The following is a 56,006-nucleotide window of genomic DNA, read 5'->3' on the forward strand; positions in this document are numbered from 1 at the left end:
GACGGGGACGCGAAGAGGTTGCCCATCGCCGCGCCGTGCGCCAAGCCCTGGCCCACCAGCCCGGCGAACGCCGGATAGTGCCCCGAGCCGCCGCCGATCACCAAGGCCACTGTGTCCGGGGTGCTTTTCGTGCTGCGGGCCACCCCGCCATTCACGCGACGGACCCAGCGGCCGTGGGAGGCGACAAAGCCCTCGATCATCTCATCAGCGAACGCTGCGGGTTCATTGAACAAGCGGGTCATTGCGGTTTCTCCTGGGCCTATCAGTGGAAGTCTTGGGAAGCTGCGGTTGAAGCCGCCTCGGGGTTGTGGTGACCCAACTGACTGGCAGTTGTTGTCGTTATGGCCGTCCAAAACGACAACAACTGCAAGTTAGTTGGGTGGGCCGCGCTTAGGGCTCGGAGTGGTGTCCGGCGCCCGTGGGGTCCAGCGCCTCGGCGGCGATGCCCTCACTGACCTTGCCGGAGCGGCTCAGCGCCACCATCAGGACGCAGGACAGGAGCATGAACCCGCCGACGACGAACATCGGGACGGTGTAGTTTCCGGTCAGGTCCTTGAGCCAGCCGGTGATGTAGCCGGCGCTGAAGCCAGCCAGGTTGCCGACCGTGTTGATCAGGGCGATGCCTGCCGCGGCGGCTGCGCCGGTGAGGAACTGCGTGGGAACGGTCCAGAAGTTGGGCAGCGCGGCGAAGATGGCCATGGCCGTGATGGTGATGACGGCGATGGTGGCTGCCGGGGAACCGGCGAACAGGGCCAGCGGGATGCTGAGTCCGCCGACCAGGGCAGGAACGGCGATGTGCCAGGTCTTGACGCCCCGCTTGGTGGCGTCCTTGGACCAGAAGTACAGGGCGATTGCTGCCGGCAGGTACGGGATCGCGGTGATCAGGCCCTTCTGGAGAACATCAAACTTGGCGCCGTAGATGCCTTCGAAGCCGGCGATGATGGTGGGGAGGAAGAAGCCCAGTGCGTAGAGGCCGTAGATGAAGCCGAAGTAAATTGCGGCGAGCATCCAGACGCGGCCGTTGCCGAAGACGGTGCGGACGCTGACGTGCTTGTTGCTGGCAGCGGTTTCCTTCTTTTCCTTCTCCAGCGCACCGGTCAGCCAGGTCTTTTCTTCAGCCGTGAGCCACTTGGCCTTCGCCGGGGAATCCGCCAGGTAGAACCAGGCAATGACGCCGATGATGATCGCGGGGACGGCAACGCCGAAGAACATGACCCGCCAGCCTGCGAGACCGAAGAGGCCGTGCTGCTGGATGAGGAGGCCGGCGAGCGGGGCACCGATGACGGTGGTCAGCGGCTGGGCCAGGTAGAAGAGAGCAAGGATCTTGCTGCGGTGCCGGGCCGGAACCCAGAGGCTCAGGAAGAGGATGGCGCCCGGGAAGAAGCCGGCCTCGGCCACACCGAGGATGAAGCGCAGGATGTAGAGCTGCTCAACGTTTCCGACCCAGGTAAACAGGAGCGAAACGATGCCCCAGCTCACCATGATGCGGGCCAGCCAGCGCCGGGCGCCGAACTTGTGCAGGGCCAGGTTGCTGGGGACCTCGAGCAGGATGTAGCCGATGAAGAAGACGCCGGAAGCGAAGCCAAACTGAGCCGCGGAGAGTGCGAGGTCGGTGTTCATGCCGTTGGGGCCGGCGAAGGAGATGGCCGTGCGGTCCAGGTAGTTGATGAAGAACATCAAAGCGACGAACGGCACCAGCCGGATAGCCACTTTCCTGATTGCAGATCTCTCGACCACCGATTGTGTGGTGTCCACATTGACTCCTAGATATTGGTTACCCCGGCCGCGTCCTGCTCTGGATGCCTGGGGGCTGTCTCAATGCCGTCCGCCGGAGGAGACCGGCATTGGCTACGCGTTGTGACATCAACCATACGACCGTCGAGGTGAATTGGTCAACCGGTTGACGGATTCTCCTGCGCTTCACCGCCGGCCCCGGAAATTGGTCAGCCGGTTGCTACCCTTTGAAGATGTCCGATAACTCCGCAGCCGCCACGGCCAAGATCAGCGCCGCCCTTGGCCCCATGGAACAGGGGTCGGTGGTATCCGAGGTCGCGGAACGCCTGCTGGCCTACTTCACCAGCGGAGACATAGCGGCTGGCACCAGGCTTCCTGCCGAACGGACGCTTGCCGCATCCCTCGGCGTCGGCCGGTCCGCAGTCCGCGAAGCGTTGGCAGCCCTGGAGATCCTGGGCATCGTGATCGTGCGGCCAGGCTCCGGCACGTATCTGCGGGACGGCGTCTCCGAACTGCTGCCCCGGACCCTGAGCTGGGGGCTCATGCTGGGCGCCCCCCGCACCCGCGAGCTGGTGGAGCTGAGGAGCGGGCTCGAGGTGCAGGCGGCGCAGCTGGCGGCTGAACGCATCGACAATGCGGCGCTGGACCGCATGCGCGCCAACCTGCAGACCATGGAAGACAACCTCGAGGACCTGGCCGCGTTCGTCGAGGCGGACGCCGCGTTCCACCGGGAGATCGCCACCAGTTCGGGTAACCAGGTGCTCCGCGAGCTGCTGCAAAGCATCCGCTCGCTGCTCCGCATCTGGGTGGACCGGGCGCTTACGGACGAAGGCCACGCGGCCGCGGCGCTGAAGGAACACCGCGACATCTTCACCGCCCTCGAAGCCCATGATCCCGGTGCCGTCACGGCTACCATGCGTTCACACATGCAGACTGCCACCCGGCGGCTGCTCGCGGGGTTTGACGCCGCCCAGTAGGGCGCGCGATGCTGCCCAACTGTGGGGGTGCGTCCCTAGGAATTCTCGAAGGCCGCGACGCGAGTCTGATCTCATGCTCAATGACCACGGAATCCGGGAAGCCCTGACGAAGCTTGAGAGCGAGCAGCGGGACGTCCTGGTGGCACTTCACTACTGCCGGCTCACGGTGGCCGAAGCGGCCGTGCAGCTGGGTATTCCCGCCGACTCGGTGAACCACCGGGCGCTTGCCGCGCTGCGGGCCCTGCGCCGGCTCCTTGACCAACGCAGCGCTGCCCAGAGCCTTCCATAGCGCCGCGCGGCCATCGGTCGCGGCGTTTAAGGGCCGGGCGCAGGAGGTGCGGCCAGCTGCGCACTGACCTCGCCGGCCCAGGCGTCGATGGCGTCCCAGTCACGGAGGTCGCCGAACCTCCCGCCGGTAAGACGGAACAAGCCCCGGAGCATGGCAGGCATCTGGGCAGCCTGGTAGACGCCGGAGAACAGTTTGTGGTCTCGAAGCGGGACCTGTGGCCGCAGATACTGTGCCAGGCGTTCCTGCTGCAGCGCTGCCCCGCGCGCGCGAAGAAACTGGGGCAGCCCATCGGACATCCCCACGCTGAAACACCACACCGGCATCCCCTCCAGCTCAGCGGAGAATCGGCTGACAAAGGACACGGCCGCGGGCAGCCATTCCTGGTTATGAATGGCGCTGCCCAGGATGACGGCGTCGTACCCGGAAGCGGCCTCGACGTCGTCCACCGGCCGGCACTCAACATCGTTCACGGCATCCCGCACACGCGAGGCAATGCGCTCCGCGATCTCGGCCGTGGACCCGAACGCGCTTGCATAGGCAACCAGGACGGACATGGGGAAACTCCCTTCCGATCTCAAGCGTGGCAGAAATTCCGGCGAGCGGAAGAGGCGTATGTACCCGGTCCTTGACATGCCGTCCGGGCAGGCCTACAACGTGGCTTAACAAGCAGCAGCAACTGCAATTCAAGCCTTCACCCCGGAACAGAAATACCCACAACAGGAGGTCCAGATGCCAGGTTTAGTCCGGAAGAATTTTGACTCCCCCGAGGAGACCCGGCCGTTTGAGGACGGCAAGGGTCAACTCCAACTGGTCAACATGGAGGGCGGCGGCGTCGGCCGTGCCACGTTCGAGCCGGGATGGCGGTGGTCCGAGCACGTCAAACCGATCGCAGGGACCGACAGCTGCCAAGCTGCCCACATGGGCTACTTCATCTCCGGCCGGATGAAGGTGGTCATGGATGACGGCGAGGAAATGGAATTCGGGCCGGGCGATTTCGGCATCATCCAGCCCGGACATGATGCCTGGACCGTTGGCGATGAAGCCTGCGTGGTAATCGACTGGCAGGGGTTCTCGGACTACGCGAAGAGGTGAGCAGCACGCCGGTGCCGCGCCAACCCCCGTTTGGGTGAGGCGGCGCCGGGCGTGACATCATACGGAGCATGGCCCAGAAAATTGCGTTCCAGGGTGAGCCCGGCGCCAACTCAGACATAGCCTGCAAGCAGATGTACCCCGGCCTGGAGAGCGTTCCCTGCGCCAGCTTCGAGGACGCGTTCGAGCTGGTGTCCAGCGGCGAGACGGATCTGGCCATGATCCCGATCGAGAACTCCATCGCTGGCCGGGTGGCCGACATCCACCTGTTGCTGCCACACTCGGGCCTGCAGATCGTGGGGGAGTTCTTCCTGCCCATCCACTTCGACCTGCTCGGCATCCCGGGCAGCACCATCGAGGGGGCCACCGAGGTCCACAGCCACATTCACGCCCTGGGCCAGTGCCGGAAGCTGATCCGCGAGGCCGGGCTCAAACCCGTGATCGCCGGCGATACCGCCGGGTCAGCCCGCGAGGTGCGCGAGTGGAACGATCCCACCAAGCTGTCCCTCGCGCCGCCGCTCGCCGCCGAACTCTACGGGCTGGAGGTCCTGGCCTCAGCGGTCGAGGACGACCCCTCCAACACCACCCGCTTTGTAGTCCTTGCCCGGGAGACGGAACTGCCGGCCCGGGAAGCCTTGCCCGGACCGGCAGTCACCAGCTTCGTGTTCCGTGTCCGGAACGTCCCCTCCGCGCTCTACAAGGCCCTGGGCGGCTTCGCCACGAACGGCGTGAACATGACCCGGCTTGAAAGCTACATGGTGGGCAACGAGTTTGCCGCGACCATGTTCATGGCGGATGTCGAAGGCCACCCCGAGGACCTGCCGCTCAGCCTGGCCTTGGAGGAACTGGGCTTCTTCACCACCGAGCTGTGGATCCTCGGGGTCTACCCGGCCGCAGACCACAGAACAGAGCGGGCGGCCAGCAACTAACCCGCAGTCTTGCCCTGCGGCCGGTTCCGGACCTTGAGGACCTCTCGAACCAGGAGCCCCGCCAGCAGTGCCCAGAACGCCGCCCCGATTCCCAGGAAGCTCAGCCCTGAGGCGGCGACGAGGAAGGTCACCACGGCGCCTGTCCGCTCGCCCGGCTCAGCCAGCGCTGACGCGATTGAGCCGGCGAGTGTGCCCAGCAGGGCCAGTCCGGCGACGGCTTCCAGCACCCCCGGAGGAGCCGACGCCACCAGGGCGGCGAGCCCCGCGGAGAAGGTTCCCAGGACCAGGTAGGCCAGACCCGACACGAAACCTGCCACCCAGCGCCGGCCGCGGTCGGCGCCTGCTTCCTCCCCGGCGGCCAGGGCGGTGCTGAGCGCGGCAAGGTTGATGGCGTGGCCGCCGAACGGCGCGGCCAGCAGCGTGCCGGTACCGGTGACCAGCATGGAGACCCGCCACGGCGCCTGGTAACCGAAGGACCCCAGCACCGCCACCCCGGGCACATTCTGGGACGCCATGGTGACGATGTACAGCGGCAGTGCGATGCCCGCCACCGCACCGAGCGACCAGGAAGGCAATGTCCACACCATCGCCGGCAGCAGGCCCGCCGTCGACACGTCCCGACCTTCAACAACCAGCTGAATCAGAATGCCGGCGAGCGCGACGGCCAGCGCGCCCGGGACCGACCAGCGGGGCGCGAACTTTGACAGCAGCAACCAGCACAGCAGGATCGGAACCACCAGCAGCGGAGCGCTCTGCAGGCCCTCCACCGGGGCGAGGCACAACGGCAGGAGAACCCCGGCCAGCATGGCTTGCGCCAAGGGTGTCGGGATGCTGCTGACCAGCCGCCCTAGAGGGCGGACGAGTCCGGTCACAGCGATCAGAACCCCGGTCACCAGAAAGGCGCCGACGGCGGCCGGCCACCCGCCGTCGGGGACTCCCGCGACGGCCAGCAGGGCGGCCCCCGGCGTTGACCAGGCGAGGGTCACCGGGATCCGGCTCCGCCAAGCGAGGAGCACCACCCCGGCGCCGACCATCAGGCAGAGGGCCAGGAGGCCGCTCGACGCCTGCTGCGGGTTTGCCCCCACGGCACGGAGGCCGGAGAGGACCACGGCGAAGGTCGAGGTAAAGCCCACAAGCGCCGTCACTATGCCCGCCATGACCGGCCTTACCAGCCCCTCGGAATCAGGGGTTACGGGGTCGCGGGATAGTTGGGGCGATGACAGCGGCATGTGAAAGTACGTTACCGGAGACTGTCGGCCGGCATCTTGTCATCGTGCCCCCGGCGATGCAGACTGGGGCACCACCTGTCCTGACTGCCAGGCCGAAGGAGTCCACCATGAACCCGCTGCACGCGCTAGTTGATGCCATCGAACACTTCGACCGGCTGGACGGGGTGGCGTCCGCCATCTCCAAGGCCGTTGGAAAAGCCGTCCAGCCGCGGCCTGTCCGTAATACGCTCAGCGGCACGTCGCTGGGCCATCCGCTGCATCCCGTCCTGACCGATTTCCCCATCGGGGCCTGGACCATGGCCACCGTCCTGGACACCGTGGGCGGGCCCGCTTCCGAGCCGGCCGCCGACATCCTGGTCGCCGTCGGAATTGCAACGGCCGTTCCAACCGCAGCCGCCGGCCTCAACGACTGGTCCGACACGCAGGGAAAGTCACGGCGGGTGGGGCTGGTCCATGCCGTAGCCAACGGATCGGCGCTTTGCCTGTTCTCGTCCTCGGCGGTGGCCCGGGCCTCCGGCAGCCGGACCATGGGAAAAGCCCTCGGCCTGGCCGGCTTCGGGGTACTGATGTTTGGCGGCTTCCTCGGCGGCCACCTCGTTTTCGGCAACGCAGTCAACGTCAACAAGACGGCAGCCAGGACCGGCCCCAGGGACTGGAAGCCCGTTCTGGCGGAGTCCGAACTTGCAGACGGCGAGCACCGGAAGGTGGACGCGGGCAAGGTCTCGGTTCTGCTGTACCGCTCCGGGTCCCGGATCCTGGCCCTGGACAGCGTGTGCAGCCACATGGGAGGTCCGCTCGAGGAGGGAACAGTCGCAGACGGCTGCGTCACCTGCCCCTGGCACGGCAGCATGTTCCGGCTTGAGGACGGCCATATAGTCCGCGGACCGGCAACCACGCCCCAGCCGAGCTATGACGCCAGGGTGAACGACGGCCAGATTGAGGTCCGCAGGCGCGGCTAGCCGAGACCGTCCGGGAACGCGCAGTTCCCCCTAGCTTCCGCACCCCGCTGCTGATAGATTGCCCACCTCAGACCGGCAGGAGTCCTGGGGAGGGCACCATGGGAATAACGGATCCGCACGCCATGCAGATGGCCTGGGCGGCCCGCTTCAACGCCAGGGACGTCGACGGGATGCTGGAAATGTTCGAGCCGGATTCGGTCTTTGTCCCCCAACCGGGCATGCCCACCACGGGCGAAGACAGCGTTAACGCCATGATGGGATTCCTCCAGGTAGGGCTGCCTATCAGTCTGACCACGCGCCATGTCTACGTCATCGGTGACCTTGCCTTGGCCATCGCCGACTGGGCCATCAAAGGCACAGCGGCCGACGGCAGCGAGGTCGACCTCCACGGCACTACGGCCGACGTCCTGCGCAGAGGACACGAGGGTTGGAAGATCGTTCTCGACAACCCGTTCGGCACCGCCTGAATCGCACCCCGCGTCAAGGCCAGGGTCCGGTCTGCAATCCGGCGAACCGGATCCGCAAAAATTTTTCCGGCCTCCTGTCGATTTCCGCCGGGCCCGTTCGACGGGATAGTAGACGGACGCACACGGCGTCCGCGTCAACGCAAGGAGAGAACCATGAAGTACATGTTCATCATGCGCGCCACGGACGAAGCCATCGAAGCGTCGAAGCAGGTGCCGTTCGAGGAGATCCTCAACCAGATGGGCGCCTACAACGAGCAACTCATCAAGGCCGGCGTCATGCTCGCTGGTGAGGGCCTGACCGACCTGTCCGAAGGCTCGGCCTTCGTGGTCAATTTCGACGAGGAACCGCCGGTGGTGACGGACGGCCCCTACGGCGAAACACATGAACTGTTCAACGGCTTCTGGATTGTCCAGGTGGCATCCAAGGAAGAGGCCAAGGAGTGGGCCAGCCGCTGCCCGCTTGGTCCCGGTTCGAAGCTTGAGGTCCGCCGGATAGCTGAAGCCGACGACTTCGCTGACTTCAAGGACAACGAGTACATCCAGAAGGAAGCCGTATGGCGCCAGGAGCTGAACCAGCCCTGAGCCGGCTGACGGTGGGTGAAGACCCCGTGAACGAACAGGCGGGAGCCGCGGTACGGCGCCGGATTGATGCCCTGTGGCGCATCGAGGGGGCACGCATCGTCGCGGCCCTCGCCCGCGCCACCCGCGACGTCGGTTTCGCCGAGGACCTGGCCCGGGAAGCCCTGGCCGAAGCCCTGGTCAAATGGCCGGAGTCCGGGACACCCGACAACCCTGCCGCATGGCTCACCGCCGTCGCCAAGCGCAAGGCCATCGACGCGTGGCGCCGCTCCGAGCGGCTCGATGAGCGGTACCGGGCCATAGCCCGGGACCTGGAAGACGATGACGGCGTGGCCTGGGTTCCGCTGGAGGACGACGTGCTCAGGCTCGTGTTCACCGCGTGCCACCCGGTCCTCTCCCGGGAGGCCCAGATGGCCCTGACGCTGCGGGTGGTGGGCGGCCTCACCACCGAGGAGATCGCACGGCTGTTCCTCGTTCCCGTCGCGACCGTGCAGCAGCGCATCGTGCGGGCCAAGAAAACGCTCGCGGCGGCCCGGGTGCCGTTCGAAGTTCCCGAGCCCAACGAGTGGGGCGCCAGGCTGGGAGCTGTCCTCGGCGTAATCTATCTGATGTTCACGGAAGGGTACGCCGCCACCACGGGGGATGCCTGGATCAGGCCCGATCTGGCCCGCGAGGCCCTGCGGATCGGGCGCATCCTGGCCGGGCTGGTCCCCCGCGAACCCGAGGCCCACGGGCTGGTGGCCCTGATGGAGTTCCAGGCGTCCCGCTTCCCTGCCCGCACCACTCCCGACGGGTCTCCAGTCTTGCTGGCGGACCAGGACCGGGCCCGGTGGGATCGGGCGCAGATCAGCCGGGGCCGTGCCGCCCTGCGCCGCTGCGACGCCCTGGGCCGGGGCCGCGGCAACTACGCGCTGCAGGCCGCGATCGCCGAATGCCACTCGGTAGCGCCCAGCGTGGACGACACTGACTGGCAGCGCATCGTGCTGCTCTACGAGGCCCTGGGCCGGATCGCGCCGAGCCCGGTGGTGGAACTGAACAGGGCCGTGGCGGTATCCATGGCCACTGGACCGGCGGCCGCGCTGGCCATCGTGGACGGCCTCGCCTCCGGGGGCGCCCTGCGCGGAACGCACCTGCTGCCCAGCGTCCGCGGGGAACTGCTGGTCCGGCTCGGAAGGGCCGCGGAGGCACGCTCCGAGTTCATGACGGCGGCCGGACTGGCCGGGAACCAGCGCACGCGGGAGCTTCTGGAGGAGCGCGCCGCCGGCATCTAACCGGTTCAGCCGCTGAAGGTGACGTCCCTGGTCTCCTCCACGGCCGCGGTCCGCCCCGGCCCTTGGTGGCATTTCCAGTAGAGGTTCGTGAAGGCAATGACCTGCTCCGGCGGCGGGGCGCCCCATTCGGTCAGGTCCTCCGTCGTGTGGGCGTCGCTGACCAGCGTCACGTCGTAGCCGCGGACGAACGCCCCGTGGATGGTGGACCTGATGCATTCGTCCGTCTGCGCTCCGGCGACCATCAGCCGGCCCACCGACGCGGCAGCCAGCACCTGCTCCAGATCGGTGCCGTCGAAGGCGTCGCTGAACGACTTGTGCACCACAGCTTCCGGCTCGCGGCGGTCCAGCTCGGGCACGTACTCCCAGGCCTCGCTGCCCTTCTCCAGCCGGTCGTCGGAATGCTGCACCCAGACCACCGCGACCCCCGCTTCGCGCGCCCTGTCTACCAGCGCGGCGATATTGGCCACCACGGCGTCCCTCCGGTGCGCTTCGGCCACCACCCCCTTCTGCATGTCAAGCACCATCAGCGCGGTGTTGGGCCGGTCCGCCAGCATGGTCATAAGGGTCTCCTCCCGGTGACTGGTGGGTACCAGCCTAGGAGCCGCCACCCCAGTTGGGAACATCCGGGACATTGGGAACATCCCGGACGCTGGAACACCCGGCAGTAAGCGCCCACCCATTGCAGGCGGAGCGGGCTGGCGGAAGAATGGCCCTACCGTGCTTTCTCGGCAGATCGGACCAAAAGCATGACCCGCATCCTGCTCATCGGCCCGCCCGGCTCCGGCAAGGGCACCCAGGCGCACCGGCTCAGCGGACAGCTGCACATCCCGGAGATCTCCACCGGAGACATGTTCCGCAACCACCTCGCCGACGGGTCGCCCCTAGGCCGGGAAATCAAGGAATTCCTCGACGCCGGCAACCTCGTCCCCGACAATCTCACCACCGGGATGCTGCGGGACCGGCTGCAGGAACGCGACGCGAGGAACGGCTTCCTCCTGGACGGCTACCCCCGCACCGTGAGCCAGATGGACGACCTCGACGGCATCCTGGACGCCACCGGGAACAGGCTCGACGCCGTGGTGGAAATTACCGCGGGCGACGACGAAATCGTCCGACGGCTGCTGCTCCGCTCCGAGGCCGAGGGGCGGAGCGATGACACCGAAGACGTCATCCGCCACCGGCTGGAGCTGTACCGGCAGGAAACGGAACCCGTCATCGCCCGCTACGGCCGTCGCAGCCTGCTGGTCAGCGTCGACGGCACGGCGGACATCGACGCGGTCACGGTGAGCGCACTGCAGGGCATCGAAGCCGTCAGGGCGCAGCCCTGAAAGCCACAGCCCTGAACACCCCAGCCATCCTGATCGCCGCGCCGGTCACCCCGCCTTCCACACATACCTCCGCTCGGGGCGTCCGACGCCGTACTTGAGTGTCACGTCCACCAGCCCCTCGTCGTTGAGGTACTCCAGGTAGCGGCGAGCGCTGACGCGCGACGTCCCCACCTGCACAGCCAGTTCGGCGGCCGACACGTCGCCGGCACCGGCGCGCAGTGCCTTCTCGACCACTTGGAGGGTCTCGGCGCTGCAGCCCTTCGGCAACGGCCGGTCCGCACGTTCCAGCCCAAACACGCGGTTGACGTCAGACTGCTCCGCCACGTCCTTCGACGAATCGAGGCTCTGGTACGTGGTGCGGTAGTGCTGCAGCCGCTCCTGCAGGTCGGTTTGGGAAAACGGCTTGATCAGGTAATGCACGATCCCGCCGCGGAGCGCCTTCCGCACCGTCTCCACCTCGCGCGCGGCACTGATCACCAGCACGTCCAGCTCGGGCGCAACTTCACGCAGCTGGTGCATCAGGTCCAGGCCGTTGACGTCGGGCAGGTGGATGTCCAGCAGCACCAGGTCCGGCTGCAGCCGGTCGGTCTCCAGCACCGCTTGCGCTCCCGTATGTGCCACCCCGACGACGGCGAACCCCGGCGTGCGCTGGATAAAGCCCGCGTGGACTTTGGCCACCATGAAGTCATCGTCGACGATAAGTACCTTGATCAAGGCCGCTCCTCCCTAAGCATCGGCAGTTTTGCGCATCAGCAGTGCCGTAAACACCGCACCCTGGTCGTTCCGCACCGCGAGCCGGCCGCCGCGCCGCTGGCAGACCACCCTGGCGAGCGCCAGGCCGTAGCCGCGGCCGCCGTCGGGTGAATTTTTGGTACTGAACCCCTGCCGGAAAATGTCGTCCATGACCTCCACCGGGACCCCCGGTCCCGAGTCCCGCACCTCAACCCGCACGCCGCCGTCGTTCTCATCAATATGTACCTCGACCTTCGCTTCGGAGGTGTTGGTGACGGCGTCGAGCGCGTTGTCCACCAGGTTGCCCACCACGGTGGTCAGGTCACGGGACAACTCCTCGTCCACCTTGCCCAGCCGGGATTCCTCGGCGAGCTGCAGGGAAACCCCGCGCTCCGTGGCGAGGCTGGACTTGGCAATCAGCAGCGCGGCGAGGGCGGGGTCCTCGACCCTGCTGGTCACGTCATCATTCAGCCGCGTCCGGTTCGACGTCGTGCCGTTGACGAACTGGACGACGGCATCATACTCGCCGATCTGGATCAGGCCCGAGATCGTGTGCAGCTGGTTGGCGAACTCGTGCGCCTGGGCCCGGAGGGTGTCGGTGGCCGTCCGCGTGGTGCCCAGCTCGCGTTCCAGCGAAGCCAGCTCCGTCCGGTCCCGGAGGGTGGTGACGGAGCCGATTACGCGCCCGTGCGAGCGCATCGGCATACGGTTCAGCACCACCAGCTTCTCCCCTACGAGGACCAGCCGGTCAGGGCCGGGCTGGTCCTGGGTGAGGACCTCGCGCAGCGCAGCCGGCACCTCCAGGGCGGCCAGGTTCTTCCCGACGCAGTCGTGCGGCAGGCCCAGCAGGCTCCGCGCACTGTCGTTGACCACTGTGATCCGCTGCTGGGGGTCCAGCGCCACCACGCCTTCCTTGAGCCCGTGCAGCATCGCTTCCCGGTTCTCCACGAGGCCGGTGATCTCGTCCGGTTCCATGCCCAGCGTCTGGCGTTTGACGCGGCGCGCCAGCAGGAACGAGCCCGCCACGCCCAGGACACTGGCCACGCCCAGATACGTCAGCAGGTTCGGGACAACGTCGCCCAGCCGCTCGAGCACCGAGGGGTAGCTCCTGCCGACGACGGCGATCCCCACCATCTTGCCGGCGTCGTCCAGCACCGGAACGTGGGCCACTACGGCCTCCTCCGCCCCGGTTCCGACCACCCCGGTCCATGCCCGCCCGGACATCACCGCGCTATCGCCGAGTTCCAGCTGGCGGCCCACCAGCGACGGATCCGACGACGTCACCATCGTCCGGTCGGACCGTGCCAACGCAACCTGGGAGGACCCCGAAATCGTCCGCACCGCCTCGGACACTGAGGGAAGCACCGATCCGCTTTGCGGCTGGGCATCCGGCAGGAGGCTTCGCACCGCGGGGGTGGCAGCCAGCGTCTCCGCAGCCGAGAGCGCACGCCGGCCCTCGACCCGTTCAAAAGCTGCCGCCGACTGGGCCAGCGAAATCGCCACCACGGCCACCAGCACGGCCAGCACAATCAGGAGCTGCAGCCGAAGATACTGTCCGGCCAGGGACATTCCTCGCCGTCGAGTCATGTGCTGCTGTTCTTCCTGTGGGTTTGCGGGTGGGGGTGAGCTATACGGGACACGCTACCGGACTTTGGGCGGTGTGTTCCGCGGAGTCCACCGCGCCTGAACCCCGTACAGGACGCCTCGGCAGGCAACCTCGTTGGGAGCCGGAAACGTGAACGAAATGAACTTAACTTTCTCTGCTTACACAAGCGTGAGCCCCGTCACGTTCGGGCCTAGCATCGGAAGCACCCGATCAAATGGATCAAAACGAGAAGAGGAACAACATGCGCGGAATGAGCGCACTGCGCGTGGCCGCAGTAGCCGCAGGCATCGCCCTGATGGCATCCGGCTGCGGAGCTACCGGCAAGACTGCCGCCGGCCCCTCCACGAGCGGAGCAAGCACCGCACCCCTTGCCGGGCTTCGCATCATGGTGCCGAACACTCCCGGCGGCGGCTACGACACCACGGCGCGCGCCGCGGCGAAGGTTCTCGAGGACGAGAAGCTCGCCACCAACCCCGAGGTCTTCAACCTGGCCGGCGCCGGCGGCACCGTTGGCCTGGCCCGCATCGTCAACGAAAAGGGCAACGGCGACCTCGCCATGCTTATGGGCCTTGGCGTCGTCGGCGCCAGCTACACCAACAAGTCCCAGTCGAAGCTGACCGACACCACCCCGCTGGCCCGGCTCATCGAAGAGCCCGGTGCCATCATGGTGTCCAAGGACTCGCCGTACAAGACCATCGACGATCTGGTGACGGCGTGGAAGAAGGACCCGTCCAAGGTCAGCGTCGGCGGCGGTTCCTCGGCCGGCGGCCCGGACCACCTCCTGCCAATGCAGCTCGCCGGTGCCGTCGGCATCGACGCCAAGAAGGTTAACTTCGTTTCCTACGATGGCGGCGGCGACCTGCTTCCGGCAATCATCGGCAACAAGCTGGGCTTCGCAGCTTCCGGCGCCGGTGAATACATCCAGCAGATCAAGGCCGGCGATATCCGGGTCCTGGCAACCAGCGGCGAGAACCGGCTTGAGGGAGTGGACGCCCCCACGCTCAAGGAATCCAAGATCGACCTGGTCTTCAGCAACTGGCGCGGCATCGTGGCCCCTCCCGGCATCAGCGACGCCGACCGCGACGCCCTGATCGCAACCCTGGAGAAGATGCATGAATCGGCATCCTGGAAGGAGACGCTGAAGACGCGCGGCTGGACCGACGCCTTCATCACGGGCGACGAATTCAAGTCCTTCCTCACCGACCAGGACAAGCGCGTTGCCGACGTCCTGACGAAGCTCGGCCTGGCGTGACCTCCTTGGCCTCCCGCCTCAAAGGCCGCTCCGAGCTGGGCGTCGCAGCCCTGCTCGGGGCGGTCGGCGCCCTGGTCCTCATTGACGCAGCGCGCCTGGTTGTGCCGTACTCCCAGTCGGATCCGGTGGGCCCCAAGGCCCTGCCGATGATCGTGGGAGGACTCCTGCTCATCTGCGCCGTGCTGCTGGCAGTAAACGTTCTCCGGGGCGGACGCGGCGAGGCCGAGGCCGGCGAGGACGTCGACCTGACCCACCCGGCCGACTGGAAGACCGTCCTGCCTCTGGCCGGCGCCTTCATCGCCAACATCCTGCTGATCGACTGGGCCGGCTGGGTCATCTCCGGAACGGTGCTCTTCTGGGGCAGCGTTTGGGCGCTCGGAAGCCGCCACTATGTCCGCGACGGACTGATCTCCCTGGCTCTGGCGCTCCTGACCTTCTACGGCTTCTACCTCGGCCTGGGCATTGCCCTTCCCGCCGGGCTCCTTGAAGGGATTCTCTAGATGGACGTCCTGTCCTCACTCATGGACGGGTTCGCGACCGCGCTGACCCCCATGAACCTCCTGTACGCCCTGATCGGCGTCATCCTGGGCACCGCCGTCGGTGTCCTGCCCGGCATCGGCCCGGCCATGACCGTGGCACTGCTGCTCCCGGTGGCCACCGTCCTTGAACCGACCAGCGCGTTCATCATGTTTGCCGGCATCTACTACGGCGGCATGTTCGGCGGTTCCACCACCTCGATCCTGCTCAACACCCCCGGCGAATCGTCCTCGGTGATCACCGCCATCGAGGGCAACCTGATGGCCAAGGCCGGCAAGGCCGCCCAGGCATTGGCGACGGCGGCCATCGGCTCGTTCGTCGCCGGCGCCATCGGAACCTCGCTCCTTGTGGTCTTCGCGCCGATCGTCGTGCAGTTCGCGGTGAGCCTTGGCGCCCCAAGCTACTTCGCCATCATGGTCCTGTCGCTGCTCGCCGTCACCGCCGTCCTGGGCTCGTCCAAGCTGCGCGGCTTCGCGTCCCTCGGACTCGGTCTGGCAATCGGCCTCGTCGGCCTCGACTTCGTCTCCGGCCAGGCCCGCCTCACCTTCGGCCTGCCGCTGCTCTCCGACGGCCTCGACGTCGTCGTGATCGCCGTGGCGATCTTCGCCGTCGGCGAAGCCCTGTGGGTGGCGGCGCACCTACGCCGCACCCCGCTGCAGATCATCCCGGTCGGCAGGCCGTGGATGGGCAAGCAGGACTGGAAGCGGTCCTGGAAGCCGTGGCTGCGCGGCACTGCCCTCGGTTTCCCCTTCGGCGCGCTGCCGGCCGGCGGCGCCGAGATCCCCACCTTCCTCTCCTACGTGACCGAGAAGCGGCTCTCCAAGCACCCCGAGGAGTTCGGCAAGGGCGCCATCGAAGGCGTCGCCGGGCCCGAGGCGGCCAACAACGCGGCCGCAGCCGGCACCCTGACCCCGATGCTGGCCCTTGGCCTGCCGACCAACGCCACAGCAGCCGTCATGCTGGCCGCGTTCACCCAGTTCGGCATCCAGCCGGGACCGCTGCTGTTCCAAAATGAAGGCCCGCTGGTATGGGCGCTGATCGCCAGCCTGTTCATCGGCAACTTCCTGCTGCTGCTGGTCAACCTCCCCCTGGCCCCGGTTTGGGCGAAGCTGCTTCGGCTGCCGCGCCCCTACCTGTACGCAGGCATCCTCTTCTTCGCCACGCTGGGCGCCTACTCGGTGAACCTGCAGGCGTTCGACCTGATGCTCCTGCTGGTCCTGGGCGCCCTCGGCTTCATGATGCGCCGCTACGGGCTGCCCGTCCTGCCGCTCATCCTCGGCGTAATCCTGGGGCCTCGCCTCGAAAAGCAGCTCCGCCAAGCGCTGCAGCTGAGCGCGGGCGACGTGTCCGGCCTCTGGAACGAACCGATCGCCGTCGTGGTCTACATCATCGTGGCACTGGTACTCCTGTGGCCGCTGGCGGCGAAGCTCTGGCGCGCCCGGCGTCCCCGGACGGGCGGGCTCGTGATGGCCGGCGGACCTGCTGTTGATGGACCCGCCGCCGGACCCGCTGGCGCACCCTCCGTCGAGGCGCCTGCTGTTGAGGGACGCCCTGTTGAGGGATCCGCTGCTGAGGCACCCGCTGATCGGGGGCCTGATGCAGGGCGCCACCGCTCGGACGCCACCCATGCCAACCACGGACAGGAGAAATCGTGAGCATCATTGTCGGCTATATCCCCACGGCCGAGGGCACCGCAGCCCTGGACCGGGCCATCACCGAGGCGCAGAAGAGCCAGAGCCGGCTGGTCATCATCAACTCCTCCCGGGGAGACGCCATCGTTGACAAGCGCTACGCCCAGGCGGAGGACATCTCCGCATTGACGGAGCGGCTGGACCGGGAAGGGATTGAGCATTTGGTCCTGCAGCCGGTGCGCGGCCACGATGCGGCCAACGAGGTGCTGGAGGCTGCGGAGAAGTACCGGGCCGAACTCATTGTGATCGGCCTCCGGCGCCGCACTCCCGTGGGCAAGCTGATCATGGGCAGTGCTGCGCAGCAGATCCTGCTGGAGGCATCCTGCCCGGTGCTGGCCGTCAAGGCCAGCTGATCCCATAACCAGGCACCACTCGACTAGCCTCAAGAGGTAGGGGCCCGCGTTCGGCGGGTTCCTGCCTCTTTTGGTCTTAAGGCAGAAGGACAGCATGCACCAGCTCGCGATTCTCGACGACTACCAGCGCGTGGCCCACAGCTATGGGGACTGGAGCTCCCTCGAACAGCGTGGCGTGGACGTCACCGTGTTCAACCGGCACCTCGCCACTGAAGCTGAGGCTGTGGAGACGCTGCAGGAGGCCAGCATCATCATTGCCATGCGGGAGCGGACGCCCTTTCCGGGCCGGGTCCTCGAAAAGCTGCCCCGGCTGAAACTGCTGGTCACCACCGGCGCCGCCAATGCCTCGATCGATGTGGAGGCAGCCTCACGGCTGGGGATCACCGTCTGCGGAACGGGCGGCTCCCCCACAGCCGCGCCCGAACTGACGTGGGCGCTGCTGCTGGCGTTCGCCCGGAACCTGACCCAGGAGGAGGCCTGCCTGCGCAGCGGGCGTTGGCAGACCGGCGTCGGCTTCGAACTGTCCGGCAAGACCCTCGGAATTGTGGGACTGGGCAAAATCGGGAAGCGCATCGCCGGCTACGGCCGCGCCTTCGGGATGGAGGTGCTGGCCTGGAGCCAGAACCTGACCGAGGAAGCCGCCGCGGCGGCAGGCGCCAGGCAGGTCGGCAAAGATGAGCTTTTCCGGGAGTCCGACGTCGTGTCCCTGCATCTGCGGCTGTCGCCGCGTTCTGAGGGAATAGTCGGTGAACGTGAACTGCGGCTGCTCGGCCCGGAAGGCGTGCTCGTGAATACTGCCCGCGGCCCCCTTGTGGACCAGCAGGCGCTCGTCACGGCACTGCATGAGGGGTGGATTCGCGGCGCGGCGCTTGACGTATTCGACCAGGAACCGCTGCCCGCCGGCCATCCCCTCCTCGGGGCGCCACGGACCCTGCTGGCCCCGCACCTGGGATACGTGACCGACGCTAGCTACCGGGCATTCTTCGGCGGCGCACTCGAGGACGTCGCGGCGTGGCTGGACGGCTCGCCGATCCGGGTGCTCCCCCCAACTAAGTAGCAGCTGATGGCGTTCCCAGCTCTGAGAACGCCCTGTGCTGCTACCCAGTTGGGGTCAGTTGCCGGAACCGTCGAGCGTGACGGTGCCGGCGTCGCCGTCGACCTTTACCTGCTGTCCACTGGTCACGCGCTGGGTGGCCACGCCCGTTCCCAGGACGGCGGGGATGCCGTACTCCCGGGCGACGATCGAGCTGTGGCTCAGCGGGCCGCCAACGTCCGTGACAACGCCGGACGCCATCGCAAACAGCGGCGTCCAGGCTGGGGTGGTCATGCGTGCCACCAGTACCTCGCCCGGCTGCATGCTGGCGAAGTCGTCGGGGCCGTGCAGCAGCCGTGCCGGTGCGCTTACGTGTCCGGAGCTGGCGCCGACACCGGTGATGACGTCGCCCGCCTGTTGCTGGGTCCGCGCGGGCATCATGCTGCCAAACGCGCGTTCCATCCAGCGGCTTTCGGGCAGCAGCTGCGGGGCCGCGGCTTTCCGCTGGCCCCGCCACAGCATCTTGCGCTGCTCAACGGCCTCTGCCCGCACGGGCCCGTCCGTGCCGGTGATCGCCGCGCCGGGCGTAGCCAGGCCGAAGTCGACGGCGTTGCGGAGTTCGTCGAGGCGTAGCCAGAAGATGTCGGACGGTGCGGCGATGAAGCCCGAGGCGGTAAGCCGCTCCCCCAGCTCCAGCAGCATCCGGCGCATCAGCGGCCAGGCCAGTCCGACGTCGGCCAGTGCGTCCTCACGGACGGGCGCCGCCTTCTGCGCCCAGCGCAGTAGCCTGCGGAAGACGGCGCGGCGGCGCGGCCCCAGCCTGGCGCTGATCAACCGGCCGTGCTCCTCCCGCCGGTCGGCAGACCGCTGCTGGCGCTCATGCGGATCCTTCCCCTGCCCCCGCACGAAGTACCTCAGGGTCTCGAGCAGGGCGGAGGGGTCGTCGGCCGGCACAGGGTTCACGAAGTCAAGGTTGTAGACGGCGTGCCCGTAGCGGTCCAAGTGCCGCTGGAGGCGGGAACGCCATTCGTCCCACTGGCCCTGATCCACCCCCGCAACCCCGTCCACACCCGCCGGGGGCGTACCGCTGCGGAGAGCTTCGGCAATGCCGGCCGCCGGTCCCTCCGTGATGGCCGAGGCAAGCTGCGGCCTTTCGCGGGTCCACACCGCCAGGTCATACAGTGATTTCTCCGCGCGGATGGGTTCGCTGTCATAACCGATCAGGAAGACCTCCGCGGACGGGTCGCCGGGCCGCCGGACGAGCTTGTCGTAGTAGCTCCGGAACATGATCTCGCTGGTTGCGGCGATCGGGATGATGGACTGCACGGCGGTGTAATAGGCAGCTCCGGCGTCCAGCAGCGCGGAAATGCCTTCCAGCAGTTCGGAAGGAGAACGGTCCGACGGCGGTTTGGCCGCCCAATACTTCACGAGCCCGCGGTACTTCGGGTGCGAGTGGTCGCGCCATCCCTTGATGCCCATGTTGGCCTTGCCCTGGGCCAGCGCCCACATCGCCGTGAGCGATTTGCCCATGACCCGCCGCATCCCGGCATTGTTGTAGTAGTAGTACGCGTAACCGTTGACCGTGGGCAGCGAGACGTCCCCGGGCCGCACCACGCTCTTGCCGAATGCCTCGTTGAGCAGGGCGTTCAGGGACCGCACCACAGCGCCGTCGATGAGGTCGGCGAACAGGGGCGACAACGGGTCCGGCAGCTGCTCTACGATGCTGGCCCGGAAGTACATCCCGTTCGGATAGGGCAGCGGCCACTCCGTCGGGGCATCGGCCGAGGGCTCCGGAAGCGCGGTGATGGGACGGGCCTGCAGGATGAAAAAGTCCCCTGCCGCCTGCGCCCATTCGATGTCCTGGGGCACTCCGAAGTGCTGCGCAATGGCCGTTCCCTGCCGGGCCAGCGCGGCCGCCGCGTCGTCGTCGAGCACGGGCGCCCGGCGTTTATCTTCGGGCACCGGCTGCTCCCTGGTGCCTGTTCCGTCGTAGACCGTCATGACAGTCTTGTCCGCCGTCCGGCGCCGCCCTACCCGGCCCGTCGCGGCATCCACTATGACGTCGTCCGTGGTGACGGCCCCGCTGACCACGGACTCACCCAGTCCCCAGGCGGCACTGATCACTATCTCGTCGCGGCGGCCGGTGGCGGGGTTGGCGGTGAACAGCACGCCGGCGGCCCCGGCGTCGACCATCTCCTGGATCACCACCGCGAGGCGCACCGCGGACGGATCAAAGCCGTTCCGTGCGCGGTAGGCCATGGCGCGGGCGTTCCACAGCGACGCCCAGCAGTTGATGACGGCGGCGGCGACGGCGTCCGGCCCGGCGACGTTCAGGTACGTGTCCTGCTGGCCGGCGAAGCTGGCCGAGGCGAGGTCCTCCGCGGTGGCCGAGGAGCGCACCGCCACCCGCGCGGCGTAGTCGCCGCTGGACTGTGCACCGTCCTCTTCGCCCAGGTCCAACGCCTGGTGGCTCAGCCGGGCGTATGCAGCGCGGAGTTCGGCGCCGATCTCCTCGGGCATGGTGCTCTCGGCGAACAGGGAGCGGATCTGCCGCGCGGCGGCCTCGTGGTCGTCGTTCGAAGCTCCGGCGGGAAGCGCGGCGAGCTCGAGAATGCGGCCGGCTATCCCGTTGGCGTTGACGAAGTCCTGGTAGGCCGGCGTGGTGAGCACAAAACCCGGCGGCACCGGAAAACCGGCCCGGGCCAGCTCGCCGAGGTTGGCGCCCTTGCCGCCTGCCTCGTCCACATCGCTGCGTCCCAGCTGGTCAAAGTCCTTGATGTAGGTCATGACCCTGCGTCCCTTCTGCCCGGGAGCCGGGACCGCGGCATTGCGGCTGGGGAGCCCGTTCTAGCGCTGCACCCTATTTTGGCACTGCACGTGATTCTGGCAATGGGGCGGGCCACCGGGAATGGCTGCCGGGGGAGCCGGCTAGACGTCGCCCCGCGGGCGCCACACCACCACGGCCTGGGAACGGGGCCGGGGGCGCTGGCCGCGCGCCAGGCTCACCACGTCGCCGGCGGTGCCGGCGGCGAAGATCCGGGATTCCAGCGGCTGACGACGGCGGGCCAGTTCGTTGGTCAGTTCGGCCACCCGGTGCTGCAGGGCGGCAACCTGGTTTTCGAGTTCCAGGATGCGTTTGATCCCCTCGAGCGAGACGCCCTCGTGGGACAGCCGCTGCACTTCACGGAGCCGGTTCACGTCCCGCTGGGAGTAGCGGCGGGACTTGCCCGGCGCCCGGCTGGGCGAGACGATGCCCAGCCGGTCGTACTGGCGGAGTGTCTGCGGGTGCATCTCGGCGAGCTCGGCGGCCACCGAGATGACGAAGATCGGCTGATCGAAGTTGATGTCCACGGCCGGCACCCGTCGCTAAAGCCGGGCTTTGGCTGCCAGGCCCTGGCGGACGTCCGCGCCGGTAGTGGCTGCCGCAAATGCTTTCACGGCCTCCTCCGCTTCCTTGCTTAGGTTTTGCGGTACGGCGACGTCGATGGTCACCAGCAGGTCACCGGTAGCCTTCGACGTCTTTACGCCGCGGCCCTTCACCCGGAGCGTGCGCCCCGACGGAGTACCGGCGGGAACGCGGACCCGGACATGTTCGCCGTCGATCGTGGGAACCTCGATGTCGGCACCCAAAGCAGCCTCGGGGAAGCTGACGGGCACGTGGATCCGGAGGTTGTCGCCGTCGCGGGTGTAAAAGTCATGGGCCTTGACGTTGACCGTGACCAGCAGGTCACCGTTGCCCGCAGGGCCGTACTGGCCCTTGCCGCGGACGCGCACCTTCTGGCCGTCCTTGATGCCCGCGGGCACCCGGACGTCAATGACCTCGCCGTCCGGTTCACGCAGCCCGATGGTGGTGCCGCGGATGGACCCGGCGAAGGAGATGCTGGTGCTGGCCGTCCGGTCGGCGCCCTTCTGCGGGGCGCGCTGGTAGCCGGCCGGGCCGCCCCCGAAGCCGCCGCCAAACAGGTCGGCGAACTCGGGCGGGACGCCGCCAGCGGTGCTGAACCCGCCGGGCTGGCGGCCGCCGCCGGTGAACAGGCCGCCGAAAAGGTCCTCGAAGCCGCCGTTCGCCGTGCTGCCCGCACCGTGCGGGGCAAAGCGCGCACCGCCGCCCATGGCCCGGATGGCGTCATACTGCTGCCGCTCATCAGGATCCGACAGCACGGAGTACGCCTCGGAGATGTCCTTGAACTTCTTCTCCGCAGCACTATCCCCGGAGTTCGTATCAGGGTGGTACTGCCGAGCGAGCTTCCGGTAAGCCTTCTTAATGTCAGCGTCGGAAGCGTCCTTGGCAACACCAAGGATCTTGTAGAAGTCCTTGTCCACCCAGTCCTGGCTAGCCAATGGCGTTTCCTTTCAAAAATCTGTGTCGAAATGGCAGTTCACAGCAATGTGGTTGCCCAACACTGCTGCGAACTGCCATCTCGATGGGGGTAATGCTACGCGGGAACTGCGACGATGACCTGGGCTGCCCGGAGGACCCGCTCGCCTGACTTGTAGCCGGAGCGGAGCACCTGGCTGACGGTGTCAACCTCGATGTCATCGCCGGGCTGCTGGATGAGGGCCTCGTGGATGGTCGGATCGAACTCCACGCCGGTCTCATCGATGCGGGTCAGGCCGTACGTCTTCAGCGCGTTCTCCAGCTTGGTGGCGATCGCGGCGAACGGGCCGTCCGCGAGGTCACCGTGCTGGCGGGCAGCGTCGACGTCGTCCAGCACCGGCAGCAGGGAGTTCAGGACGCCGACGACGGCCATCTCCCCTGCCACGGCACGGTCGCGTTCAACCCGCTTGCGGTAGTTGACGTACTCGGCCTGCAGGCGGAGCAGGTCGTTCTTCAGCTCCGCCGCCTCGGCGCCGGTGGTTGAGCCCGTCGAAACCCCCTGCGCCACGGACTCCTCGGCGGGAACCTCGACCTGGTTGAGGATTTCCTCAGCCTGGGCGAGGGCGTCGCCGTCGGAATCCGCCGGGCTGGTGTCCGAGGACTGCCCGCCCTCCGGGTGCCGGGCCTCCCCGGTCACCGGGTCCACCTTGCGGTGGTCCCGGATGACCGGCTCGTCGCGGTTGCTGCTGCTCTGGTCTCGGGAAGAGTTGTGCTCTTCTTCGTTACCGTGATGCGGCATGGTTACTTCTTCTCTTCTTCGTCGACGATCTCGGCGTCGACGATATCCTCGTCAGCCTTGCCGTCGCCGCCTGCGGCACCACCAGCGGCACCTTCGGCACCGGCAGCACCGGTGGCGCCGTCCGGGGAACCTGCCTGGGCGTAGATGGCCTCGCCAAGCTTGGTCTGGGAAGCCTGCAGCTTCTCAAACGCGGTCTTGACGGCGGCGTCATCGGTCCCCTCGAGGGCCTTCTTGAGGGCGTCGACGTCGGCCTGGACCTCGGTCTTGACCTCTTCCGGCAGCTTGTCGCTGTTGTCGGCGATCAGCTTGTCCACGGAGTAGGCGAGCTGCTCTGCGGTGTTGCGGGTGTCGGTGGCCTCGCGGCGGGCCTTGTCCTCGGCTGCGTGCTCCTCGGCGTCCTTGACCATGCGGTCAATGTCTTCCTTGGAGAGCGCCGTGCCGCCGGTGATGGTCATGGACTGTTCCTTGCCGGTGCCCTTGTCCTTCGCCGAAACGTGAACGATGCCGTTGGCGTCGATATCGAAGGTGACCTCGACCTGAGGGACGCCGCGCGGAGCCGGTGCGATGCCGGTCAGCTCGAACGTGCCCAGCGGCTTGTTGTCGCGGGTGAACTCACGCTCACCCTGGAAGACCTGGATGGCCACGGACGGCTGGTTGTCGTCAGCCGTGGTGAAGGTCTCGGACCGCTTGGTGGGGATGGCCGTGTTGCGCTCGATCAGGTGCGTCATGACGCCGCCCTTGGTTTCGATGCCGAGGGACAGCGGGGTGACGTCGATCAGGAGGACGTCCTTGCGCTCGCCCTTCAGCACGCCGGCCTGCAGTGCGGCGCCCACGGCGACGACCTCATCCGGGTTGACGCCCTTGTTGGGCTCCTTGCCGCCGGCCAGTTCCTTGACCAGCTCGGAAACGGCGGGCATGCGGGTGGAACCGCCGACGAGCACGATGTGGTCGATCTCGGACAGCTTGATGCCGGCTTCCTTGATGACGTCGTGGAACGGCTTCTTGGTGCGCTCGAGCAGGTCCTTGGTGAGGTCCTGGAACTTGGCGCGGGTCAGCTGCTCGTCCAGGTGGACCGGGCCGTCCGGGGTGACGGAGAGGTACTGCAGCGAGACGTTGGTGCTGGAGGAGGAGGAAAGTTCCTTCTTCGCCTGCTCGGCGGCTTCGCGGAGGCGCTGCAGGGCGATCTTGTCCTTGGAGAGGTCGATGCCCTTGACCTTCAGCTGGTTCAGCAGGTAATCGACGACGCGGTTGTCCCAGTCGTCGCCGCCGAGGCGGTTGTCACCGGCGGTGGCGCGCACCTGGATGGTGGAGAAGTCGTCCTCGTCCTTGCCGACTTCGAGCAGGGAGACGTCGAACGTTCCGCCACCGAGGTCGAAGACCAGGATGAGTTCGTCTTCCTTGCCCTTGTCCAGGCCGTAGGCCAGTGCGGCCGCGGTGGGCTCGTTGACAATGCGGAGGACGTTCAGGCCGGCGATCTCGCCGGCTTCCTTGGTGGCCTGGCGCTCGGCGTCGTTGAAGTAGGCGGGAACGGTGATCACAGCGTCGGTGACCTTTTCGCCAAGGTAGGACTCGGCGTCGTTCTTCAGCTTCATGAGGACACGGGCGGAGATTTCCTGGGCCGTGTACTTCTTGTCGTCGATGGCGACGGACCAGTCGGTGCCCATGTGGCGCTTGACGGAGGCGATGGTGCGGTCGATGTTGTTGACCGCCTGGCGCTTGGCGATTTCACCAACCAGGACTTCGCCGGACTTGGAGAACGCAACGACCGACGGCGTGGTGCGGCCACCCTCGGCGTTGGCAATAACGGTGGGCTCGCCACCTTCGAGAACGGAGACGACGGAGTTGGTGGTTCCGAGGTCGATACCTACTGCACGTGACATGTGTTGCTTCCTTCTTTCCGTGGAAACTGGGCTCGCCCACTTCCTTGAGCGATCTGCACTCAACTTTACCCAGCACGGAATTTAAGTCAATCCAAACTTGAGTCAGGTTCGCTCAACTTCGCTCCGGCGCAACACTCTCCGGACGCGCGAAACCCCCGGTACCCGGCGGAATTCCGCGGATAACCGGGGGCTCGTCGAGCTGGGAGTGGTTGATTTCGCCCAGCGTGAACGTGTGCCTAGCCTTCGGAGGAGGTGCCGCCGTCGCCCTTCTTCAGTTCTTCCGCAGCCCCCTTTTCCGGGGCGGCTCCGGCAGCACCGTAGTCGCCCTCCGGGTACTCGCCCTCCTCATCCCCGGGCAGCTCCTGGCCCACAGCTCCGGCCCGGCCGTAATCACCCTCCGGGTACTCGCCTTCGTCCCGCTCAGCGGGGGCTCCGACCGCACCCGCATCACCGTAATCACCCACCGGATATTCGCCCTGGGGTTCGGTGGCTGCTTTCTCCCCCGCAATGCCGGCATCACCGTAGTCACCCTCAACGTACTGGCCGCTGTCCCCCTCGAGCGCCGGATTCTTGGAACCGGTGTGGGCCTTTCCCGCGGCGCCGGTCTCACTGTTTTCGGTCATCGGTTGATCACTCCTTCGAAAGGACTGGGCGCGCCTGGTCCGGGCGCAGTGGCAGTCTACTCAGCTGGCGCAGGCAGCAACAGGGGCCGGAGCGGCCGCGCCCTGCGCGTCGTGCCGGCAGCGACAACGCGGCCTGGCTACAGCCCGGCGAGATCCGCCAGTACGGCTATGTGGTGCTCGAACAAGTCATCGGGCGCGGAAAAGGTGCCGGCGCCATACTGCCCGAACACTTCAAAACTGACAGCTCCAAAGAGTGACGTCCAAGCGAGGGTGCCCCGGGCCAGCAGGGCATCCGGAACCTCCACGCCCAGCTCGCGCCTGATCGCCTCGAGGTCAGCGGCCAGGGGTGCGGGCACCGCAACATTCCCGCGCCCGGCAAGCCGGCCGGCGCGGTGCGCCCCATCCAGGATGCGCACCAGGCCGATCACCACCCGCATGCCGGGTGCCGTGGTCCGTTCCGCGGGAGCCTGATAGCCCGGGACCGGACTGCCGAACAGGAGTCCGTAGCGCGCCGGCTCACGGAGCGCCCATGCGCGGACAGCGCGGGCCAGCGCAGCGAAGCGTGCCTTGAAATCTTCCGGGGGGACGGACCCGACGGCGGCGTCCACCGCTTCCCCGAGGTCGTTGTAGGCATCTACGAGCAGGAGGGTCAGCAACTCGTCGCGGCTCCCGACGTACCGGTAGACGGCAGAGGAGACCACGCCGAGGTCGCGGGCGACGGCCCGGAGCGAGAGGGCGGCGGCCCCGTGTTCCGCCAGGTGCTGGCGGCCCAGCCGGATGATGTCGGAGATGGTCTGCGCCCGGGCCCGTTCACGGGGCGTGCGGAGTCCCCCGCTGGCAGTCTGAGAAGTGGCTGACATCAGCCCAGCATGGCATGAATCAGAGCGGTGTCAACAATTGAGAGCACTGCTCTTGACTTTGACTGCCGGCAAGCGCATCCTTACTTCGAGAGCAGTGCTCTCACACGGACACTTTGGCCCACCGGGTCCGCCCGCAGCAGCTAGAAGGAGAACTTTCAATGTCCGATCTTTATGTGGTCACCGGCGCCGGCCCCGTGGGCTGGACGGTGGCAGAGCAGTTGGCGGGGCAGGGCAAGCGGGTCCGGGTCCTCACCCGCTCAGGCAGCGGCCCCAACCACCCGCTGGTCGAGAAACTGCAGGCTGACGTGTCCAACCCGGACCTGCTCGGGGAAGCGTTCGCGGGCGCGGCGGCGGTTTTCCACTGTATCCACGGTTCGTCCTACAGCGCCGCCGCCTGGCAGCGGGAGCTGCCTGCCGCCGAGCAGGCGGTCCTGGCGGCGGCAGGCGAGGCGGGCGCCGTCGTCGTATTTCCCGAAAGCCTTTACTCCTACAGCAATCCGCAGGAGGTGATGACGGAACACAGCCCCCGGGAGGCGACGGGCGGCAAGCGCGGCGTCCGCACGGCGCTGCTGCGGGCGCGGGAGGCGAGCGCCACGGGCACTGTGTCGGTGGTGGCGGGGGACTTCTTCGGCCCGCGCGTCCGGATGGCCCATGCCGGCGAGCGCATGGTGGCCGCCGTGCTGGCCCGGCGGCTGCTGCAGGTGGTGGGCAGCGCCGACCAGCCGCACTCCTTCACGTACGTTCCCGACCTGGCAGCGGCGATGATCGGTGCCGCGGCCAAGCCTGGGCTGTGGAACCGGGTGCTGCACGCGCCCACCAATCCCCCGCTCACGCAGCGCCGGATTGCCGAGGCCTTCGCCGCGGCTGCCGGGACACCCCTGCCGAAGATCCGGGCCGTGCCGGGCTGGGTCCTGCGCACAGCGGGGCTGTTCTCGCCTGACATGCGGGAACTCGGCGACATGCTCTACCAGTTCCAGCGGCCGTTCGTGATGGATTCAAGGGCCAGCGAGGAGGAACTGGGCTTGCGCCCGACTCCCCTGCACGAGGCAGCTAAGGCGACCGTGGAATGGTGGCGTTCCGAACTCACCGCCGGCACGGGACGGGCCCCGGCGGGGAGGGCGGCGGGAAGCTAGCGGACGGCAACTTCAGCCGGGCCTTCCACCGTGCTTGTTTCCTGCGCATCCTGCCGGGCGAGTCTGCCCGGCCACCAGATGCGCGGACCCAGGTCGTAGGCCAGGGCCGGAACCAGGAGCGAGCGCACAAGAACGGTGTCCAGCAGTACCCCGAAGGCCACGATGAAGGCCAGCTGCACGAGGAACATGATGGGAATGACGCCCAGGGCGGCAAACGTGGCGGCCAGGACCACACCGGCCGACGTGATCACGCCGCCCGTCACGCCGAGGCCCCGCAGGATCCCGGGGCGGGTCGTGTGTTTCAGCGATTCCTCCCGCACCCGGCTCATCAGGAAGATGTTGTAGTCCACGCCCAGTGCCACCAGGAACACGAAGCCGAACAGCGGCACCGTGGCGTCGGCTCCGGGAAAGCCCAGGATGTTGTTGAACACGAGGGCGGAAACGCCCATGGCGGCAGCGTAGGAGAGGACCACCGAGGCGACGAGGAGGACGGGCGCGAGAATGGACCGCAGCAGCACCATGAGGATGAGCAGAATGACGGCCAGTGCCACGGGGATGATGGTGGCCAGGTCCCGCTGGGCTGTGGTGTTGGTGTCCAGGGCGGTGGCGGTCACTCCGCCGACCAGGGCATCGGCGTCCACGCTTTTTACACTGGCCCGCATCGCTGCCACGGCGCTCTCCGCAGCGTCAGAATCGGCGGCGAAGTCCAGGGTGGCGTTGAGGAGCACCCTGCCGTCGCGCACGGCCGGGTTGGCGGGCGCTCCCGGGGCTCCCGTGATGGGCACACTGCCTTCGGCCAGCGGGTAGGCGGCCCCCACGCCGTCGGTGGCCTTGACCTTTTCCAGGACTTCGCCAGCGTTCGCCTGGCCGGTCACGATGACCACCGGGCTGCCGCTGCCGGCGTCGAAATGGCGCGCCAGCGCGTCCTGCCCGTCGACGGCATTGGAGGCGCTGAGGATGACGGCAGTCTGCGGCACGCCGTTGGCCTTGAGCTGCAGGACCCCAGCCGAGGCCGCGACCAGCAGGAGCACAGAGGCCACCCACACGGTGCGCGGACGCCGGCGCACCAGCGTGCCGGTGCCCCGCCAGAGCCCCCTCTGCCCTTCCAGCCCGGTGGTCAGTTCGGGCTCACGCGCCTCTTCGGGCAGCAGCCTGGGCCGGAACGGCCAGAACGCGACGCGACCAAGGAGTGCGGCAAAGGCCGGGAGCAGGGTGAGCGCCGCGACAAGGGAGCAGACGATGCCCGCGGCGGCCACCGGGCCGAGCGCCTTGTTGGAGTTGAGGTCGGAAAAGAGCAGGCACAGCAGGGCGATGGCTACCGTGGCCCCGGATGCCAGGATCGGCGCGAAGGAGGCCCGCCAGGCAGTGAGCGCGGCGGCGGTGCGGTTGGCCGTGTGCTCGAGTGCCTCACGGAACCGGGCCACATAGAGCAGGGCGTAGTCAGTGGCTGCGCCGATCACCAGGATGGAGAGGATGCCCTGGCTCTGGCCGTTGAGCTGGATCCAGCCCGCCTTCGCCATGCCGAACACGAGCAGGATGGCGGCACACAGCGCGAACACCGAGGTCAGCAGCACGGCGAACGGCAGGAGCAGGGACCGGTAGACAACCAGCAGGATGACAAACACCGCGGCCAGCGCCACGAGCAGCAGGATGCCGTCGATGCCGGCGAAGGCCCCCGTGAGGTCGGCCGCGAGCCCGGCAGGACCGGTGACGAACGTCTGCGTCCCGTCCGGAGCGTCCGCACGGATCACGCTGCGCAACTCTTCGACGGCGTCCGCCGGCTCCGCGGCCGCAACGGACACGATGTACTGCACGGCCTTCTGGTCCTGAGACGGCACCGGGCCCACCACCGTGCTGCCCACCCGAAGGTCCTCCAGCCTGGTTTTCAGGCCGGCGGCCGCTGCCAGCTGGGCAGGGGTAAGGGCCCTGCCGCTTTCAATCACGACGACGGCGGGCACCTCGCCGGAGTCCTGGAACTTTTGCTGCCACTCGCGGGCCTCGGTGGCCTCCGCTCCGGAAGGCAGGAAGGATGCCTGGTCATTGGACGAGACCTCATCGAGCCTGCCGAACGTGGGTCCGCCGACCCCGGCAATGGCAACCCAGCCGACGACGAGGACTAGGGGGATGAGCCACCGAAGCCAGAACGGGATGCTCGGCGTGCGGGCTGGCTGGTTCATGGGGAAGACCTCCTGGCGGTGACAGCCATCCGGGCCGTCGTCGATATTGGTTCCAGCATAAACTATCTCCACCATGGAGATATGTAGCAACTTTCCCCTGGCGGCCAGACTCGTGGCCGGGCTCGCGGGCGGTAAACTCCGGAAGGCAACATCGAGCAGAGGAGGTGGACATGGCCGAGAAGCCTGGCACGCGGCAGCCCGACGGGCCGGCCCCCTCCGGCCCGGGCGCGCAGCACCCGCTGGTGCGGCTGCTTCAGGAGTTCACCCTGGAAGCCAACCGCTACATCGACTCCGCGGGCGGCCGGAACGACATGCACAGGACGGACCTCAACGCCCTCGCCGCCATCATGCGGCACGCAGCGAATGGTGACGTCGCAACTCCGGGAACCCTGCGGAAGGAGCTGAACCTCAGCTCCCCGGCCACAACGGCGCTGATTGACCGGCTGTGCGGCTCCGGACACCTGGTCCGCGTCCGCGAAGGCCAGGACCGGCGGCAGGTACAGCTCCGGATGACGGAGAAGGCGTACCGCGACGGCTCCGCCATGTTCCTGCCCCTTGCCCGCCACATGGGCCAGGCCATGGCCGGGTTCAATGCGCAGGAACTGGAGACGGCCACCCGGTTCATGGACGCCATGATCGCGGCCACGGCCCAAGCCAGCCGAGAGGCCTCCGGCACGCCATAACGCACTCTCCTGCTACCTGCCCGGGGTGCGGAGAAGGAGTAGCGTTTCCCTATGAGCACGCAGCCGGAAGATGTCTACACTCACGGCCACCACGAGTCCGTGGTCCGGGCCCACGCCTCGCGGACGGCGGAGAATTCGGCCGCATTCGTCATCCCGCACCTCACCCGGGGCGTATCAGCACTCGATGTCGGGTGCGGGCCCGGCAGCATCACGTGCGACTTCGCGGTTCTGGTGGCGCCCGGAAACGTGACGGGGCTGGACCGCTCCCCCGACGTGATCACCCACGCGCGCGAACTGGCGGCCAGCCGCGGCGTTGGGAACGTGGAGTTTGTAGCGGGCAACGTCTACGACCTTGACTTCGAGGACGACACCTTCGATGTGGTCCACGCCCACCAGGTCCTGCAGCACCTGACGGATCCGGTGGAGGCGCTGCGGGAAATGCGGCGGGTGGCGAGGCCCGGGGGCGTCGTCGCGGTCCGCGACGCGGATTTCCACGGCATGAGCTGGTATCCCGCCATTCCCGAGCTCGACGAGTGGATGGAGCTCTACCAGCGGATCGCGCGGAGAAACGGCGCCGAGCCCGACGCCGGCCGCCGGCTGGTCTCGTGGGCACAGGCCGCCGGCTTCACGGACGTGGCGCCCAGCAGCAGCAACTGGCTCTACGCCACCGGGCAGCAGCGCCGCTGGCAGGCACGGGTGTGGGGTGAACGCGTGCTGCATTCGGCCTTCGCGGAGCAGGCGCTCGAGTACGGCTTCGCGCAGGAGGCAGACCTCACGCGCATCTCGGCGGGCTGGCACCGCTGGGGCTCCACCGACGACGGCTGGTTCCTCATTCCCAATGGAGAGGTGATCGCCCGGGCGTGAGCCCACTTCGGCGTAAATCCCGGCGCGGCACAGCCGCCCCCGCAGACCGACTAAACTTGATGGGTGCAATTCTCCCTGTGGCTGGCCCTTGCGGGCGCCGGCGCCCTTATCAGCTTCACTCCGGGCGCAGGCGCCATCAACACCATGAGCAACTCGCTGACCGCGGGGTTCAAGCGCTCCATCTGGGGCATCCTCGGGCAGCAGGCCGCCCTGATTCTGCACGTTGTCGTCGTGGCCCTGGGCGTCGGCGTCCTGGTTGCAGGCTCCCCCGTGGCCTTCAACGCCATCCGCTACGCCGGGGCCGCGTACCTGGTGTACCTCGGCATCCGGCAGTTCCTGCGCAAGCCGGACCTGGACCAGGAGAAGGTCGCCGCGCTCCGGAACGAGCCCGCCTGGTCCATGTTCCGCCGGGGCCTGTGGGTCAACCTGCTCAACCCCAAGGCCATCGTGTTCTTCCTGGCCTTCATGCCGCAGTTCATCCAGCCTGCCAGCCCGCTCCTGCCCCAATACACCGTGCTTGCAGCAACCGTGGTCCTCATCGACGTCCTCGTCATGTGGTTCTTCTTCGCAGCGGCGGCAAAATCCTTCCAGCGCTTTACCCACAACACTCGCGGCCAAACCCTGCTGAACAGGATTTTCGGCGTCCTGTTCGTCGCGGTGGGCGTGCTGCTGGCGCTCATCCACTAAGCCTCGGCCGGCTCCATGGCAATTTTGTGACAGCAAAACCGACAAACTTTACGCGGCTTGTCGATAATAAGCTCACTTACTAGCCAAGCGGGGCCGGCATCGTCCATGCTTAGCCCATGAACTCAACGACGAGCCCATACCGCGTCATCGCCGTCTGTACCGGCAACATCTGCCGCTCGCCCATGGCCGAGCTGATGCTGAGCGCCGCCTTTGCAGAAGCCGGGCTCGGCGACCTCGTGATCGTCGATTCCGCAGGCACCACCGCCTACGAGGCCGGACGTCCGATCGACCCACGGGCGGCACGGAAACTCACCACCCACAACCTTTTGTCGGACCGGCACGTTGCACGGGAATGGCGCCCCGAATGGTACACCGAGCGGCACCTGATACTGGCGCTGGACGTGGACCACTACGGTTGGCTCCGGGCCTCCGCCCCGGATGACCAGGCGCTCTCCCGGATCCGCATGCTCCGCAGCTTCGACCCCGCCCTGGCGGACGGCGATCCCCTGGAGCAGGGCATCGAGGACCCCTGGTACGGCGGCCACGCTGACTTCGAGGCCGTGTGGGACCAGGTCCAGGCGGCGGTCCCCGGCATCGTCCGCTACGTGCAGGATGCAATCGGACCGGAGGCACTGGCAGCCGGCGATAACGATGAGGCGGCCCCGGTCCGGATAGATGAGCACCGGGCACGCAACGGCAAGCGTCACGGCTACCCTGCCGGCAGCAGTCCGCTTCACAACGTCCAGGTTCAGGACAGCCAGCAGGTACGCTCTATTTCATGACCCCCGCACCTGTGATCATCGCCATTGACGGGCGGTCCGGCGCAGGTAAAACCACATTGGCCATCGAGCTCGCGGCCACGCTGCGGAACCACCACAAGGTCTCGCTGTTCCACCTGGAGGACATCTATCCCGGCTGGGACGGACTGTCCGCCGGCATCGAACGCTACATCACCACGGTGCTGGCGCCCCTAAGCCGCGGCGAAGCGGCGTCGTGGGTCAGGTGGGACTGGAAAAACCATAACGACGGCGACCCGCGGGTCACGCTGCCCGCCGAGATTGTGATTGTCGAGGGCGTCGGCGCGGCCGCTGCCGCCGCCCGGCCGCTTTTGGATGCCGTCATCTGGGCAGACTCCCCCGACAGCGAGCGCCGCACCCGTGCACTGGAACGCGACGGCGACACGTACGAGCCGTTCTGGGACCAGTGGGCCGGCCAGGAGGAGGAGCTCCTGGCCGCGGACGACATCCCGCAGCACGCCCACGTCCGGGTCCTCAACCGCGCGGACGGCACCGCCCCCGCGGACGCCCTGCAGGCGCTCACTTACCTCCCGGCACTCACCACAGCCCTGGTTCCAGAGCTCTCGTCGCGGCGCGGCCTGCGCCTGCTGTCCGAGCGCATCGAGGCCAGCCCTGATCCGGCCGCGCTCTTCCGCGCGCTGTACGGAACGTCCGGCAACGCGGTCTGGCTGGACTCCTCCCTGCGCACGGCCAGCAGGCCGGACGCGGCCGCTCCGGGCAGGGAAACTCCCGCGGCGGAACGCAGCCGCTTCAGCATTCTGGCGGACGACGGCGGCACGTTCGGCCAGTCTGTCCTGCACAGTTCCGGCGTCACCCAGGTCACCGCCGGGTGCGCCACGGCCAACGTCTCCGGCCCGTTCTTCCGCTGGCTGGAGACGGTGTGGGGACGGAAGGCCGTGCGCGGCCCGGAAGACTACCCGTGCGACTTCGCGCTGGGCTGGCTGGGTTACCTCGGCTATGAGCTGAAGCGTGAGACCGGCGGCCAGGACGTCCCCGCGGAGACGCCGGATGCTGGGCTGATCTTCGCCGGCCGGGGTGTGGTGCTGGACCACACGGACAACACGGTGTGGCTGCTCGCCCTCGACGCGCCGGACGCCGCCGGCTGGCTCGCCCAAGCCCGCGAGGCGGTGACGGATGCTGTGGCTAGCGCCCTTGTTGCCGGCGGCAGCAACGGCGTCGTACTTCCCGGCGCAGATGCCGCTGGTGCTGCCGCTGTGCCGGCCCATGGCACGGCCCCGGCATTTGCCGGCCGGGACAGTGAGGCGGGCTACAAGCGGAAGATCGCCGAAGCACAGCACCAGATTGCCGAGGGCAACACCTACGAGGTCTGCCTCACCACCACCCTCGCAGCGGAGGTGCATGCGCTCGACGCGTGGGCGGCCTACCTTGCCCTGCGCCGGCGGAACCCGGCGCCGTTCGCAAGCTACCTGCGCTTTGGCGGGGTCACGGTGGCCAGCACCTCGCCGGAGCGCTTCCTGCGGATAGCGTCCGACGGCGGCATGCGCGCCGAGCCGATCAAGGGCACCCGCCGCCGGGCTGCTGACCCGGACACCGACGCCGCCCTCCGCCGCGATTTGGCCACGTCCCTCAAGGACCGGGCGGAGAACATCATGATCGTCGACCTGCTCCGGAACGACCTCAGCCACTTCGCCCAGCCGGGGTCGGTCACAGTCAGCCGGCTGTGCGAGATCGAAAGCTACGCCACGGTCCACCAGCTGGTGAGCACCATCGACGCCGTTCTCCTGCCGGGGTCACCGCGGGCGGAGGCGGTGGCCGCCTGCTTCCCGGCCGGTTCCATGACCGGTGCACCGAAGGTCAGCACCATGGCCATCCTGGACCGGTTGGAGGAGGGTCCGCGCGGGGTCTATTCGGGCGCCATCGGGTACTTTTCGCTGAACGGGGCCACGGATCTGGCCGTGGCCATCCGCACCCTGGTGGTGCAGGAGGACGCCGCGGGGGAAAAGGTCCGCCTCAGCCTCGGCGTCGGCGGGGCCATCACGGCCGATTCTGTGGCACAGGACGAGTACGAGGAAATCCGCACCAAGGCCTACGGCGTACTCTCCACCCTCGGTTCCACCTTCCCGGAATGAGACCTACTGGACCGTGGCCGTGAGGCGGGCGACGTTGTCCACGTACCTCGCCGCAAGGGGCCGGCGCATCCAGTCCTCGAGCCGGAGCTCGTGTGAGATGTCGCGATAGGTGTCCTCCACCGCGCGCATGCTGTTGACGGCGGCTGCCCCCAGCAGCATCACGGAAACCTCCAGGTTGAGCGAGAAGGAGCGCATGTCCATGTTGCTTGAGCCCAGGACCGCCACCTCGTCGTCGATGGTGAAGTGCTTGGCGTGGAGCACGAACGGCGCCTTGTAGAGGTAGATCCGAACGCCGGCCCGCAGCAGCGCCTCGTAGTAGGACTGCTGGGCGTGGTGGACCAGGAACTGGTCGCCCTTCTCGGAGACGAACAATTCAACGTCCACGCCGCGCTGGGCCGCGGTGGTGATGGCATAGAGCAGGGAATCGTCCGGCACGAAGTAGGGGCTGCACACGGAAACCCGGTGCTGCGCCGAGTAGATCAGCGTGTTGAAAAGCCGGAGGTTATTCTCGGTGGTGAAGCCGGGGCCGCTGGGCACCACCTGGGCCGTGACGCCGCCCGGCAACGGCTCGGCAGTCACCTGCAGCTGGTCCTCGAGCGACTCGTCGGTCTCGCTGAGCCAGTCAGTGGCGAAGACAACATTGAGCGTGGGAACGATCGGGCCCCGCAGGCAGGCCATCAGCTCGATCCACTCCCGGCCGGCCTTGCGGTGCCTGGGGTTGTTGTAGGAGGGCTCGATCAGGTTCTGCGATCCCGTAAACGCGACTTCGCCGTCGATCACCATGATCTTGCGGTGGTTGCGCAGGTCCGGCCGGCGCCACTGGCCGTGGATGGGCAGCAGCGGCAGCATCCGCCGCCACTGGATGCGGCTCGCTTTGAGCCGTTTCAGAAGCTTGTTGTACCCCTTCACACGCAGGGTTCCGATGTGGTCGAACAGCACTCGCACCTGCACGCCGCGGTCCGCCGCCTCTTCAAGGGCTGTGAGGAGGTCGTCCGTGACGTGGTCGGTGCTCATGATGTAGAACTCGGCGTTGACGAAGCGTTTGGCTTTCCGCACCGCCTCGGTCATGGCGCGGATGGAGTCCGGGTAGCCGGGTATCAGCTCCACGTGGTTGCCGTCCACCAGCGGGATGGACCCGAGGCGGCGGTTGAGTTCGGCCGCGGACCGGACCCATTCGGGGCCGGAATACTCACTGGCGACGTCGGAAAGCGCCGCGCTGCCGGCACGAACCCGCTCGTTGACCAGCTGCTGCTGTTCGGTGCGGCGGCGCGACAGCTTGAAGTTGCCGAAGAGCAGGAAAAGGATCAGTCCCAGGGCCGGCACGAAGAAGATGCCCAGCAACCAGGCCATGGCCGTAGTGGGCCGCCGGTTGCCCGGAATAATGCCCACAGCCAGGACCCTGATGACCAGATCCACGCCGCCGAGCAGCAGGATCAGCCATGCCGGCAGTGTTTCCGCCAGCGGAAATGGCCACAACACAGTTGAAACCCCCGTTATTTCTTACCCTCGCAGCCATTCCGTATGGAGCGGTGATGCCAGCCTATCGGGCACCGGCCGCACTAAGCTTGAGGCATGACGTCGCGTACCTCCCACACCGTGCTGGTGTTCCTGGATCCGGACTATGAGAACGGGCGGATTGCCGATCCCGAAAAGCCGCAGCTGATGGCCACTGATTTGGGTGCCACCCGCGGTGACGGCGTGTTCGAGTCCATGCTCGCCGTTGCCGGCCACACACGGAAGATCCAGGCCCACCTGGACCGGTTGGTCCGCTCGGCACAGGCATTGGACCTTGAGATTCCGGGGCCGGACGGCTGGCGCCGGGCAGTTGAGACGGGCGTCGCGGCGTTCCGCTCCGACAACCCGGCGCCCTCCCCGGAGCTGGACGAGGCCGTGGTTAAGCTCATTGTTACCCGCGGCGTCGAGGGCGCGTCCGCCCCCACCTGCTGGGTTCAGGTCTCCCCTGTGGCCGCGGCCGGACGCCGCCAGCGCGAGACGGGAATCGACGTGATCCTCCTTGACCGCGGCTATGACAGTGACGCGGCCGAGCGCGCCCCGTGGCTGCTGCTCGGCGCCAAGACCCTGTCATACGCGGTGAACATGGCTGCGCTGCGCCATGCCCATAAGCAAGGGGCGGATGATGTCATCTTCACGTCATCGGACGGCCGCGTGCTGGAGGGCCCCACGTCCACCGTGCTGCTGGCGAACGTGGAGAAGAACGACGCCGGAACAACAGTCAAGCGCCTCGTCACACCGCAGCTGGACAGCGGCATTCTCCCCGGAACGTCACAGGGCGCCCTCTTCGCCGCCGCCAAGGCCGCCGGCTGGGAACTGGGCTACGGCCCATTGAAGCCCCAGGACCTGGCCAACGCCGATGCCGTCTGGCTGATTTCCAGCATCCGCCTCCTGGCACCGGTCAATCACATCGATGGCCGCGAAATCGGCACGCCCGCACTCCGCAAGCAACTGACCGCGGAACTGAACGAACTGTTCGCGGGAATCGAGTAACCCGGGCGTCCCATATAACGAAAAGGCACCGTTCGAAAAAAGGCGGGACAAGCCGGTGCCCTGCGTTGTAGTCTTCTTCCACGGCCACTGCCTACGCCCCGCGGCGGTGATAGCACGTGGCCTGGTTCCGGGCTCAGCCGGAATGAGTACGTATAAAGGAATAGCCGATGTCATGGGATGACAACTCCCTGCACGCATTGACAAACTCACTACCCACGGGCTGGGGGGCCCAGGCAGCGCTGCCGGGGGACATGGGGGAAATCAGTGTGCGCTGGCAAGCCCAGCAGATCATTACCGAACTGCTCGCCGAAACAGATCCGGCCAGCGCATGGCCCCGCGCCCAGTTGCGGGCCCTGTTCGAAGCCTATCCGGATAATCCCGAACACGTGCTGCTCGAGCACCTCACCGCCACCACAGAGCTGGCCAACGCCGAAAACAGTGCCATCCCGGTGGGCGTCTCCACCCAGAACCTGGCGGCTCCCGAGCCGGTGCCCTTCACCCGGCGCAGCAGGAACCGGATTGAAGCCATCCTTGCCGACAAGATGCTGATGACCGCGTTCCAGCCGATCCGCCGGCTTCCCGCGGGGCACGTGATCGGCGTCGAGGCCCTGACCCGGTTCGTCACCGACGATGGTGCCAGCGCGGACCACTGGTTCAACGAGGCCCAATCCGTGGGGCTGGGCACCGACCTTGAATTTGCGGCACTGCACCGGGCCCTTGCTGCGGCGCAGGCCGTGCCGGATCACATGTTCATCGCACTGAACCTGACACCGGCAACATGCGCGGACCCAAGGATCCCGGGGTTGCTTGAACATTCCCAGCTGGCCATGGACCGGATCGTCATCGACCTTAATGGCCCTGTTCTTCCGCAGCAGTACGCGCCGCTGACGGCCGCCATCGCTCCCCTGCGGCGCCTTGGGCTGCGGATCGCAGTGAACGGCGCAGAGGTCGGCTTCACGTCGATGGACCAGGTCATTGAACTGCACCCGGACATCATCAAGCTGGACCGGACCTTCATCGCCGGCATCGAGGACTCCCCGGGCCAGCGCCTGAGGGCCGCCGCCATGGGTGAACTCGCCCGCCACGTTGACGCCGTCATCGGCGCCCAGGGCGTCGAGACTCCCGAGGAACTTGAGGCCGTGACCGAACTTGGCATGACGGCTGCGCAGGGCTACCTGCTGGGCCGGCCCTCCGTCCACCCGCTGGACTGGAATGCCTGGATCCGTTCGGAGAGCGAGACGGCCGCCAGCGGCCCTGCCTCCTGAGCTAGTCCTCCGCCAGGTCGGCGGCCAGGCGGATGTGGTTGTCCGCCAGCCACACCGGGTTGAAGGCCTTGCTCTGGTAGTTGCTGCCGGTGTCCGGGGCGATGGCCACCACCACTGACCCGTGCGGTGCCGCCCTGGCCACCCGGACTGCTGCCGCCACCGTCAGTCCCGACGACGGCCCGAGGGACAGGCCTTCGTCGTTGAGCAGGCGGTGCAGCGTGGTGTACACCTCGTCATTCGGAATTCGCAGGAACCGGTCCAGCAGGCCGCGGTCGAAGACCTTCGGCCAGTCGGGCTTGGGCCAGGAGTTGCCCACACCGTCCACCAGAATCGGGCCCGGATGCCCGCCGCTGTATACCGAACCGTAGGGGTCGGCGCCGATCACCTCCACGTGCCCGCCGGACTTCTCCTTGAGGTACCGTCCGTTCCCGGTGATGGTGCCGCCGGTGCCCACACCGGCGACGAAGTGCGTAACCCGGCCGGCCGTCTGCTCCCAGATTTCCGGCGCCGTCCCCTCGTAGTGCGCCCGCGGGTTGGCCGGGTTGTCGAACTGCAGCGGACGCCATGCGCCGGGAATTTCGGCCGTGATCCGGGCCGCGACCGCCCGCGCATTGTCCGGCGAGTCCGAGGGCGCGCTCCAGTCCGTAAACACCACCCGCGCCTCGTACCTGTTGAGGGCGTCCAGCTTTTCGGAGGAGATGGAATCACCGGTGACCACCACCACCGGATGTCCCGTCAGCGCCCCGATCAGGGCGAGCCCGATTCCCGTGTTTCCGGAGGTGCTCTCCACGATGGTGCCGCCGGGCTGCAGCTCGCCGCTCCGCTCGGCCGCCCGGACCATGCTCAGAGCTGTCCGGTCCTTGATGGAACCGCCGGGGTTCTCCGATTCAAGCTTGACGAACACGGTGCTCCCCAGCCCGCGGCTCAGCACGTTCAGCGGCACCAGCGGGGTGTTCCCCACCCGGGCCAGCACAACGTCGGCGTCTGCGCCCGAATCCACGATCGGCGCCACATGCCTCGGCTGGTGGCCGCTTCCCGTCACGGTGGTCATGATTCTCCTCCCCCATCGCCCGGGCGGCCATCCGGAACACCGGCACCGGGGCCCGCGTCGTCCGGAGCGTCCGGATCCGGTGTCCCAAGTTCCGGCAGTCCGGCCAGCAAATCCCCCAGCGCCGTACGCGCACTGTCAACCAGTACCGCCGCCGGCAGTTGACCGGCCAGCAGTTCCGACAGCCGCGCCACGACGGCGCCGGTTCCTGCCCCGAGCTCCCGGATTTCCGTCTCCCGCAGGTCGGTGCCCTGCGCCTCCGCCAACAGGTAGGAAGCCGTCAACGCCTCGATGGTGAGGAGTTTGGCGGCAGCCTCCACAGAGCGCTGCAGCTGCTGGAGTGCCAGCGGGGCCAGCGTGGAGTGGTCTTCCACGTCCGCGGACAGGGTAGGGGCTCCGAGCGTGGCAGGTGCCGCAAGGAATTTCAGCTCCGCCAGCAGGCCGGCGGCCGAGTACCAGAGCAGTCCCGGCAGGTCCTCGGACGCGAGTGGCGTGCCGGCCCGGGCCGCATCGAGGTTGAGCTGCCGGATCAGGCGCTGCGGCGGATAGAGCTTGGCGATCCGCCGCTCGCTGCTGATTCCGACATGGGCGAGTCCCAGCCGCAGCGCCTCGAACGCCAGGGCGAGCTGCATGGGCTGAAAGTTTCCACCGGACACCATCCGGCCCGAAGCCACATCCGTCAGCGGGTTGTCGCCCCGGCCGTTCAGCTCCACTTCGAGCGCCACGGCCAAGGCGGCCACCTGGGCCCGGAACGCACCGTGCGTTTGCGGCGCCGCGCGGAAGGACAGGGCGTCCTGGACCGACACCTGCCGCCGCGGGTCCTCCAGCCAGCCGCCGCGCACCAGGCGCCGGACATTGGCCGCCGAGACGCGCTGGCCGTCAACCGCCTTGGCCGACTGCACGGCCGGCGAAAAGGGGCTGAGGTTCCCGCCGCCGTCGTACCTTGCGGTGGCCTCAAGCGAGAGCGCCAGCGCGGTGTCCGCCAAATCGGCGAGCCACCGGATGCGGCGGAGTTCCAGCACGCCGGCACCGATCGAGTACGAGTTGGCGCTGACCAGTGCCAGGGCCTCGCCCGGCGCAAGGACCAGCGGGTCCAGCCCGGCAGCGGCGAGCGCCGCCGCGCCGTCCAGCAGGCCGCCGTCGGGAGCTAGCGCCTGCCCCTCGCCGATGGCGACGGCGGCAACCGCCGCCAGCTGGGTGAGGTCGGACGAGCCGACGGACCCGTCGCGCGGAACGGCCGGCACCACGCCCCTGTTGAGCAGATCGGAATAAAAGCGCGCAGTTTCCGGGCGCACCCCCGAGCCGCCCCGCGTGAATCCGATGAGCCTGGCCAGGATCAGGGCCCGGACTTGATCCCGGTCCAGCAGCGCGCCGACGCCGCTGTGGTGGTAGCGCACCACCTGCAGCTGAAAGTCGAGAATGGATTCCTGCTCCACGGCGGTATCCCGGCCGGAGCCGAGCAGGGTGTTCAGGCCGTAGACCCGGTGCCCGGAATCGATGGCCGCCTGCACCACCTCGCGGGACAGGCCCACGAGATCGAGGGCGTCGGCGCTGAGGACCACCTCCACTGCGGGATCGGCCGCCGCGGCAGCCACGTCGTCGGCACGGATGTGTGCCGTTCCGATCAGGAAGGTGCCGAGCCGGACGCCGGACACCAGTCCGCCGCGCCCATCCATAGAACCCGGCCCTACCACTGCACCAGCCCCGGCCATGGCGTTAGAAGTCCAGCAGGTTCCGGCGGAAGCCGCCATCGCCGTAGCTTGTCCGCAACAGACCCCGACGGCGAAGCACCGGCGCCAGCCTGTCCAGCACGCCGTGAACGGTGGCCGGATCCACGAAGCCGGAGAAGAGGAACCCGTCGCCGCCGACTGCAGCCCCGGTTTCCTCGAGGTGGTCGGCGATTTCCTCGGCGGTGCCGATGATGCTGTCGCCGGCGCCGCCGCTCCGTGCCTGCAGGATCTGCCGCAGCGTGGAACCCGGGGGCGCGGCCTTGGAGAAGTGCTCCAGGGTGCCCTGGTTGCTGTTGGTGCTGAGCTCGGGGAGGGGCGCGTCGAGGTCGAACTGCTTGAAGTCGATAACGGACAGGTAGGAGATCGAGTTGAGCTGACTGTCGATGTCCCGCTGCGTGAGCTCCCGGCGCGCGGCCCGCAGCTCCTCCGCTTCAGCCTTGGAGCCAGTCACGGTGGGTTTGAGGACGAACAGCACCTTGACGTCGTCAGGATTACGGCCGGCCGCGGCTGCCTCGGCGCGGATGGAGTCCCGGTACGCCTTCATGCCGTCGGCGCCGCGGGCCAGGGCGATCGCAACGTCGGCGTTCGCACCGGCGAAGGCCTTGCCCCGCGGGGATGCCCCGGCCTGAACGAGCACCGGCTCCTCCGGCAGCGGGGCCGTGTTTAGCGGTCCCCGAACCTTGAAGAACTCCCCCTCGTGGTGGATCGGCCGGACCTTGGTGTGGTCCGCAAAGATTCCTGCCCGGGTGTCCTCCCGGATGGCATCCGGTTCCCAGCTGCGCCAGAGCTTGCGCACGACGTCCACGAACTCCTCGGCCTTCTCGTAGCGGAGGTCATGCTCGATCTGCTGGTCCAGTCCGTAGTTCTGCGCGGCAAGGTCGCTGCCGGAGGTCACCACGTTCCAGCCCAGCTGCCCGTTGGAGAAGTGCTGCAGCGTGGCCAGCAGCCGGGCGGCGGTGAACGGCGGATAGAAGGAGGCGCTGATGGTGGGCACAATGCCGAGGTGTTCCGTGGCGGAGAGCAGATACGGCACCAGGGCCAGCGGATCGTGCTTCGGCGCGAAAGACGCCTGAGCCAGCGAGACCTCCGCACTGCCGCCGTAAGTGTCCGGAACGGTGAGGGAGTCCTCGATGATGAACAGGTCCAGCCCCGCCCGCTCAAACTCGCGGACTGCATGCTGGTAGGGGGCGGGCTTCCTCCAGTCGTAGCCGATTCCGTAGCCGGGCGTCCCCCAGCCCTGGACCCCGAAGCCATGGCCCACAAACCATCCAAAGTGCAGCATGGGAGTCACTGTATTCGGAGTCGAATCATTCACTGCGGCCTGGTTTCATCCGGCGTTACGGCGGTTCATCTCCCGTCATTATCCTCCCGTTGCGGTTTGATGCGTTACGGAAGATGACGGCGGCGGCGGTGCGCCCCGCCGTCGTCAGTGTTACGTTTTTGGGGAGTAATGAGTACCGGTATTAAGCCCTGACTGGCCGGTCGGCAACCCTCCTTCTCCGGCGGGGTGCCTCAGGTGAATACTCGGCATATCGACCACTTCGAGCTGCAAGCGTGAGAAAAGGAGATCCGTCGTGTCAGACGCCCCCGCCGTTGCAACACTGCCATCCCAGCAGGATAAACCCGAGGAGAAGCTGTCCTACCGCCTGATCACGGGACCGGACGACCGTGCGTTCTGTGAGCGCATCTCGGCTGCCCTGGCCGAGGGCTACGTGCTGCACGGCAGCCCTGCCGCCACCTTCAACGGCACCGGCGTCATCGTGGCCCAGGCCCTCGTCCTGCCAGCCGCCATCGCCAGTGCAGATGCCGCCGTCGCCACCGCCGTTGACCGGCTGGACTCTGACGAGGACTTCGCCGAAGAAGCCTACGAGGGCCACGCATGAGCTACGCCGGAGACCTCACCCCGCAGGACGCCTGGGCCAAGCTCGAAGAGGGCGCCATCCTGGTGGATGTGCGCACCGAGGGTGAATGGGCGCACATCGGCGTCCCGGAAACTGTATCCGCGAACAGCCAGCGCAACGATCCCCTGTTTATCCAATGGACTTTTCCCGGCGGCATTCCCAACTCCGACTTCGTCGAACAGCTGAAGCAGCAGGCGCCGGAGGACAAGAGCGTGGAGCTGCTTTTCCTGTGCCGCTCCGGCCAGCGCTCCATCGGCGCGGCAATCGCTGCCACCCAGGCGGGTTTCACCTCCTACAACGTGCTCGAAGGCTTCGAGGGCGAACCTGACCGCTACGGTGAGCGCACCGTGAACGGCTGGAAGAACCGCGGCCTGCCGACGAACCTGGGAAAGAACTAAATTGACCTTTAATCACGACGCCGCCGGCTGGAGCCCCGACACCCAGGCCGTGCGCGGCGGGCTTGACCGCACCAATTTCCAAGAGACCACCGAACCCGTTTTCCTCAACTCCGGGTTCGTCTACGAGTCCGCCGCAGCCGCGGAGCGCGCCTTCACCGGCGAGGACGAACGCTTCGTCTACTCGCGCTACGGCAACCCGTCCGTGGCCACCTTCCAGGAACGGCTCCGCCTGCTCGAAGGCACCGAGGCGTGCTTTGCGACGGCGTCCGGAATGTCCGCCGTGTTCACCGCCTTGGGCGCCCTGCTCGGGGCCGGGGACCGCGTGGTCGCCAGCCGGTCCCTGTTCGGCTCCTGCTTCGTGATCCTCAACGAAATCCTGCCGCGCTGGGGCGTGGAGACGGTCTTCGTGGACGGTCCGGACCTCGAGCAGTGGCGGGCTGCCCTGTCGGTGCCCACCACAGCCGTCTTCTTCGAATCCCCGTCCAATCCCATGCAGGAAATCGTGGACATCGCGGCCGTCAGCGAACTCGCCCACGCCGCCGGCGCCAAGGTTGTGGCGGACAACGTCTTCGCCACCCCGCTGCTGCAGCGTTGCGGAGACCTCGGCGCGGACGTGGTGGTCTACTCCGGCACGAAGCACATCGACGGCCAGGGCCGGGTGATGGGCGGAGCCATCCTGGGCACCAAGGAATTCATCGACGGCCCGGTCAAGCAGCTCATGCGCCACACCGGCCCGGCCCTCTCCTCATTCAACGCCTGGGTCCTCACCAAGGGCCTGGAGACCATGGCGCTGCGCGTGAACCACTCGTCCGCCACGGCGCTGCGCCTGGCCGAATGGCTCGAGGCCCAGCCCGCCGTCAATTGGGTGAAGTACCCGCTGCTCAAGTCGCACCCGCAGTACGAACTGGCGGCCAAGCAGATGAAGGCCGGCGGCACCGTCCTCACGCTGGAGCTTGCGACGACGGCCGGCCAGTCGGGCAAGGAGGCCGCCTTCGCGCTGCTGGACGCCCTGAAGATCATCGACATCTCCAACAACTTGGGCGACGCCAAGTCGCTGATCACCCACCCCGCCACCACGACGCACCGGGCCATGGGACCGGAAGGACGTGCCGCGATCGGGCTCAGCGATGGAGTGGTGCGGCTGTCCGTCGGCCTGGAGGACGCGGATGACCTTGTCGCGGACCTGGAGCAGGCTCTCAAGCAGATCTGACCTCTTTAAACCCTGCTCTTCCGGGCCGACTGTTTCTTACTTCCCATGGCCGGCTGTGAACCTCGGTTGCGCTGCACGTCCCTTCATTTCCGGCGTCCTTGAGAACGCGGGTGCGGCACGGTTTAGTGGGTGGACCAGCAGGGTTTACCCAGGGTTTACACAGATGGTCTTGTTAGGCTCCGTGTGCACTGGGCAGACTCTAATAACACCGATGAACCGATCAATCCCTGTCGGTTCAGCACCCCACCCAAGGACAGACGCAGTGATGCGTTCGGGGCCGCGGCCGCGAAGACGCTGCGTGCAGCCTCCCTGACCGGAAGGACCGCCATGGCCGGAGTATTCGAAGTTTTTGTTGACGCAGAGTCCCAGTTCCGGTTCCGGCTGAAGGCCCCCGATGGATCGGTACTGGCTATCTCCGCACCCTTCCAGGACAAGCGCGCGGCCGCGGCCGGCATCGCCGACGTACGCGAATGCGCCGGGACGGGGCTCATCACGGACCTCTCGGCCGCGGCAGCTCCGGCGACCAAGTCTGCCCCGGTGACAGAGTCCGCTCCGGTTCAGCCGGCCGTATCGGCCCCAGCGCCTTCGCCTGCGCCTACCCAGGTTCTCCCGGCACGGTCCGACCACCGCAGGCAGGGATTCGGCAAGAAGCGTACGTCCTCGGAGGCTCCCGGTTCGCCGCTGTGCAGGCCGGCGGCAGCTGCCGAGCCGGCCCGGTGGACCGGGGCGGCCTGACCGCCGCAACTGCTCCTCAGTAACTGGCGGACGTAATGAAGTGCCATGCAGACTCTCCCGGATAGAGCCATAAGGCCGCCCTGAACTCGTACGACGCCGTCACGGCTCGAGTATCGCACGACGTAACAGGCAGCTGATCGGTTTACTTAGGTAAGCCTTAACTCATATCCTCTTCCGGTGACCACGCAGCTTGATTTCGCGCGGGTGCCCTTCGCCGCCGATCTGGCGGGTTACGGGGACAGGCCCGCCGTTCTTACCGACAATTCCACTCTCACCTACCGGGACCTGGCCCGCAGGGTTGATGCCCTCGCCCTCCGGCTGGGAACGCAGCGGCGCCTCGTGGCGCTGGCCGCAGCGAACGACGTCGACTCGCTGGTGGCGTATCTCGCCGCCCTGGTCGGCGGCCACCCGCTGATCCTGCTGCCGGAGGACAAGCCGGCGGCACTCGAGTCCCTGGTGGCCGCCTATGACCCCGACGTCGTGCTGCGCTCAGCTGGCGGAGAGACCGTGTTTGAGGAGCGCAGGCCCGGAACCAGGCACGAACTCCATCCGGACCTCGCGCTGCTGCTCAGCACGTCCGGTTCCACGGGTTCGCCGAAGCTGGTGCGCCTGTCCGCCGCCAATCTGCAGGCCAATGCCGAGTCGATTGCCGAGTACCTGAGCATCGGCCCGGCAGACCGCGCCGCGACCACCCTGCCGATGTCCTACTGCTACGGGCTGTCCGTAATCAACAGCCACCTGCTTCGCGGTGCGGGCCTGGTGCTCACAAACCTTTCCGTTGTTGACCCGTGCTTCTGGGAGCTTTTCCGAACCGGCGGGGCAACGTCGTTCGCGGCGGTGCCGTACACCTTCGAGCTGCTGGAGCGGGTGGGCTTTGCCGAGATGACCTTGCCCGGCCTGCGGTATGTCACGCAGGCCGGAGGCCGGCTCGCCCCCGAGCGCGTGCAGGGCTATGCCGAGCTCGGCCGCCGGAAGGGGTGGGAACTGTTCGTCATGTACGGCCAGACCGAAGCGACCGCGCGGATGGCCTACCTTCCGCCCGCGCTGGCCGCCGAGCACCCAGGCGCCATCGGCATCCCGGTTCCCGGCGGTGCCTTCCGCATTGAGCCGGTTCCCGGCCTCGAGCACGGCGAGCTCGTCTACACCGGACCCAACGTTATGCTCGGCTACGCGGAGACACCGGAGGATCTCGGCACCGGCCGCACGGTCCACGAACTCCGCACCGGCGATCTGGCCCGGAGGCACCCCGCCGGCGTCTACGAAGTGGTGGGGCGGCGCAGCCGGTTCGTCAAGATCGTTGGCCTCCGGGTCGATCTCGGCCAGGTGGAGCGCATCCTGGCCGACCTCGGGGTACAGTCCGCGAGCGCCGGCACCGACCAGGGACTTGTGGTCGCCGTCGAGGGCAGCCACGACACCCGGCTGCTGTCCAAGGTCCTCGCCCAGGGCATCGGGCTGCCCCGTACGGCCCTCGAGCTGCACGCCGTCGAGCATCTCCCGCGTCTGGCAACCGGAAAAGTGGACTACCCGGCGGTCCTGGCGCTCTCAACACCAGCGCCCTCTGATTTACCGCCGTCCGGGGCCGGGCCGGACGGCCCAGGAACGGACGGCTCCGGAACAGACAGTGTGCGGCGGATCTTCCGGGACACCCTGGAGCGCACGGACATCGGCGACGGCGACACGTTCGTCTCGCTCGGCGGCGACTCGCTGTCCTATGTCGCCACGTCCGTCCGCCTGGAACAGCTGCTGGGGCACCTCCCGCCGGACTGGCACGTGAGGCCGGTCCGCGACCTGGAACAGCGCCCGGGGACAAAGCCCGCCGGCGCGATGCGGCGGTTCTTTGCTCCGATCGAGACCAGCATCGTGCTGCGGGCCGTGGCCATTGTGCTCATCGTCGGAACCCACGCGGGGCTGGTGAAGTGGCCGGGTATGGCCCATGTCCTTATGGCGGTGGCCGGCTACAACTTCGCCCGGTTCCAGCTCAGCGGGGAACGGCTTCCCCGGTTCAAGCGCCAGCTCACCAGCGTCGCCAGGGTGGCGCTGCCCAGCATGACGTTCATCGGAGCGGCCTGCCTGATCACCGACCGGTATACGCTGGCCAATGTCCTGCTCCTGAACTCCGTGGTCGGCCCCGAAGCTGTGACCACACAGTGGCACTTCTGGTTCATCGAGGTGCTGGTCTACATCCTCCTGGGCATGACGGCCCTGCTCGCCATACCCTGGGCGGACCGGGCGGAGCGGCGGTTCCCGCTGCTCTTTCCGCTTGCCCTTACTGGCCTCGCGCTGCTCTCGCGCTACGACATCGTGGATCCCGGTATACCCCACCCGTCGCCGACCCTGTGGCTGTTCGTCCTGGGTTGGGCCATTGCCCGGACCCGGACGGTGGTTCAGCGGTGTGCGGTGTCAGTCCTCGCGATCCTCACGGTCCCCGGGTGCTTCTTCGGGGATACTAACCGTGAGCTGACGCTTGTTGCCGGAATCCTGCTGCTCACCTGGCTGCCCACCCTCTCCGTGCCAGGGGGGCTGCAGCGCCTGACGGTGCTTCTGGCCAGCGCTTCCCTCTACGCGTACCTCGTGCACTGGCTGGTCTACCCGCTGCTGGCCGCGACCAGCCCCGGCCTTGCCGTGGCGGCGTCCCTGGCGGCCGGGATTGCGTACTGGGCGCTGTGCACGCGCGCCATGGGTTTGTTGAGCCGGGGCCACCGGCGGTCGTTCCGGGGAAGGCTCAGGCGGGCCAAGGCGCACAGCTCCTGACGCGTCCCACGAGCGCGGGCTGCGCGGGTCAGTGCGCGGAGTCAGAGCTGCCGGACGCGCAACAGTTCCGGGGCGTCCGCGGCGTCCGGGCCGACGTACTCCTCGGTTCCCTTATGGGTGGCGCGCACGGCGTGCGCGACGACGGCGCCCAGCCCGCCGTCGTCGGGCTCTGCTTTGTCCAGCACCACCTGGCGGATGCCGCGCTGTTCAGCAGCGCCGGTGCCGCGTGCGAAGATTGCCTCGACACCCTGCCTGGCCAGTTCGATTTCGCCGTTCTCGGCCAGCACCGGCTCCAGGAAATCGACCAGCGAGTTCACTACGTCCCGGGCAGGCACGGGCCGGAAGCTGCCGAAGTCCAGCAGCTCCCCGCGCAGCCCAAAGTTGCTGGCCTGCCATGCGGCCATCCGCAGCAGCACCGTGGGCACGGGTGCCGGCTCCACACCCTCACGCCATTCCCGGCACGCCGATTCCACGAGCGCACGGACCAGGACGGCGATCAGAGCGGCGTCCTCGGCGCGGAGGCAGACGTCCGCCACCCGGACCTCCACGGTGGGATGGTTCCGGGAGAGGCGTGCGTCGAAATAGATCATGCCCTCGTCCAGCACCACTCCGGTATCCAACAGCCGGTTCACCACGCGGCGGTAGGCGGACACGTTGCCGTAGATGGCAGACGGGCCCGACGACGGCCAGCGGTTCCATGCCTGCGTCCGGTAACTCTCGAACCCGGTTGCAACGCCGTTCCAATATGGGGAGTTGGCGCTGAGTGCGATCAGGACGGCCAGCTTGTCCCGGATCCTGTCCAGCACTGCCACGCCTTCGTCGGGGGAATGGATATAGGTGTGCACATGGAAGCCGCAGGTGAGCTGTTCCTGGGCGGTCAGGCCGAAGCGTTCCAGCATCCGGGCGTAGCGCGGATCCGGGGTGGTGTGGCTGGACAGGGCCAGCGGCGACGTGGCCAGGGCGGCGATCCGGGCGCTGTGGCCCTGGGCGGCTTCGTCGGCCAGTGCCCTGCCGGCGCGGATCTGGCGCAGCAGTTCCGCGTGGTCCAGGCACGGACGTGTCTGCGTCTCGATCTGCTCGAGCTTGAGTTCTGCACTCAGGCCCATTTCGTCATCATCGCACTTGGTTTCGGCCTTTTTCTTCAGCAGCCGGGGTCTGCCCGGGGCATCGTCGGCAGCAAGTTTGCGGCCTGCCAGCAGCGCATCGGCGAGCGCCAGCGGTTCCCCGCTGCCCGGATCAACGATCAGGAGCTCTTCCTCCACACCAAAAGTGCGCATGCCTACATTGTGCGCCAGACCAGCGGAAACGTCCCCGACATGACGAAGCGCGAACTGGCAGGTAACACCCTCAAATTGGCTCGGAAGGGTCGTTATCTGCCAGTTCGCGCGGTGGTTATGTCAGCCGCGGTTAGACGGCGTCAGTCCTGGAAGTACTCGATCTTGGCGCCAATGGTGTTGAGCCGCTCCGCGAGGTCCTCGTAGCCGCGCTCGATGACGTAGATGTTGCGCAGCTCGGAAACTCCGCGGGCCGCCAGCATCGCCAGGAGGAGGCAGGCAGCGGGACGCAGCGCGGGCGGGCAGCCCACCTCCGCGGCACGCCAGCGCGTGGGCCCGTTGACGTAGATGCGGTGCGGATCCAGGAGCTGGATCCGGGCACCCAGCTTGTTCAGCTCCGTCAAGTAGATCGCGCGGTTCTCGTAGACCCAGTCGTGGATCATGGTCTGGCCTTCGGCGTTGCCCGCGATCACCGCGAAGAACGGCAGGTTGTCGATGTTCAGCCCGGGGAACGGCATCGGGTGGATCTTGTCCTCCGGCGCGCGCAGCTCCGAGGGCTTCGTGGTCACGTCCACCAGCCGGGTGCGCCCGTTGCGGGCCATATACTCGCCGGAGATCTCCAGCTGCTGGCCCATCTGCTCCAGGGTGGCCAGTTCGATCTCCATGAATTCGATGGGCACGCGGCGGATGGTCACCTCTGAGTTGGTGACAATGCCGGCGGTGATGAGGCTCATCGCCTCGATGGGGTCTTCCGAGGGGAAGTACTCGATGTCGACGTCGATGGCCGGTTTGCCGGTGATCTTCAGCGTGGTGGTTCCGACGCCGTCGATCTCCACGCCCAGCCGCTGCAGGTAGAAGCAGAGGTCCTGAACCATATAGTTGGGGCTGGCGTTGCGGATGACCGTGGTGCCGCAACGGTGGGCGGCGGCCATGATGGCATTCTCCGTAACGGTGTCGCCGCGCTCGGTCAGCACGAAGGACCTGTCCAGTTCGTCGGTGGGAGGTGCCTGCACGCTGTAGAAGCCCGAACTGGCCTCCACGGACAGGCCGAACTGCCGCAGTGCCTGCATGTGCGGCTCCACGGTCCGGATGCCCAGGTCGCAGCCGCCGGCGTAAGGCAATCGGTATTCATCGGTGACATCAAGCAGCGGGCCCAGCAGCATGATGACACTGCGGGTCCGGCGCGCTGCCTCGGCGTCCATGGACGCCAGGTCGAGAGTGGCGGGCCGGCGGAGGCGGAGGTCGTTGTCGTTGAGCCAGGTGCATTCGACGCCGATGCTGCTCAGGACCTCGACGATGCGGTTGACTTCCTCGATGCGGGCCAGCCGCCGCAGCGTGGTGGTGCCGCGATTGATGAGGCTGGCGCACAGGAGGGCGACCCCGGCGTTCTTGCTGCTGTTGACGTCGACGGAGCCCGACAGCGTCCTGCCGCCCTCTACGCGAAGATGGGTCATCTGCGATTTGCCGAGCTGGACGAAGCTGCGGCCGAAGATGGCCTCCAGGCGCTGGATCATTTTCAGGCTCATGTTCTGCCTGCCCTGTTCCATGCGGGCCACGGCACTTTGGCTGGTGCCCAGTTCCGCGGCCAACTGGCCCTGGGTCCACCCCTTCTGGCCGCGGGCGTCGCGGAGCAGAAGACCAACATGTTCAACAGTCTGTTGTGTCATGAGAAAAAATATATCAGATATGAGTTATTTCGTCGCATCCGACACCCCTTGCCGGGTCGGCAACCCGAGATATACCCGTTACGCGCATAAGGATTCAATAACGGGCTACGGTAGCGGGACAGTGCCTGTGGCGGCCTCCGCGGCCCGGTCAGGGACGGGAACCGGCCTTGACCCGGCCCCGCATCCGGGAGCAAGCTAGCGGTACCTGTTGCGGCCATAAGGGGATGGGAGGCCGCCATGTCCATTTTCAGCTTCGCCGTGCTGGGCAGGAGGCGCCCCCTCGGGCCTCCGGCTTCAGCGCTGCTGTCCTTTGTGGTGGCCACAGCCGTGGGCTTCATCCCGGGACCGAGGCTCGACGACGGCGCGCCGCCGGCACCCGAATCAACCGTCGCCCAGGCGTCGCCCAGGGCTTCCGCCACGTCCAGCGCCGCCGCGCAGGCGCAGCCGCCCGCCCGCCCGCAACCCCCGCGGCCGGCGGCCCGTCCGTCCGCAGAGCCGCCTGAGTCCGGCAGTGCCCCCTTGGGCAACGATGTCTCCTGGCCGCAGTGCGGCGGCGAGCTGCCCGAGGACCCTGCGTTCGCGATTGTCGGAGTCAACAACGGGCGCGCCAACACCACCAACACCTGCCTGCACCAGCAGCTTGACTGGGGGGAGGACGCAACTGGCGGGACCGGCCAGCCCCGCCTTGCGCTCTATGTGAACACCGCCAACCCCGGGCTGCGCGGCTCCTGGTGGCCGGTGGGCAACGAGTACGGCGGCAAGGCCGTGGCCAACCCCTACGGCACTTGCCAGGGCAAGGAGGACGCGGCGTGCGCTTACATGTACGGGTACGCAAAAGCCTTCGACGACGCCTACCTTCGCACCATCTCCGACCCCGAGACGTACCTCTGGTGGCTGGATGTCGAGACGGGCAACAGCTGGTCAGGAGACAGGAATGCCAACCGGGCGGACCTCGAGGGCATGACTGATTTTTTCCACAGCATCGGGGCCAGGGTGGGCATCTACTCCTCGGCGCGGCAGTGGGGACAGATCGTGGGCGAGGTGGGTTCGGCCAGCAACCTCTACTCCCTGCCGAGCTGGCTGGCCGGGGCCCGCACGGCCGCCGACGCCAGGAGCATGTGTTACGCGCCGCCCCTTACGGCGGGCGGCCAAGTAGTCCTTACCCAGTTCGTGGCGGACGGCTTCGACTACAACCACTCCTGCGCTTGACCCCCGCCGCGAACATTAGACTCGGCCCCATGGAGCACACCTGCAGCGTCCGCCAGGCCGCCTTGGAGGACGCCGAGGTCCTGGCCCGGCTCCATTTGGAATGCTGGCGCGAAACCTACACCCACCTGCTGTCACCCGGCTTCATGGCCAGGCAAGGCGTGGAAGAGCGGCTGGCCATGTGGCGGCGCCTTCTGGCCGGCCCGCATGCCGGCCGGCAGTTCGTAGCGGACGACGCCGGGAAGCTGGTGGGGTTTGCCGGTTCGCTTCCGCCCGCGGAGGGGCTGAGGGAGCAGACCGAGCTCTGGGGCATCTATCTCCTCGCCTCGCACCATCACAGGGGGCTCGGCCAGGCCCTGCTCGAGGCTGCGATCGGGAACGAAGCGGCTGCGCTGTGGGTCGCCGAGGACAACCCCCGCGCCCAGGCCTTCTACCAGCGCAACGGCTTCGCCTTCACCGGCGCCAGGGACACGATCGAAGACTGGGAGGGGCTGGCCGAGGTCCGGATGGCCCGGCCTGCGGGGCTGGCGCGGCCTGCGGGGCTGGCGCGCCCGGCGGGTTAAGAGCCCTGCAGCCACACCATGTTCCAGGTGCCGGCCCACAGCGCGGCAGCCACGGCGCCGGCAGCGATCAGCACTCCGCCGAGCACCACCCAAGCGTCCAGCACGCTGTAAGTGGACGCGCGCGCCCAGGTCCGGCTGGCCCCGCCGAATCCGCGGGCTTCCATGGTCACGGCGAGGCGGGTGGCGCGGCGGATGGCCTGGACCAGGAGGCCGAAGCTCTGGCCCAGGGTGGCCCGCACCCGTTGCCACGGGTTGCCGCGCGATCCGACGCCGCGGGCGCGCCTGGCCATGCCGATGGTCTGCCATTCCTCGGCCATCAGTCCGACCAGCCGCATGGCAGCCAGGGTACCCAGCACAAAGCGGTGCGGCAGCCGTGCCTTTTGCGCCAGGGCGTCCGCGAGGTCGGTGGGATCAGTGCAGCTCATCAGCAGCACGGCGGGCAGGGCAATGGCCAGGCCCCGCAGCAGAAAACCCAGCCCCAGCTGAAGGGAACCTTCACTCATGGACCAGAGTCCGACGTCGAGCAGTATCCTTCCGCTGTCCGGCGACAGGATGGAGGTGCTCCAGCCGCCGACGGCCGCCGCGGCGATCAGGGGCCAGCCGCGCTGCCACAGCAGCGAGAACGTCAGCCCTGCCAGCGGGAAGGCCAGCAGTTCGCACACGAGAGCCACCGACGCCGACATCCAGTCGATGGACAGCGCCAAGACCAGGGTGATCAGGAAGACTGCCGCGAATTTGGCCAGCGGATTGGCGCGCGTCAGCACCGCCCGGTTTCCGGCAAGTGTCAGTGCGTCCCTCATGTTGCAGCCTGTTCTGATGCTGGCTCGGCGGGTTTGGGTTCAGCGGATCTTGGGTTGGCGGATCTGGGGTTGGCGCGCCGTCCCGCGGAGCCCAGCCGCAGCTCGGTGCCGCCGAGCACCTGGGTGAACTCCTCGTCGTGGGTCACGGACACCACGGCCGTGCCGGCATCGAGCAGTTCCGAAAGGAATGAGGCAAGCTCCGCCCAGGTGTTCGCGTCCTGGCCGAAGGTGGGCTCATCCAGGACCAGCACCTGCGGGTGCGCCGCCAGGACGGTGGCCACGGACAGCCTGCGTTTCTCCCCGCCGGAGAGCGTGTACGGGTTGGCGTCCACGAGATGCGAAAGGCGCAGCCGCTCCAGCAGCTCGTCGACGCGCTCTTCGCCGTGGCCCAGATGGCGGGGGCCGAACTGCAGCTCGTCCAAGACGCGGCCGGTGACGAACTGGTGTTCAGGTTCCTGGAACACCGTGCCGATCCGCGCGATCAGCTGCTCGGCTCTCCACTTGTACGGGTCAATACCCGCTCCGCCGCTCAGTTCAACCGTCGCGGAGACCTTGCCGCCCACCGGCGGCAATAGCCCGGCGAGGGTCAGCGCGAAGGTGGACTTGCCGGCGCCGTTGGGACCTGTGACGGTCAGCGCCTCGCCCGATCGGACCTGCGCTGTGACGTCACGCAGAACGGGCTCGGGGGGTACGGAGCGGAAGCCGCTGCGGCGTGGACGTTCCCGCGACACGGCAAGCCTCTCGGCCGCCAGCAGCAGCTGGCCGGCGCCATGTCCGGAGGACGGAAGAGCGCCGGCAGCCGAACGGCGCCGCGTCTCTGGAACGTAGCCGGGGACCCAGACGCCGGCGGCAGTGAGCATCCCGCGCGCCTGCTCGAGAACTTCGTCCGGGGTCCCGTCGATCAGCACCGCTCCGTCCGAGGCGGACCCCGGCTGCAGGACCACGATCCGGTCCACCAGGTCTTTCCAGGCAGCTACCCGGTGCTCCACCACCACCAGGGTGGCCCCGGTCTTGTCGAGGCAGCGGCCCACAGCGTCCCGGACTTCCAGGACGCCGTCCGGGTCGAGATTCGCGGTGGGCTCGTCCAGCAGGAGGAGTCCAGGCCGCATCGCCAGGATGCCGGCGAGCGCCAGGCGCTGCTTCTGGCCGCCGGACAGGGCCGACGTCGGGTGGTCCAGGGGAAGGTGCGAAAGTCCGACGTCGTCCAGCGCCTCGTGCACGCGGCGCCAGATCTCCTCGCGGGGCACCGACAGGTTCTCGGCGCCGAAGGCGACGTCGTCGCCGAGGCGCGAGAGCACCACCTGCGTTTCCGGGTCCTGCTGCATGAGCCCGGCGCGGCCGCGCCGGGAACGGGGCGGCGCGCCGTCGATCAGCAGCTCGCCGCTCTCGTCCGTGTCCTCACGGTCGGGAGTCCCGGCGTCGTCCGCGTCACTGTCCCCCAGCACGCCGGCCAGGGCGTGAAGCAGCGTGGACTTGCCGGCTCCGGAAGGGCCCAGCAGCATGACCCGCTCGCCGGGGCGGATGTCCAGGTCGAGGGCATGGACGGCCGGTTTGGTGCGGCCTGCGTGGCGCCAGCCCCAGCCGCGGGCGGTGACCGCGGCGGGGCGGACGCCGGCGTCGTCTGGTCCGGGCATCAGGAGAAGACGGGCTCCGTGGCTGCCTTCCGGGACGCGAAGGAACTCAGCACGCCCGTCTTGGCCAGGCCGCGGGCGGCGATCCAGGACAGGGCGCCGGCGATGACCGCGCCGGAAATGGCGCAGAACACGATGTATGCCAGCTTGTCGCCGGCGGCGTAGGCGATGTTCCAGCCCCAGGGGGCGAAGGAGTCGTTGAGCCCGCAGAACAGTCCTGCGCCTGCCCCTGCAAGCAGCGAGGCGGGCAGGTTGAACTTCTTGTAAGCGAAGGCGGCGAACACCAGCTCCGCCCCCAGGCCCTGCAGAACGCCGGAAATGAGCACCGTGGTGCCGTACTGCGAGCCCATGAGCAG

General features: G+C 67.7%; 52 protein-coding genes, 1 pseudogene and 1 riboswitch (2 of these 54 running past the window's edge). Of the genes and pseudogenes, 29 read left to right on the top strand and 24 right to left on the bottom strand.

Going from position 1 to position 56,006, the window contains the following annotated elements:
- Together LFT45_RS20775 and LFT45_RS20780 are read right to left on the bottom strand one after the other, a co-directional pair.
- Positions 1-242: the 5' portion of a dihydroxyacetone kinase family protein gene (locus LFT45_RS20775; protein WP_236805485.1), read on the bottom strand. It extends 1,531 nt beyond the left edge of the window; 242 of the gene's 1,773 nt are visible here — the first part of the coding sequence; the start codon lies at positions 240-242; the stop codon falls past the left edge of the window.
- Positions 243-390: 148 nt separating this feature from the next.
- Entirely contained in the window at positions 391-1,755 is a 1,365-nt protein-coding gene (locus LFT45_RS20780) for an MFS transporter (RefSeq protein WP_236805501.1), read from the bottom strand.
- Positions 1,756-1,967: 212 nt separating this feature from the next.
- Between LFT45_RS20780 and LFT45_RS20785 the strand changes: the two genes are divergently transcribed.
- Together LFT45_RS20785 and LFT45_RS20790 are read left to right on the top strand one after the other, a co-directional pair.
- Complete coding sequence (locus LFT45_RS20785) at positions 1,968-2,711, top strand: FadR/GntR family transcriptional regulator (RefSeq protein WP_236805503.1); 744 nt, start codon at positions 1,968-1,970, stop codon at positions 2,709-2,711.
- A 73-nt stretch (positions 2,712-2,784) separates the two neighbouring features.
- Positions 2,785-3,000 (top strand): sigma factor-like helix-turn-helix DNA-binding protein, encoded by a 216-nt coding sequence (locus tag LFT45_RS20790; protein WP_236805504.1) that lies wholly within the window; start codon positions 2,785-2,787, stop codon positions 2,998-3,000.
- Positions 3,001-3,026: 26 nt separating this feature from the next.
- Here LFT45_RS20790 and LFT45_RS20795 read toward each other — a convergent pair whose 3' ends face one another.
- A complete protein-coding gene (locus LFT45_RS20795; protein WP_236805509.1) occupies positions 3,027-3,554 on the bottom strand; it encodes a flavodoxin domain-containing protein in 528 nt (175 codons plus the stop codon).
- Positions 3,555-3,729: 175 nt separating this feature from the next.
- Between LFT45_RS20795 and LFT45_RS20800 the strand changes: the two genes are divergently transcribed.
- Complete coding sequence (locus tag LFT45_RS20800; protein WP_236805516.1) at positions 3,730-4,092, top strand: cupin domain-containing protein; 363 nt, start codon at positions 3,730-3,732, stop codon at positions 4,090-4,092.
- A 68-nt stretch (positions 4,093-4,160) separates the two neighbouring features.
- On the top strand, positions 4,161-5,018 hold the full coding sequence (locus LFT45_RS20805; RefSeq protein WP_236805517.1) for a prephenate dehydratase: 858 nt from the start codon (positions 4,161-4,163) through the stop codon (positions 5,016-5,018).
- Here LFT45_RS20805 and LFT45_RS20810 read toward each other — a convergent pair.
- Entirely contained in the window at positions 5,015-6,175 is a 1,161-nt protein-coding gene (locus tag LFT45_RS20810) for a benzoate/H(+) symporter BenE family transporter (protein WP_236805524.1), read from the bottom strand. The two genes, LFT45_RS20805 and LFT45_RS20810, sit on opposite strands and share 4 nt — an antisense overlap.
- Before the next feature lie 179 nt (positions 6,176-6,354).
- On the opposite strand from LFT45_RS20810, the gene LFT45_RS20815 reads away from it, so the two are divergent.
- The 4 genes from LFT45_RS20815 to LFT45_RS20830 all read left to right on the top strand — a co-directional run bounded on the left by LFT45_RS20815 (position 6,355) and on the right by LFT45_RS20830 (position 9,523).
- Positions 6,355-7,206 (top strand): Rieske 2Fe-2S domain-containing protein, encoded by an 852-nt coding sequence (locus LFT45_RS20815; protein ID WP_236805552.1) that lies wholly within the window; start codon positions 6,355-6,357, stop codon positions 7,204-7,206.
- A gap of 98 nt (positions 7,207-7,304) precedes the next feature.
- The gene (locus tag LFT45_RS20820; RefSeq protein WP_236805555.1) at positions 7,305-7,673 is read left to right on the top strand and encodes a YybH family protein; all 369 of its coding nucleotides are present in this window, start codon (positions 7,305-7,307) and stop codon (positions 7,671-7,673) included.
- Positions 7,674-7,826: 153 nt separating this feature from the next.
- Complete coding sequence (locus LFT45_RS20825) at positions 7,827-8,255, top strand: YciI family protein (RefSeq protein ID WP_236805557.1); 429 nt, start codon at positions 7,827-7,829, stop codon at positions 8,253-8,255.
- A complete protein-coding gene (locus LFT45_RS20830) occupies positions 8,228-9,523 on the top strand; it encodes an RNA polymerase sigma factor (protein ID WP_236805558.1) in 1,296 nt (431 codons plus the stop codon). The genes LFT45_RS20825 and LFT45_RS20830 overlap by 28 nt, the downstream gene beginning before the upstream one ends.
- 5 nt (positions 9,524-9,528) lie before the next feature.
- Here LFT45_RS20830 and LFT45_RS20835 read toward each other — a convergent pair whose 3' ends face one another.
- Positions 9,529-10,083 (bottom strand): cysteine hydrolase family protein, encoded by a 555-nt coding sequence (locus LFT45_RS20835; RefSeq protein WP_236805565.1) that lies wholly within the window; start codon positions 10,081-10,083, stop codon positions 9,529-9,531.
- 186 nt (positions 10,084-10,269) lie between these two features.
- Between LFT45_RS20835 and LFT45_RS20840 the strand changes: the two genes are divergently transcribed.
- Complete coding sequence (locus LFT45_RS20840) at positions 10,270-10,851, top strand: adenylate kinase (protein WP_236805567.1); 582 nt, start codon at positions 10,270-10,272, stop codon at positions 10,849-10,851.
- A 45-nt stretch (positions 10,852-10,896) separates the two neighbouring features.
- Here the strand turns inward: LFT45_RS20840 and LFT45_RS20845 are convergent, their stop codons facing one another.
- Entirely contained in the window at positions 10,897-11,565 is a 669-nt protein-coding gene (locus LFT45_RS20845; RefSeq protein ID WP_236805569.1) for a response regulator, read from the bottom strand.
- Positions 11,566-11,577: 12 nt separating this feature from the next.
- Positions 11,578-13,152 carry a sensor histidine kinase gene (locus LFT45_RS20850; RefSeq protein ID WP_236809460.1) on the bottom strand — a complete coding sequence of 525 codons (1,575 nt, stop codon included), beginning with the start codon at positions 13,150-13,152 and terminating at the stop codon, positions 11,578-11,580.
- Positions 13,153-13,430: 278 nt separating this feature from the next.
- Between LFT45_RS20850 and LFT45_RS20855 the strand changes: the two genes are divergently transcribed.
- From LFT45_RS20855 to LFT45_RS20875, 5 genes are all read left to right on the top strand, one after another.
- Positions 13,431-14,441, top strand: coding sequence for a Bug family tripartite tricarboxylate transporter substrate binding protein (locus LFT45_RS20855; RefSeq protein WP_236805571.1), 1,011 nt, complete (start codon positions 13,431-13,433; stop codon positions 14,439-14,441).
- Positions 14,438-14,941, top strand: a complete 504-nt coding sequence (locus tag LFT45_RS20860; RefSeq protein WP_236805572.1) for a tripartite tricarboxylate transporter TctB family protein — start codon at positions 14,438-14,440, stop codon at positions 14,939-14,941. Before LFT45_RS20855 ends, LFT45_RS20860 begins: the two co-directional genes overlap by 4 nt.
- Positions 14,942-16,633: a tripartite tricarboxylate transporter permease gene (locus LFT45_RS20865; protein WP_236805577.1), complete on the top strand. Its 1,692-nt coding sequence runs from the start codon at positions 14,942-14,944 to the stop codon at positions 16,631-16,633. It begins immediately after the preceding gene.
- Positions 16,630-17,022: a universal stress protein gene (locus LFT45_RS20870; protein ID WP_236805579.1), complete on the top strand. Its 393-nt coding sequence runs from the start codon at positions 16,630-16,632 to the stop codon at positions 17,020-17,022. Before LFT45_RS20865 ends, LFT45_RS20870 begins: the two co-directional genes overlap by 4 nt.
- Positions 17,023-17,116: 94 nt before the next feature.
- Positions 17,117-18,079: a D-2-hydroxyacid dehydrogenase family protein gene (locus LFT45_RS20875; protein WP_236805580.1), complete on the top strand. Its 963-nt coding sequence runs from the start codon at positions 17,117-17,119 to the stop codon at positions 18,077-18,079.
- Positions 18,080-18,133: 54 nt separating this feature from the next.
- Here LFT45_RS20875 and LFT45_RS20880 read toward each other — a convergent pair whose 3' ends face one another.
- The 7 genes from LFT45_RS20880 to LFT45_RS20910 form a co-directional block, all read right to left on the bottom strand.
- Positions 18,134-20,842, bottom strand: a complete 2,709-nt coding sequence (locus LFT45_RS20880; protein ID WP_236805583.1) for a PEP/pyruvate-binding domain-containing protein — start codon at positions 20,840-20,842, stop codon at positions 18,134-18,136.
- 141 nt (positions 20,843-20,983) lie between these two features.
- Complete coding sequence (locus tag LFT45_RS20885) at positions 20,984-21,406, bottom strand: heat shock protein transcriptional repressor HspR (RefSeq protein ID WP_272912727.1); 423 nt, start codon at positions 21,404-21,406, stop codon at positions 20,984-20,986.
- Between the two features lie 15 nt (positions 21,407-21,421).
- Positions 21,422-22,396, bottom strand: a complete 975-nt coding sequence (locus LFT45_RS20890) for a DnaJ C-terminal domain-containing protein (protein WP_236805584.1) — start codon at positions 22,394-22,396, stop codon at positions 21,422-21,424.
- A 95-nt stretch (positions 22,397-22,491) separates the two neighbouring features.
- The gene (locus LFT45_RS20895; RefSeq protein WP_236805586.1) at positions 22,492-23,172 is read right to left on the bottom strand and encodes a nucleotide exchange factor GrpE; all 681 of its coding nucleotides are present in this window, start codon (positions 23,170-23,172) and stop codon (positions 22,492-22,494) included.
- Positions 23,173-23,174: 2 nt separating this feature from the next.
- Positions 23,175-25,052 carry a molecular chaperone DnaK gene (gene dnaK / locus LFT45_RS20900; RefSeq protein WP_236805589.1) on the bottom strand — a complete coding sequence of 626 codons (1,878 nt, stop codon included), beginning with the start codon at positions 25,050-25,052 and terminating at the stop codon, positions 23,175-23,177.
- Between the two features lie 236 nt (positions 25,053-25,288).
- Positions 25,289-25,675 carry a hypothetical protein gene (locus LFT45_RS20905; RefSeq protein WP_236805590.1) on the bottom strand — a complete coding sequence of 129 codons (387 nt, stop codon included), beginning with the start codon at positions 25,673-25,675 and terminating at the stop codon, positions 25,289-25,291.
- A 137-nt stretch (positions 25,676-25,812) separates the two neighbouring features.
- Positions 25,813-26,535 carry a TetR/AcrR family transcriptional regulator gene (locus LFT45_RS20910; protein WP_236805591.1) on the bottom strand — a complete coding sequence of 241 codons (723 nt, stop codon included), beginning with the start codon at positions 26,533-26,535 and terminating at the stop codon, positions 25,813-25,815.
- A gap of 158 nt (positions 26,536-26,693) precedes the next feature.
- Between LFT45_RS20910 and LFT45_RS20915 the strand changes: the two genes are divergently transcribed.
- Positions 26,694-27,668, top strand: a complete 975-nt coding sequence (locus tag LFT45_RS20915; RefSeq protein ID WP_236805592.1) for an NAD-dependent epimerase/dehydratase family protein — start codon at positions 26,694-26,696, stop codon at positions 27,666-27,668.
- Here the strand turns inward: LFT45_RS20915 and LFT45_RS20920 are convergent.
- The gene (locus tag LFT45_RS20920) at positions 27,665-29,845 is read right to left on the bottom strand and encodes an MMPL family transporter (RefSeq protein WP_236805593.1); all 2,181 of its coding nucleotides are present in this window, start codon (positions 29,843-29,845) and stop codon (positions 27,665-27,667) included. The two genes, LFT45_RS20915 and LFT45_RS20920, sit on opposite strands and share 4 nt — an antisense overlap.
- Positions 29,846-30,015: 170 nt before the next feature.
- Between LFT45_RS20920 and LFT45_RS20925 the strand changes: the two genes are divergently transcribed.
- The 5 genes and pseudogenes from LFT45_RS20925 to pabB all read left to right on the top strand — a co-directional run bounded on the left by LFT45_RS20925 (position 30,016) and on the right by pabB (position 34,966).
- Positions 30,016-30,528 (top strand): MarR family winged helix-turn-helix transcriptional regulator, encoded by a 513-nt coding sequence (locus tag LFT45_RS20925; protein ID WP_236805595.1) that lies wholly within the window; start codon positions 30,016-30,018, stop codon positions 30,526-30,528.
- A gap of 51 nt (positions 30,529-30,579) precedes the next feature.
- The gene (locus LFT45_RS20930) at positions 30,580-31,392 is read left to right on the top strand and encodes a methyltransferase domain-containing protein (protein WP_236805596.1); all 813 of its coding nucleotides are present in this window, start codon (positions 30,580-30,582) and stop codon (positions 31,390-31,392) included.
- Positions 31,393-31,455: 63 nt separating this feature from the next.
- Complete coding sequence (locus tag LFT45_RS20935) at positions 31,456-32,079, top strand: LysE family transporter (protein WP_236805598.1); 624 nt, start codon at positions 31,456-31,458, stop codon at positions 32,077-32,079.
- Positions 32,080-32,195: 116 nt separating this feature from the next.
- A pseudogene (locus tag LFT45_RS20940) lies at positions 32,196-32,711 on the top strand (low molecular weight protein-tyrosine-phosphatase); the annotation flags it as partial.
- Positions 32,712-32,857: 146 nt separating this feature from the next.
- The gene (pabB, locus tag LFT45_RS20945) at positions 32,858-34,966 is read left to right on the top strand and encodes an aminodeoxychorismate synthase component I (protein WP_236805599.1); all 2,109 of its coding nucleotides are present in this window, start codon (positions 32,858-32,860) and stop codon (positions 34,964-34,966) included.
- A 3-nt stretch (positions 34,967-34,969) separates the two neighbouring features.
- Here pabB and cls read toward each other — a convergent pair whose 3' ends face one another.
- Positions 34,970-36,442 carry a cardiolipin synthase gene (gene cls, locus LFT45_RS20950; protein WP_236809462.1) on the bottom strand — a complete coding sequence of 491 codons (1,473 nt, stop codon included), beginning with the start codon at positions 36,440-36,442 and terminating at the stop codon, positions 34,970-34,972.
- Between the two features lie 96 nt (positions 36,443-36,538).
- On the opposite strand from cls, the gene LFT45_RS20955 reads away from it, so the two are divergent.
- A complete protein-coding gene (locus LFT45_RS20955) occupies positions 36,539-37,471 on the top strand; it encodes an aminodeoxychorismate lyase (protein ID WP_236805600.1) in 933 nt (310 codons plus the stop codon).
- A 167-nt stretch (positions 37,472-37,638) separates the two neighbouring features.
- On the top strand, positions 37,639-38,736 hold the full coding sequence (locus LFT45_RS20960; RefSeq protein WP_236805602.1) for an EAL domain-containing protein: 1,098 nt from the start codon (positions 37,639-37,641) through the stop codon (positions 38,734-38,736).
- A 1-nt stretch (position 38,737) separates the two neighbouring features.
- On the opposite strand, the gene LFT45_RS20965 is transcribed toward LFT45_RS20960, so the two are convergent.
- From LFT45_RS20965 to LFT45_RS20975, 3 genes are read right to left on the bottom strand one after another with little or no spacing between them, the layout of a single operon-like run.
- The gene (locus tag LFT45_RS20965) at positions 38,738-39,787 is read right to left on the bottom strand and encodes a PLP-dependent cysteine synthase family protein (RefSeq protein ID WP_236805603.1); all 1,050 of its coding nucleotides are present in this window, start codon (positions 39,785-39,787) and stop codon (positions 38,738-38,740) included.
- Positions 39,784-41,460, bottom strand: a complete 1,677-nt coding sequence (locus LFT45_RS20970; protein ID WP_236805605.1) for an aromatic amino acid ammonia-lyase — start codon at positions 41,458-41,460, stop codon at positions 39,784-39,786. The genes LFT45_RS20965 and LFT45_RS20970 overlap by 4 nt, the downstream gene beginning before the upstream one ends.
- A 40-nt stretch (positions 41,461-41,500) precedes the next feature.
- Positions 41,501-42,796 carry an NtaA/DmoA family FMN-dependent monooxygenase gene (locus LFT45_RS20975; protein WP_236805607.1) on the bottom strand — a complete coding sequence of 432 codons (1,296 nt, stop codon included), beginning with the start codon at positions 42,794-42,796 and terminating at the stop codon, positions 41,501-41,503.
- 164 nt (positions 42,797-42,960) lie between these two features.
- Positions 42,961-43,075, top strand: a riboswitch (SAM riboswitch).
- A 13-nt stretch (positions 43,076-43,088) separates the two neighbouring features.
- Here LFT45_RS20975 and LFT45_RS20980 point away from each other — a divergent pair.
- The 5 genes from LFT45_RS20980 (at position 43,089) to LFT45_RS21000 (ending at position 48,509) form a co-directional block, all read left to right on the top strand.
- A complete protein-coding gene (locus LFT45_RS20980; RefSeq protein ID WP_236805610.1) occupies positions 43,089-43,397 on the top strand; it encodes a DUF1737 domain-containing protein in 309 nt (102 codons plus the stop codon).
- Complete coding sequence (locus LFT45_RS20985) at positions 43,394-43,813, top strand: rhodanese-like domain-containing protein (RefSeq protein WP_236805612.1); 420 nt, start codon at positions 43,394-43,396, stop codon at positions 43,811-43,813. Before LFT45_RS20980 ends, LFT45_RS20985 begins: the two co-directional genes overlap by 4 nt.
- A gap of 1 nt (position 43,814) precedes the next feature.
- Positions 43,815-45,023 (top strand): O-succinylhomoserine sulfhydrylase, encoded by a 1,209-nt coding sequence (locus tag LFT45_RS20990; RefSeq protein ID WP_236805614.1) that lies wholly within the window; start codon positions 43,815-43,817, stop codon positions 45,021-45,023.
- 327 nt (positions 45,024-45,350) lie between these two features.
- Positions 45,351-45,758, top strand: coding sequence for a YegP family protein (locus LFT45_RS20995; RefSeq protein ID WP_236805617.1), 408 nt, complete (start codon positions 45,351-45,353; stop codon positions 45,756-45,758).
- Between the two features lie 177 nt (positions 45,759-45,935).
- Positions 45,936-48,509, top strand: coding sequence for an AMP-binding protein (locus LFT45_RS21000; RefSeq protein ID WP_236805618.1), 2,574 nt, complete (start codon positions 45,936-45,938; stop codon positions 48,507-48,509).
- Positions 48,510-48,550: 41 nt separating this feature from the next.
- Here LFT45_RS21000 and LFT45_RS21005 read toward each other — a convergent pair whose 3' ends face one another.
- Together LFT45_RS21005 and LFT45_RS21010 are read right to left on the bottom strand one after the other, a co-directional pair.
- The gene (locus LFT45_RS21005) at positions 48,551-49,786 is read right to left on the bottom strand and encodes a glutamate--cysteine ligase 2 (protein WP_236805620.1); all 1,236 of its coding nucleotides are present in this window, start codon (positions 49,784-49,786) and stop codon (positions 48,551-48,553) included.
- Between the two features lie 140 nt (positions 49,787-49,926).
- A complete protein-coding gene (locus LFT45_RS21010; protein WP_236805621.1) occupies positions 49,927-51,450 on the bottom strand; it encodes a UDP-N-acetylglucosamine 1-carboxyvinyltransferase in 1,524 nt (507 codons plus the stop codon).
- Between the two features lie 237 nt (positions 51,451-51,687).
- On the opposite strand from LFT45_RS21010, the gene LFT45_RS21015 reads away from it, so the two are divergent.
- A complete protein-coding gene (locus LFT45_RS21015) occupies positions 51,688-52,659 on the top strand; it encodes a hypothetical protein (RefSeq protein ID WP_236805622.1) in 972 nt (323 codons plus the stop codon).
- Positions 52,660-52,688: 29 nt separating this feature from the next.
- Positions 52,689-53,219 carry a GNAT family N-acetyltransferase gene (locus LFT45_RS21020; protein WP_236805623.1) on the top strand — a complete coding sequence of 177 codons (531 nt, stop codon included), beginning with the start codon at positions 52,689-52,691 and terminating at the stop codon, positions 53,217-53,219.
- Here LFT45_RS21020 and LFT45_RS21025 read toward each other — a convergent pair.
- The 3 genes in view from LFT45_RS21025 to LFT45_RS21035 are tightly spaced (each overlapping or abutting the next) and all read right to left on the bottom strand, a layout consistent with a single transcriptional unit that may run on beyond the window.
- Positions 53,216-54,019 carry an energy-coupling factor transporter transmembrane component T family protein gene (locus LFT45_RS21025; RefSeq protein ID WP_236805624.1) on the bottom strand — a complete coding sequence of 268 codons (804 nt, stop codon included), beginning with the start codon at positions 54,017-54,019 and terminating at the stop codon, positions 53,216-53,218. The two genes, LFT45_RS21020 and LFT45_RS21025, sit on opposite strands and share 4 nt — an antisense overlap.
- Complete coding sequence (locus tag LFT45_RS21030) at positions 54,016-55,653, bottom strand: ABC transporter ATP-binding protein (RefSeq protein ID WP_236805625.1); 1,638 nt, start codon at positions 55,651-55,653, stop codon at positions 54,016-54,018. The genes LFT45_RS21025 and LFT45_RS21030 overlap by 4 nt, the downstream gene beginning before the upstream one ends.
- A protein-coding gene (locus LFT45_RS21035; protein WP_190605597.1) for an ECF transporter S component crosses the window boundary here: on the bottom strand, positions 55,653-56,006 show its 3' portion. 267 nt of this gene lie beyond the right edge of the window; 354 of the gene's 621 nt are visible here — the last part of the coding sequence; its start codon lies beyond the right edge, outside the window; its stop codon occupies positions 55,653-55,655. The genes LFT45_RS21030 and LFT45_RS21035 overlap by 1 nt, the downstream gene beginning before the upstream one ends.

Source organism: Arthrobacter sp. FW305-BF8, from assembly GCF_021789315.1.
In the GTDB taxonomy this organism is placed as follows: Bacteria; Actinomycetota; Actinomycetes; order Actinomycetales; family Micrococcaceae; genus Arthrobacter.

Bases quoted from the DNA above. Each gene is read 5' to 3' on its own strand.
- LFT45_RS20785 (WP_236805503.1), top strand. From the start codon at position 1,968: ATGTCCGATAACTCCGCAGCCGCCACGGCCAAGATCAGCGCCGCCCTT.
- LFT45_RS20790 (WP_236805504.1), top strand. From the start codon at position 2,785: ATGCTCAATGACCACGGAATCCGGGAAGCCCTGACGAAGCTTGAGAGC.
- LFT45_RS20795 (WP_236805509.1), bottom strand. From the start codon at position 3,554: ATGTCCGTCCTGGTTGCCTATGCAAGCGCGTTCGGGTCCACGGCCGAG.
- LFT45_RS20800 (WP_236805516.1), top strand. From the start codon at position 3,730: ATGCCAGGTTTAGTCCGGAAGAATTTTGACTCCCCCGAGGAGACCCGG.
- LFT45_RS20805 (WP_236805517.1), top strand. From the start codon at position 4,161: ATGGCCCAGAAAATTGCGTTCCAGGGTGAGCCCGGCGCCAACTCAGAC.
- LFT45_RS20810 (WP_236805524.1), bottom strand. From the start codon at position 6,175: ATGGCGGGCATAGTGACGGCGCTTGTGGGCTTTACCTCGACCTTCGCC.
- LFT45_RS20815 (WP_236805552.1), top strand. From the start codon at position 6,355: ATGAACCCGCTGCACGCGCTAGTTGATGCCATCGAACACTTCGACCGG.
- LFT45_RS20820 (WP_236805555.1), top strand. From the start codon at position 7,305: ATGGGAATAACGGATCCGCACGCCATGCAGATGGCCTGGGCGGCCCGC.
- LFT45_RS20825 (WP_236805557.1), top strand. From the start codon at position 7,827: ATGAAGTACATGTTCATCATGCGCGCCACGGACGAAGCCATCGAAGCG.
- LFT45_RS20830 (WP_236805558.1), top strand. From the start codon at position 8,228: ATGGCGCCAGGAGCTGAACCAGCCCTGAGCCGGCTGACGGTGGGTGAA.
- LFT45_RS20835 (WP_236805565.1), bottom strand. From the start codon at position 10,083: ATGACCATGCTGGCGGACCGGCCCAACACCGCGCTGATGGTGCTTGAC.
- LFT45_RS20840 (WP_236805567.1), top strand. From the start codon at position 10,270: ATGACCCGCATCCTGCTCATCGGCCCGCCCGGCTCCGGCAAGGGCACC.
- LFT45_RS20850 (WP_236809460.1), bottom strand. From the start codon at position 13,152: ATGTCCCTGGCCGGACAGTATCTTCGGCTGCAGCTCCTGATTGTGCTG.
- LFT45_RS20855 (WP_236805571.1), top strand. From the start codon at position 13,431: ATGCGCGGAATGAGCGCACTGCGCGTGGCCGCAGTAGCCGCAGGCATC.
- LFT45_RS20865 (WP_236805577.1), top strand. From the start codon at position 14,942: ATGGACGTCCTGTCCTCACTCATGGACGGGTTCGCGACCGCGCTGACC.
- LFT45_RS20875 (WP_236805580.1), top strand. From the start codon at position 17,117: ATGCACCAGCTCGCGATTCTCGACGACTACCAGCGCGTGGCCCACAGC.
- LFT45_RS20880 (WP_236805583.1), bottom strand. From the start codon at position 20,842: ATGACCTACATCAAGGACTTTGACCAGCTGGGACGCAGCGATGTGGAC.
- LFT45_RS20895 (WP_236805586.1), bottom strand. From the start codon at position 23,172: ATGCCGCATCACGGTAACGAAGAAGAGCACAACTCTTCCCGAGACCAG.
- dnaK (WP_236805589.1), bottom strand. From the start codon at position 25,052: ATGTCACGTGCAGTAGGTATCGACCTCGGAACCACCAACTCCGTCGTC.
- LFT45_RS20905 (WP_236805590.1), bottom strand. From the start codon at position 25,675: ATGACCGAAAACAGTGAGACCGGCGCCGCGGGAAAGGCCCACACCGGT.
- LFT45_RS20910 (WP_236805591.1), bottom strand. From the start codon at position 26,535: ATGTCAGCCACTTCTCAGACTGCCAGCGGGGGACTCCGCACGCCCCGT.
- LFT45_RS20915 (WP_236805592.1), top strand. From the start codon at position 26,694: ATGTCCGATCTTTATGTGGTCACCGGCGCCGGCCCCGTGGGCTGGACG.
- LFT45_RS20920 (WP_236805593.1), bottom strand. From the start codon at position 29,845: ATGAACCAGCCAGCCCGCACGCCGAGCATCCCGTTCTGGCTTCGGTGG.
- LFT45_RS20925 (WP_236805595.1), top strand. From the start codon at position 30,016: ATGGCCGAGAAGCCTGGCACGCGGCAGCCCGACGGGCCGGCCCCCTCC.
- LFT45_RS20930 (WP_236805596.1), top strand. From the start codon at position 30,580: ATGAGCACGCAGCCGGAAGATGTCTACACTCACGGCCACCACGAGTCC.
- pabB (WP_236805599.1), top strand. From the start codon at position 32,858: ATGACCCCCGCACCTGTGATCATCGCCATTGACGGGCGGTCCGGCGCA.
- LFT45_RS20955 (WP_236805600.1), top strand. From the start codon at position 36,539: ATGACGTCGCGTACCTCCCACACCGTGCTGGTGTTCCTGGATCCGGAC.
- LFT45_RS20960 (WP_236805602.1), top strand. From the start codon at position 37,639: ATGTCATGGGATGACAACTCCCTGCACGCATTGACAAACTCACTACCC.
- LFT45_RS20965 (WP_236805603.1), bottom strand. From the start codon at position 39,787: ATGACCACCGTGACGGGAAGCGGCCACCAGCCGAGGCATGTGGCGCCG.
- LFT45_RS20970 (WP_236805605.1), bottom strand. From the start codon at position 41,460: ATGGATGGGCGCGGCGGACTGGTGTCCGGCGTCCGGCTCGGCACCTTC.
- LFT45_RS20975 (WP_236805607.1), bottom strand. From the start codon at position 42,796: ATGCTGCACTTTGGATGGTTTGTGGGCCATGGCTTCGGGGTCCAGGGC.
- LFT45_RS20985 (WP_236805612.1), top strand. From the start codon at position 43,394: ATGAGCTACGCCGGAGACCTCACCCCGCAGGACGCCTGGGCCAAGCTC.
- LFT45_RS20995 (WP_236805617.1), top strand. From the start codon at position 45,351: ATGGCCGGAGTATTCGAAGTTTTTGTTGACGCAGAGTCCCAGTTCCGG.
- LFT45_RS21005 (WP_236805620.1), bottom strand. From the start codon at position 49,786: ATGCGCACTTTTGGTGTGGAGGAAGAGCTCCTGATCGTTGATCCGGGC.
- LFT45_RS21010 (WP_236805621.1), bottom strand. From the start codon at position 51,450: ATGACACAACAGACTGTTGAACATGTTGGTCTTCTGCTCCGCGACGCC.
- LFT45_RS21015 (WP_236805622.1), top strand. From the start codon at position 51,688: ATGTCCATTTTCAGCTTCGCCGTGCTGGGCAGGAGGCGCCCCCTCGGG.
- LFT45_RS21020 (WP_236805623.1), top strand. From the start codon at position 52,689: ATGGAGCACACCTGCAGCGTCCGCCAGGCCGCCTTGGAGGACGCCGAG.
- LFT45_RS21025 (WP_236805624.1), bottom strand. From the start codon at position 54,019: ATGAGGGACGCACTGACACTTGCCGGAAACCGGGCGGTGCTGACGCGC.
- LFT45_RS21030 (WP_236805625.1), bottom strand. From the start codon at position 55,653: ATGCCCGGACCAGACGACGCCGGCGTCCGCCCCGCCGCGGTCACCGCC.